Annotated in this window: 32 protein-coding genes, 1 tRNA gene and 3 riboswitches; of the genes, 18 read left to right on the top strand and 15 right to left on the bottom strand. The window is 64.3% G+C overall.

What is annotated here, in order from left to right; all coding sequences use genetic code 11:
- Positions 1-174: 174 nt before the first annotated feature.
- Complete coding sequence (locus MMB74_RS26450; protein WP_277431572.1) at positions 175-963, top strand: DUF6396 domain-containing protein; 789 nt, start codon at positions 175-177, stop codon at positions 961-963.
- Between the two features lie 529 nt (positions 964-1,492).
- Here MMB74_RS26450 and MMB74_RS26445 read toward each other — a convergent pair.
- Positions 1,493-2,146 (bottom strand): hypothetical protein, encoded by a 654-nt coding sequence (locus MMB74_RS26445; RefSeq protein ID WP_277431571.1) that lies wholly within the window; start codon positions 2,144-2,146, stop codon positions 1,493-1,495.
- 7 nt (positions 2,147-2,153) lie between these two features.
- A complete protein-coding gene (locus tag MMB74_RS26440) occupies positions 2,154-2,717 on the bottom strand; it encodes a hypothetical protein (protein WP_277431570.1) in 564 nt (187 codons plus the stop codon).
- Positions 2,718-3,125: 408 nt separating this feature from the next.
- On the opposite strand from MMB74_RS26440, the gene MMB74_RS26435 reads away from it, so the two are divergent.
- A complete protein-coding gene (locus tag MMB74_RS26435; protein WP_277431569.1) occupies positions 3,126-5,480 on the top strand; it encodes a filamentous hemagglutinin N-terminal domain-containing protein in 2,355 nt (784 codons plus the stop codon).
- Between the two features lie 175 nt (positions 5,481-5,655).
- On the opposite strand, the gene MMB74_RS26430 is transcribed toward MMB74_RS26435, so the two are convergent.
- From MMB74_RS26430 to xylF, 8 genes are all read right to left on the bottom strand, one after another.
- Positions 5,656-8,196, bottom strand: coding sequence for a filamentous hemagglutinin N-terminal domain-containing protein (locus MMB74_RS26430; protein ID WP_277431568.1), 2,541 nt, complete (start codon positions 8,194-8,196; stop codon positions 5,656-5,658).
- 222 nt (positions 8,197-8,418) lie between these two features.
- The gene (locus MMB74_RS26425; protein WP_277431567.1) at positions 8,419-9,591 is read right to left on the bottom strand and encodes a fumarylacetoacetate hydrolase family protein; all 1,173 of its coding nucleotides are present in this window, start codon (positions 9,589-9,591) and stop codon (positions 8,419-8,421) included.
- Between the two features lie 22 nt (positions 9,592-9,613).
- Complete coding sequence (locus MMB74_RS26420) at positions 9,614-11,398, bottom strand: IlvD/Edd family dehydratase (protein WP_277431566.1); 1,785 nt, start codon at positions 11,396-11,398, stop codon at positions 9,614-9,616.
- Between the two features lie 53 nt (positions 11,399-11,451).
- Positions 11,452-12,336 carry an SMP-30/gluconolactonase/LRE family protein gene (locus MMB74_RS26415; RefSeq protein WP_277431565.1) on the bottom strand — a complete coding sequence of 295 codons (885 nt, stop codon included), beginning with the start codon at positions 12,334-12,336 and terminating at the stop codon, positions 11,452-11,454.
- Positions 12,333-13,106, bottom strand: a complete 774-nt coding sequence (locus MMB74_RS26410; protein ID WP_277431564.1) for an SDR family oxidoreductase — start codon at positions 13,104-13,106, stop codon at positions 12,333-12,335. Before MMB74_RS26410 ends, MMB74_RS26415 begins: the two co-directional genes overlap by 4 nt.
- Before the next feature lie 84 nt (positions 13,107-13,190).
- Positions 13,191-14,381: a sugar ABC transporter permease gene (locus MMB74_RS26405; RefSeq protein WP_277431563.1), complete on the bottom strand. Its 1,191-nt coding sequence runs from the start codon at positions 14,379-14,381 to the stop codon at positions 13,191-13,193.
- Entirely contained in the window at positions 14,378-15,949 is a 1,572-nt protein-coding gene (gene xylG, locus MMB74_RS26400) for a D-xylose ABC transporter ATP-binding protein (protein WP_277431562.1), read from the bottom strand. The genes MMB74_RS26405 and xylG overlap by 4 nt, the downstream gene beginning before the upstream one ends.
- A gap of 83 nt (positions 15,950-16,032) precedes the next feature.
- Entirely contained in the window at positions 16,033-17,061 is a 1,029-nt protein-coding gene (xylF, locus tag MMB74_RS26395; RefSeq protein ID WP_277431561.1) for a D-xylose ABC transporter substrate-binding protein, read from the bottom strand.
- Between the two features lie 453 nt (positions 17,062-17,514).
- On the opposite strand from xylF, the gene MMB74_RS26390 reads away from it, so the two are divergent.
- Both MMB74_RS26390 and MMB74_RS26385 read left to right on the top strand, forming a co-directional pair.
- Positions 17,515-18,732 carry a DNA-binding transcriptional regulator gene (locus MMB74_RS26390; protein WP_346780723.1) on the top strand — a complete coding sequence of 406 codons (1,218 nt, stop codon included), beginning with the start codon at positions 17,515-17,517 and terminating at the stop codon, positions 18,730-18,732.
- A gap of 82 nt (positions 18,733-18,814) precedes the next feature.
- Positions 18,815-19,870 carry an aldose epimerase family protein gene (locus tag MMB74_RS26385; RefSeq protein ID WP_277431559.1) on the top strand — a complete coding sequence of 352 codons (1,056 nt, stop codon included), beginning with the start codon at positions 18,815-18,817 and terminating at the stop codon, positions 19,868-19,870.
- Between the two features lie 137 nt (positions 19,871-20,007).
- Here MMB74_RS26385 and MMB74_RS26380 read toward each other — a convergent pair whose 3' ends face one another.
- Positions 20,008-20,676 (bottom strand): antibiotic biosynthesis monooxygenase, encoded by a 669-nt coding sequence (locus tag MMB74_RS26380; protein ID WP_277431558.1) that lies wholly within the window; start codon positions 20,674-20,676, stop codon positions 20,008-20,010.
- A 223-nt stretch (positions 20,677-20,899) separates the two neighbouring features.
- Positions 20,900-21,005: riboswitch (glycine riboswitch) on the top strand.
- Positions 21,006-21,025: 20 nt separating this feature from the next.
- A riboswitch (glycine riboswitch) is annotated at positions 21,026-21,189 on the top strand.
- Between the two features lie 101 nt (positions 21,190-21,290).
- On the opposite strand from MMB74_RS26380, the gene gcvT reads away from it, so the two are divergent.
- The 7 genes from gcvT to MMB74_RS26345 all read left to right on the top strand — a co-directional run bounded on the left by gcvT (position 21,291) and on the right by MMB74_RS26345 (position 32,502).
- Positions 21,291-22,409, top strand: a complete 1,119-nt coding sequence (gene gcvT, locus MMB74_RS26375) for a glycine cleavage system aminomethyltransferase GcvT (protein WP_277431557.1) — start codon at positions 21,291-21,293, stop codon at positions 22,407-22,409.
- A 72-nt stretch (positions 22,410-22,481) separates the two neighbouring features.
- Complete coding sequence (gene gcvH, locus MMB74_RS26370; protein WP_277431556.1) at positions 22,482-22,862, top strand: glycine cleavage system protein GcvH; 381 nt, start codon at positions 22,482-22,484, stop codon at positions 22,860-22,862.
- Between the two features lie 77 nt (positions 22,863-22,939).
- A complete protein-coding gene (gcvP, locus tag MMB74_RS26365; protein ID WP_277431555.1) occupies positions 22,940-25,897 on the top strand; it encodes an aminomethyl-transferring glycine dehydrogenase in 2,958 nt (985 codons plus the stop codon).
- Positions 25,898-26,020: 123 nt separating this feature from the next.
- Positions 26,021-27,127, top strand: a complete 1,107-nt coding sequence (locus MMB74_RS26360) for an alginate lyase family protein (RefSeq protein ID WP_277431554.1) — start codon at positions 26,021-26,023, stop codon at positions 27,125-27,127.
- Positions 27,128-27,307: 180 nt separating this feature from the next.
- Positions 27,308-28,696 carry an L-serine ammonia-lyase gene (locus MMB74_RS26355; protein WP_277431553.1) on the top strand — a complete coding sequence of 463 codons (1,389 nt, stop codon included), beginning with the start codon at positions 27,308-27,310 and terminating at the stop codon, positions 28,694-28,696.
- A gap of 192 nt (positions 28,697-28,888) precedes the next feature.
- Positions 28,889-30,595: a thiamine pyrophosphate-binding protein gene (locus MMB74_RS26350; RefSeq protein ID WP_277431552.1), complete on the top strand. Its 1,707-nt coding sequence runs from the start codon at positions 28,889-28,891 to the stop codon at positions 30,593-30,595.
- A gap of 179 nt (positions 30,596-30,774) precedes the next feature.
- Complete coding sequence (locus tag MMB74_RS26345; protein WP_277431551.1) at positions 30,775-32,502, top strand: tetratricopeptide repeat protein; 1,728 nt, start codon at positions 30,775-30,777, stop codon at positions 32,500-32,502.
- 69 nt (positions 32,503-32,571) lie between these two features.
- Here MMB74_RS26345 and MMB74_RS26340 read toward each other — a convergent pair whose 3' ends face one another.
- On the bottom strand, positions 32,572-32,958 hold the full coding sequence (locus MMB74_RS26340; RefSeq protein WP_277431550.1) for a DUF2784 domain-containing protein: 387 nt from the start codon (positions 32,956-32,958) through the stop codon (positions 32,572-32,574).
- 579 nt (positions 32,959-33,537) lie between these two features.
- Here MMB74_RS26340 and MMB74_RS26335 point away from each other — a divergent pair.
- From MMB74_RS26335 to MMB74_RS26325, 3 genes are all read left to right on the top strand, one after another.
- Complete coding sequence (locus MMB74_RS26335) at positions 33,538-34,422, top strand: DMT family transporter (RefSeq protein ID WP_277431549.1); 885 nt, start codon at positions 33,538-33,540, stop codon at positions 34,420-34,422.
- 147 nt (positions 34,423-34,569) lie between these two features.
- Positions 34,570-35,652, top strand: coding sequence for a phytoene/squalene synthase family protein (locus MMB74_RS26330; RefSeq protein WP_277431548.1), 1,083 nt, complete (start codon positions 34,570-34,572; stop codon positions 35,650-35,652).
- 56 nt (positions 35,653-35,708) lie between these two features.
- Positions 35,709-35,793, top strand: a riboswitch (ZMP/ZTP riboswitch).
- Positions 35,794-35,821: 28 nt separating this feature from the next.
- Positions 35,822-36,454 (top strand): LysE family translocator, encoded by a 633-nt coding sequence (locus MMB74_RS26325; RefSeq protein ID WP_277431547.1) that lies wholly within the window; start codon positions 35,822-35,824, stop codon positions 36,452-36,454.
- Between the two features lie 189 nt (positions 36,455-36,643).
- Here the strand turns inward: MMB74_RS26325 and MMB74_RS26320 are convergent, their stop codons facing one another.
- Together MMB74_RS26320 and MMB74_RS26315 are read right to left on the bottom strand one after the other, a co-directional pair.
- Positions 36,644-37,036, bottom strand: coding sequence for a hypothetical protein (locus tag MMB74_RS26320; protein ID WP_277431546.1), 393 nt, complete (start codon positions 37,034-37,036; stop codon positions 36,644-36,646).
- 153 nt (positions 37,037-37,189) lie between these two features.
- Complete coding sequence (locus tag MMB74_RS26315) at positions 37,190-38,269, bottom strand: oxidoreductase (protein ID WP_277431545.1); 1,080 nt, start codon at positions 38,267-38,269, stop codon at positions 37,190-37,192.
- A 268-nt stretch (positions 38,270-38,537) separates the two neighbouring features.
- Here MMB74_RS26315 and MMB74_RS26310 point away from each other — a divergent pair, with 268 nt between their 5' ends.
- Positions 38,538-40,628 (top strand): UvrD-helicase domain-containing protein, encoded by a 2,091-nt coding sequence (locus MMB74_RS26310; protein WP_277431544.1) that lies wholly within the window; start codon positions 38,538-38,540, stop codon positions 40,626-40,628.
- 209 nt (positions 40,629-40,837) lie between these two features.
- On the opposite strand, the gene MMB74_RS26305 is transcribed toward MMB74_RS26310, so the two are convergent.
- Complete coding sequence (locus MMB74_RS26305) at positions 40,838-41,725, bottom strand: c-type cytochrome (RefSeq protein WP_277431543.1); 888 nt, start codon at positions 41,723-41,725, stop codon at positions 40,838-40,840.
- A gap of 372 nt (positions 41,726-42,097) precedes the next feature.
- On the opposite strand from MMB74_RS26305, the gene MMB74_RS26300 reads away from it, so the two are divergent.
- From MMB74_RS26300 to MMB74_RS26290, 3 genes are all read left to right on the top strand, one after another.
- A tRNA-Arg gene (locus MMB74_RS26300) sits at positions 42,098-42,173 on the top strand.
- 1,040 nt (positions 42,174-43,213) lie between these two features.
- Positions 43,214-44,566 carry a DUF3987 domain-containing protein gene (locus tag MMB74_RS26295; RefSeq protein WP_277431542.1) on the top strand — a complete coding sequence of 451 codons (1,353 nt, stop codon included), beginning with the start codon at positions 43,214-43,216 and terminating at the stop codon, positions 44,564-44,566.
- A gap of 238 nt (positions 44,567-44,804) precedes the next feature.
- Positions 44,805-45,002 carry a hypothetical protein gene (locus tag MMB74_RS26290; RefSeq protein WP_277431541.1) on the top strand — a complete coding sequence of 66 codons (198 nt, stop codon included), beginning with the start codon at positions 44,805-44,807 and terminating at the stop codon, positions 45,000-45,002.
- Positions 45,003-45,118: the final 116 nt, after the last annotated feature.

Here is a 45,118-nt window from a genome sequence, read left to right as displayed (position 1 = left end):
CGAATGGATGTGGCAATACAATCACGAGCGCCCTAACATGGGCCTTGGCGGCATGACGCCGAAACAGCGGCTCATGGCCGCGGCATAGTCTCTACTTCTGACTCGCGTTAAAAGCGGGGGGATTACCGCCCCGAAGCCCAGGATTATGTAGCTAGCAAGCTCAATCCGGTTGAGATGGCCCCCGATATTGCTAGAAAAATGTGGCGCTGTGCTGCAGAGCAAGGTGATGGTCGCGCGGCAAATCAGCTTGGGATTGCTCTATCCATTGATGGCAGGTTCGAGGATGCGCTATCGGCATTTCAACTTGGGGTGCAGGCTGGCGAAACGCAATCGGCGTACAGCCTTGAGCAAGCGTTTAAAGGGCCACCGCCGTCCGACAAGATCAACTATCTCGGGCTCGCTAATGATCCCGAGCGATCGAGGCGATATGAATTGATCGGCGAATTTACCGACAGGAATGATGGTCGAAACCCGACGGTTCCCGACATTGAGAAGATCGTTCCGCTTCCGCCCGCACAGCTTCCCGCTTGGGACGGCACGTTCCAATGGGAAAAGGAACAGGCTTCGGCGAAGCCGCCAGAGAAGCCATCGGACGAGCTTGTCGATCGACTTGCGAAGGACAAGCATCTGGATCCAGCGACAGGCTTGCCGCTACCGGGCGCGCTGGAAAAAACGTCCGCGTTGGATCGGCAGCCCTCGGCGGTTACGGCAACGGTCGACCGTCTCCCGCTCGGCGCGGTCGCACTCACCGGCGATAAATGTCCGGAAGACGGTGTCTGGTGCGCGAACTTAGGCGGCCGGCAAGCTACGAATCCTCAGCACCGATTCGCGAAAGGCGAAACGTTACCGCCACTTTCCATTCAAGCGCCGAGACAGATCGCCATTCTTGATCGCTTGATGGGGGCGAGGGAGCGAACGGAAAACGTCATCTGGCAGTTGATGTCGTATGTCGATCAGGGATGACGTGGCAACAATATATCGCAGGCACTGGGCCATGGCGCGCAAAAACGCGGCTGATCACGGCAACGTGCAGTAGCACGTTGCCCGAGAGTTGCGACGCTACCGCTCCGCCGCACGCTGTTCATTTTCTTTTAGAGGATCGATGGTGACCCGTCTACTTCGCACAGTGTATTGCGTTCTGGTTTTGCTGGCTCCCCGGATTTGCTTCGCCATTGGCGACGGGGCGGATGCCATTGGCATCTTGGGCGAACTCGCGAAGCTCGAAGCTGGATGGACGCTATTTGTACTAGTTGTCTTTCTGCTCTTGCGGTTGCTCAAGATGTCGAACGCGAGGCGGCTTCTATATTGCATAGTGCTGTGGGCCGCGCAATTCTGGGTCCCTTACATTGTGAGTTTCGGAATGATGCTTCTGGCTACCTGAGTGCGACGGACGCCGAGGTGATCGAGGTGATAACAAACTCCGTCGATCAGGCGCGTGGCCGGCATGAGTGCCGCATAAGCGGCTCGAGCCACGCGCACCGACAAACGAAGTTTACTTCCGCAACTCCGGCGCATTCGCCAATTCATCCTGCAGCTTCCCGACCGCATCGGCGGTAGCCAACTGCGCAGCCAACCCAAGGTTGTGCTTGAACTGGCTGAATTCCGCATGCCCGTTGCCGGTCACTTTCTTCGTCACGACTTCTTGCCCCGTCGGATCGGTCACCGTGCAAGCCAGCGTCACGGAGAAGTCGGTCGGCGGCCACGTCACGAGGCTGTGGGAAGACGACGTGGTGGTAATCGTCGGCACGATGACGTAGTCGAGGTGGTTCTCACGAACCGTATCGGCAGTCGGGGCGGTCTTCAACTTCTTCACGTTCTTGAACACGTGCCCCAACTCGATGTACAACGGCAACTCCAAGTCGTGATACGGGTGATAGCTGACCTTGTCGCCGCCGCCGCCCGGCGTAATCACCTCGCGTGCCGATTGCTCCGGCGTGATCACGAGTGCGACAGTCTTATCGAGCGGCGCGCTCGAGAGCGTCGGAAGTTTGCTCGTATCGCCGGTGAGCGAAATCTCATGAGCGCAGCCCGACATCAGTGCGACTACGCCGGCCGCGGCCAGTGTGCGAATCAACATCATCGTTTGGTCTTCCTCGGTGGTGGGTGAATCGTCGTTGTAAGTCGAATAGCTAAGCGGCAATCGCAATGACGCTCTATTCGATCGCTTGGCGGAACGCAGGATCCGCGTAGAGTTGCCCAAGCAGCTTTTGCACGGCAGCGGGATATTCCTCGCGCGCTTTAGGGACCGCGATCATCGCGGCGAATGCCGAATCCCACTGCGTTTGCGCCGTCACGACCTTATCGAAACGCGTTTGGCCGCCCCGCACCACGATGAACCGCGCCGTGAGCGTCGCACCGCCCGTGGCGATGCCCACGTCGATATCGTTTTTGATCAACGTAGCCTTGATTTCCACGTCGCTCTGCGGCGAAAGCTTGCCGGCCATCTTCAACTCTTTGGTCATCGCATCGGCCAGATAATCGCCGAACGAATGACCCACGGGCGAGCGCAACACGTTTGCACGCAGCGGCACGGGATAGTAGTTGCCCGGACCCGGCGTCGAATCGAATGCGCCGACGTGCGCTTTCGCATTCGCTACGCTCTTGAGCGTTTCGATGTTGTCGACATCAGGGGAATATTGTGGCGCTACAAGCGCGCAAGCGCCGAGCAGTGCGGCAGGCGCGCCGATGAGCAGCAGGCGGGCAAGGCGAACGGCCATGTCAGGTCCTCGTATGGTTCGGTTTATTTGCGTTCTATTCGATTTTCGCCACCGGCAGCGTCCCGCCTTCTCGGAGCGTCTATCCCCACGGTTTACGGATAGGCAAAGGAAAACTTTAGGCGAACCGACACGCTGGCTTACTTTACGAATTCGTAATTTAAGAGAAAACGTTTGCGCTGCGTCTTGCCACATCTCATTTCGGCCGCTGGGCATCATGGCGCAAAACGACGAATGGTCGTCCGTATTTGCGGGCATATTTCCCTCGAATGCGACCTAATAACGCTTCGTAAATGATCTACGCTAAGGCGCATAAAAATTCGTCGAAAAAACGCGCCGATTCAGTACGTCAGGGCGTTGGGCCCATCCGAGCCCCGTTGAACATCACAACCAGTCGAGTGCGGAGGCTTCATGAAAAGCAGAAGCAATAGGTATCGTTGCGCGGAACCCAAATTAATCTCATCGCTCGTGCGGGGCGCCATCGCTGTGCTGTGGGGTGTCGTCTCGATCGCGCATGCGCAGGTGCTGCCAAGCGGCGGCAGTTTCGTGGCAGGCAGCGGGACGCTCCAACAAAACGGCAGGTCGCTCTCTATCGTGCAAAGCACGCCGCGCGGCATCATAGAATGGAACAGCTTTTCCATCGGCAAGGGCGCCCATGTCACGTTCGACAACGGCAACGGCGCCACGCTCAACCGCGTCACCGGCAGCGACGTCTCGTCGATCCTCGGCACGCTTTCCGCCACGGGCAGCCTGTACCTCATCAATCCGCAAGGCATCGTCATCGGATCGAGCGGTGTCGTCTCGACGGGTGGCCGTTTCGTCGCCTCCACGCTCGATACGGACAACACGTCGTTCATGAACGGCGCGCAATTCGCACTCATTGGCGTATCCGGCGGGAAAGTCGTCAATCTGGGCAAGATCGGTTCAACCCATGGCGACGTCTTCTTGATCGCAGACGCTCAAGTGGAAAACAACGGCACCATTCACGCGCCGAACGGCACGGCTGAACTCGTGGCTGCGGAAGCGGTGCTGCTGCAGGATGCGTCGAGCGGCAAACAGGTGTTCGTCGCACTGGGCGATAAAGGCAGCGTCCTCAATCGCGGCACCATCCGCGCCGCACAAATCAGCTTGCAGGCCGCGGACGGCAATGTCTTTGCATTCTCCGGCAATCACGCCGCCCTGCGCGCGACGGGCACCGCGACGCGCGATGGCCATATCTGGCTCGTTGCCGATACGGGCCATGTGCGACTGGGCGGACGCATCGAGGCCAAGAACGCCAATGGCACAGGTGGCACGGTCGATACGGTGGCCGGCGATCTGACGTTTTGTCGTTGCGGCCCGACCGTATTGGCCGGGGTTTGGAATGTTTCGATGCCGAGCGCGACGATCGGCGTCGGCGCGGCGCAAGCGTTCTCCCGCAGCTTGAGCAAGGGCACGAACGTGAGCGTGCTAGCGACGGGAGCGCAAGGGGCGGCCGGCGATATCGACGTGGCCTCCGCCATCGGCTGGAAGGGCGCGGCGTCGTTCACGCTGACCGCATTGCACAACGTGACCGTCGACAAAGGCGTGACGATCAAGAACAAAGGGGCCGGCAACTTGGCGTTGCGCGCCGATGCCGACGCAATCGACAACGGCGGCAGCATCGTCAACAATGGCACGCTCGATTGGTCCAAGAGCACGGGGCTCGTCACGGCGTATTACGACGAGAAGGGCACCTATACGGCCGGCGCTCAACTGGCCAATGCCGCATGGCGCGCGCCGCAGTACAGTGGCTTGAAGACGCAGCTCTCGGCCTATCAATGGGTCAACTCCATGGACGAGCTGAACAACGTCGGCGGAGCGGGCAATTACGCGCTGGGCAAGGATATCGCGCTGCCCTATTGGGCCCTCGTTCAAATCGGCGGGCCTTTCACCGGCCAGTTCGATGGGATGGGGCACACGATTTCCAATGCGGTCGATATCATCAATGCGCTGTTCACGACCATCGGCCAAGGCGGCGTCGTGCGCAACCTGAACATCACCAATGCGGGCGGGTCGACGCTAGCCAAAGGCGTGCCCGGGGGCCTGCTGGCGGGCGACAACCAAGGCACGATCGCCAACGTCGTCGCATCCGGGTCGATGCAAGGCAATCTCTTCGATTACAGTGCTGGCGGCGCGCCGCCGGTCGGTGGCCTGGTCGGCACGAACGAAGGTTTGATCGTGCGCTCGGGCGCGAACGTGCAGGTGTCGAACGCCGGCTTTGCGGGAGGTCTCGTCGGGCAAAATTCCGGCACCATCTTGCAGTCGTACGCCACGGGTGGCGTGAGCGCGCTCACCAATCCGTACAGCGGCGAGACGAATCGCTTGGTGCAAGCGGGCGGCCTCGTAGGCGCCAACTCGGGCACGATCGCGCAGTCGTATGCGACGGGTGCAGTCTCGGGCACTTCGCTCGAAGGCGGTGGGCTCGTCGCCGAGAACAGCGGCACCATCACGCAATCGTTCGCGAGCGGCAACGTCAGCGGCATCGCCCAAGGTTCAACGGCGCCCACGCTAGCGGGCATCGCGGTGGTGAACACCGGAACGATCGGCTCGGACGTATATTGGAACAAACAGACGAGCGGCCAGGCCGCGGGCGGGCCGGGCGTCGCGGCGGCCAATGGGCTCACGAGCGCGCAGATGATCGATCCCGTCAGTTTCGCCGGCTGGGACTTCGGGCTAGGCGGGGCATGGGCGATGCCGGCGAGCGCAACGAATCCCGTTCTTCAGTGGCAACTGAGCGGCGATTGATTGCCGGCGAACGCAATGTAGAAGCCGCTTGCGCGCAATGCGATGGCGCGGGCGGCTGTCGTCGATAGCGCCTTACGATCATCGAACTGCGTGCTGATCAACCACGTACATGCAGCGCATCGTTCAGCGCTAGGCGGCGCAAAGACACACAGCGCCTCGCCGTCACCTGCGCGGCCTACTGCCCGATCTGCCAGCTCAAGATCGGATGCGTTGCGTTAGGCAACATCGTCCACACGCCGCCTGGCCCGAAGTCGTATCCGGCGAACGACGACGGATCGCTCATTTGTGCTGTCGTCAGACCGTTTGCGGCCGGCAACTGCGTCCCGGAGTAGATGCCAATGCTCGCGCCCGTCGTGTCCTTGTTCCAATAGACGTCGTTGCCGATCGTCCCGGTGTTGTATGTGGCGATGCCGATCGCCGGTAGCGTCGGCGCATCGGGAAGATCGGGCTCTGTGACTTGGCCCGTCGCGAACGATTGCGTGATCGTGCCGCTGTTGTACCGGACGAGGCCCGCGGCGCCGGGCAGGCAGGCCTGTCCGGAGTTCGGTCCGCAGTAGTCGGGGTTGAATGACACGTTGCCGGTCGCGTACGACTGCGTAACCGTGCCCGCGTTCGAGCCGGCCAGGCCGCCGCCGCCGCCCGAGTGCGCCTCCGAATCCACATTGCCGGTCGCGAACGATTGCGCGATGGTGGCCCCAGCGGCGTTATCGCCCACGAGCCCGCCGTTGTTGCCTTCGGAAGAAATACCCGCGCTGCTCGACGAACGCCAGATCGTGCCGCGATTCTTGCCGACGAGCCCACCGACGGTCGAGGCATAGGCGAATCCGGAGAAAACAGAGATACCGCCAGAGGAACGCGCGCCGACGATCGTGCCTTCGTTGATCCCGGCGAGCAGTCCATACGCCGCGTATTCGCCGTAGCCATATCCATTGCCATTACCACTCACGCCCACGTTGCCGACGAGGCCCGTCGGGCCGATGAAGCCGAACAGACCTTGAGTCCGAAGCACCATCCCCTGTTCGCCATGATCGCCGGCCACCGATTGATAAATCGAGAGGTTGTCGATCTGATGCCCGAAGCCGTTGAACAGGCCGGTAAACGGCGTATCGACGTTGCCGATCGGCACGTAATTGCGGTCGCTGGACGCGCTGGCATCGATGTCCTTACCCAGCGCGTAATTACCGGATAAATCATGCGCGACGTTTTGAAGATCGGTGTACGAATTGACGAGCGCGTAGCCCGTGATTTGATCGCGCACCCCGCTCAGCGGTGCGCTCGTCCACGCGGCATTGACCGTTTGCGTGCCGGGCGTGTACGTTCCATTCATGTCGTAGAACGCCGTCACGGTGCCCAAGCTCTTGGACCAGTCGATCGCGCCGAGATTGGTGAGGCTGCCGCCGGTGTCGAGCGCATTGGAATCGGCGCGCAGCGTGAGGTTGCCCGTGCCGCTATTGGCGAGCGTCGCGCCCGCTTCGATCGTCAGAGACCGATAGGCGCTCAGCGTCAGCGAGGCCGCCCCGGACCAATGCAGGCTCGACGCCACGTCGATGTCGCCCGTCGCGCCTTGCTCACCGCTCGTCGCCAAAGCGATCGACGTCCCCGCGTTCAAGCTGCCGCTCAATGCGTTCGCCGCCGTGCTGTCGATGGTGTAGACGGGCGTCGTGATGTTCCACTGCTTCGCCGTGACGAGCGCCGTGCCGCTCACGGCGCTGCCGAGCGAGAGCGTATGCGCGCTCACGTCCACCGTGCCGCCGCTGCCGTTGGCGTTGTGTGCATCGATCGGGCCTTGCAAGCTGACGGCGCCCGTATCGGCGACGAGCCAGACGTGGCCGTCGCGGGTCGCCGTGCCGGTCGCGCGAATCGAGGCATGGTTGCCCGCGAGTGCGAAGACGTTCCCGTCGGCCGCTTGCAAGCTTGCCTGCGCCGCGCGAATGTCGCCCATGTTGACGACGGAGCCGCCACTGCCGGTTTGCACGAGGACGGGCTGGCTGCTCGATGCATCGGCCAGTAGCACGCTCGCACCGGCCGCCATTGCCGCTACGCCATTGGGCGCGCTGATCGAGCCGGCGTTGGCGACCGACGAGCGCGCGATCAGAAAGACGTCGCCCCCGGTCGAGCCGATCGCGCCCATGTTCACTACCGACGCGGTCGAGCTGCCCGTGAACGTGGGCGCGTTGCCTTTCATGAAGGCGCAATCGCAGGTGTCCAGCGTCGAGGCGACGAAGCTGCCGCCAGTCGTCACGGCGCCTCCGGGACCGACGACGACCCCTTGCGGATTGATTAGGTAGACGCTGCCGGTGGCGGAGAGCGCGCCCAGAATGACGGACGGATCGGCTCCCGTGACTCGATTGAGCGTCGCACCGTTGCCGTTATGAAAAGACAAGGTATTGCCGCGTCCAATCGAGAAACGCGTCCAGTCGATCACGCCGCGCGAGGTGGTTTGGTCGATCGTCATCGCCGGGCCGCTCGTGTCGATCGAACCCGAGCCGGCCACGAACGAGCCATTCGTGGGTAGCGCGCCAGCGCTCGCCACGACCGGCGGCAAGCCGGACATCACCGCTGCGATGGCGGGCGCGAGGGATGCAAGGATGCGGCGCGGCTTGAATCGCTTCGCGCGATGACCGCTCGATTCGGGTGAGTGATGTCTCGCGGCCGCCGAAGTGCGATGCAATGTGCCGATGCCCATAGCCGTCCCCACTATCTGGTTGAGTGCCATTCACTCGATGAAACGCCGTTGCTTGGCCAAGCCGTTTCACGATAGTGCGTGGGCAGCAACGCCCTTGCGGCAGATGTAGAAGAAATGCGCCAATCGTTCGTGATTTTCGGTCGGCTTGGGATGGGCGAAGTGGCGAGCGGGAACTCGACCGCGACGGGTCATGTGAGCCATGCTCATGCGAAGCCCGCGGCAGGAACATTGCCGCGGGCTTGGGTGCGGGGACTACATCGCGATGCCGCGCTTCAACAAGTTCCGATACAACGCGCGCACGCCGAACCGCCACGGCGCGATCTCGGTCGAGAGCCGCACGGTATTCACGAGCGCGCCTAGCGCGGGCGTCGCAATCGTCACCACATCGCCCAGGTGATGCGTGAAGCCGCCGCCTTGGGCGTCGCGGTCTTTGATCGGCGAGAACATCGTGCCGAGAAACAGCATGAAGCCGTCCGGGTACTGATGGTGCGCGCCGCAGGTTTGCGCCACGAGATCGAGCGGGTCGCGGCTGATCTCGCGCATATGGCTCACGCCTTCGAGCACGAAGCCGTCCTCACCGGCGATCCGCAGCGACACGCTCGCGGCGCGCACGGCATCGAGCGTGAAGTCGCCATCGAACAGCCGCACGAAGGGACCGATGGCGCAGGAGCCGTTGTTGTCCTTCGCTTTGCCGAGCAGCAGCGCCGAACGTCCTTCGATGTCGCGCAAGTTGACATCGTTGCCGAGCGTCGCGCCGATCGCCTGTCCCGCCGAGTTGACGGCCAACACGATCTCGGGCTCCGGGTTGTTCCAGGCCGAACTCGGATACAGGCCGACGTCGGCGCCGAAGCCGACCGCCGACATCGGTTGCGACTTGGTGAACACTTCCGCGTCTTCGCCGATGCCCACTTCCATGTATTGCGACCACGCCCCGCGGCGTTTGAGCTCGTCCTTCAAGCGCAGCGCGGCCATCGAACCCGGCTTGATCTGCGCGAGGTCGCTTCCGATGAGCTCGTGTAGCGAAGCACGAATTTCGGCTGCGCGCGCCGGGTCGCCCCCCGCTTGCTCTTCGATCACGCGTTCGAGCAAGCTGACGGCGAAGGTGACGCCGCAGGCCTTGATCGCCTGCACGTCGCAAGGCGCCAGCAAGCGCGGCGACGCGCCCGGTTCGCCCGTGGCGCTCGCATCGAGCAGCGCCTGCACGGGGCCGAGGGATTCGCCCTGTGCACCGCGCGCAAACGCGGCGACATCGTCGCGATCGAACAGATCGCTCGTCGTGGGGGCGCTGGCCGTGATGTCGAACGCCTCGCCGCCGCGAACGACGATGACGGACGGTCCGTCGATGGGCTCGCCTCGCCAGACGCGGCCGACGAGGACAGCGCGATCGAGGTCCGAGGGGAGACAAGAAGCGGGGGCGATATGCATAAGGATGAGTTGCGTTGAGGTCTCAATGAGAATGGCGCGGATCGCCGCGGGTCTCGATCACTTTGAGGTAGAGCGTGGCGGGCTCGAGGCACCCGCCGGTCGATAGTTGCCCCACGAACTGCCGGTAGATTTCCTGCCAAGGCGTTTGCGATTCCGGCACGCTCGGCGGCGCTTCCGCTCGGCGCTGCGCGAGCTGCGCTTCATCCACGAGCAACTCGACGCGCCGGGCATTCAGATCGACGCGGACGCGATCGCCCGTGCGCATCAACGAGAGCCCGCCGCCCGCGGCCGATTCGGGCGACATGTTCAAGATCGAGGGGCTGGCCGACGTTCCGCTTTGCCGGCCGTCGCCCATGCACGGCAACGACGTCACGCCGCGTTTCACGAGTTCGGCCGGCGGGGCCATATTGACGACTTCGGCGCTGCCCGGATAGCCGAGCGTGCCGCAGCCGCGCATGACGAGGATGCAGCGCTCGTCGATCTCGAGAGACGGATCGTCGATGCGAGCCCGATAGTCTTCGGGGCCATCGAACACGACGGCGCGCGCCTCGAATGCATTCTCGTCGCCCGCCTCGCTCAGGTAGGTCTGACGAAACGCTTCGCCGACGACCGACATCTTGATGATCGCGCTGTCGAAGAAGTTGCCGGAGAGCACGATGAAGCCCGCGCCGTGCTTCAAAGGTTCGGAGAACGAACGAATCACGTCCCCGTCCGCATCGGGCGCTGCCTGCGCGATATCGCCGATGGTGCGGCCCGATACGGTCAGGCAGCCGTCATGCAGCAAGCCGGCTTGCGCGAGCTGGCGCAGCACGGCCGGCACGCCGCCCGCGCGATGGAAGCTTTCGCCCAAGTACTCGCCCGCGGGCATGCAGTTGGCGAGCAGAGGCACGTCCGCACCGAGACGCTGCCAATCGTCGAGCGTGAGTTCGACGCCCATGTGGCGTGCGATCGCGATCAAATGCGGCGGGCAGTTCGTCGATGCGCCGAGCGCCGAGGCGACGACGATCGCGTTTTCGAATGCTTCACGCGTGAGAATGTGCGAGGGCCGGATGTCCTCGCGTACGAGCTCGACGATACGCTTGCCGGTCGTGTAGGCCATTTGCCCGCGCTCTCTATAGGCCGCCGGAATCGACGCACAGCTTGGCAAGGACATGCCGAGCGCTTCGGCCAAGCTGTTCATCGATAGGGCGGTCCCCATCGTGTTGCAGTGGCCGATGGACGGCGAGGCCGCGGCCGTGAGCCGCATGAAGCCTTCGTAGTCGATGTCGCCCGCGGCCAGCAAGTTGCGCGCATGCCAAATGACGGTGCCCGAACCGACGCGCTGGCCCTCGAACCAGCCGTCGAGCATGGGGCCGCCCGACAGCACGATGGCCGGCATATCGACCGTCGCCGCCGCCATCAAGCCCGCGGGCGTGGTCTTGTCGCAACCGGTCGTCAAGACGACGCCATCGAGCGGATACCCGTGCAGGATTTCGACGAGCCCGAGATAGGCGAGATTGCGATCGAGCGCCGCGGTGGGGCGGCGGCTTTGCTCGGCCAGCGGGTGAACCGGAAACTCCATCGGAATGCCGCCCGCATCGCGAATGCCCGCTTTCGTGCGCGCGGCCAGTTCGATGTGATGCCGGTTGCAGGGCGCGAGATCGCTGCCCGTTTGCGCGATGCCGATGATCGGCCGGCCCGATTGCAATTCTTCGCGCGTTAGGCCGTAGTTCATGAAGCGCTCGACATAGAGCGCGGTCATGTCGGCATGCGTCGGGTCGTCGAACCAGTTCTGACTGCGCAGCCGGCGAGTGGGCGTCGATGACATAAGTGTTGAGTTCTCCTAATTCCCAATGAATGCGGGGCGAGGCTCGCGGCCGCTTACGACGCGCGCACGAGCCCCCGCATGAGGACGTTTTGCGGCAAGCCCGGCACCGGGGAGCGAAACGCGAACAAGCCGCCCGCGAGCGTTTCGCGTTCGCGCTTGGCTGCGCTCAGCCCCTTGAGGGCCGTCGTCACATAGGCGGTGCGCAGATCGTCGCCGCCGAATACGAGCTTGGTGATGTTGGAACACGGAAAGGCGACGGTGTCGATCTGCTTGCCGTCGTTCGAATAACGTTCGATGCACCCGCCGCCGAACAGCGAGACCCATAGACAGCCCTCGGCGTCCACGGCCATCCCGTCGGGGTGCGCCGTGCCTTGCACATGGATGAACGCGCGCTTATTGGAGAGCGTGCCGGCCTCGTCCAGATCGAACGCGTAGATGGTCCGTCCGAGCGTGTCCGTGTGATAGAGCGTGCGTCGATCGGGGCTCGTCGCGGGCCCGTTGGTAATCACATAGCCATCGTCGCAGCGCTCGATTGCACCCGTGTCGCCCACACGGTACAGCGCACCCGTGGGCGCATCTTCCTCGTCGTCCATCGAACCGAACCACAAGTAGCCTTGCGGGTCGACGAAGCCGTCGTTCAAGCGATTCATGGCGACGTCGCGCTCGACGTCCTTGAGCTTGTCGAAGGCGCCCGTGCGCGGATCGAATCGATACAGTCCTTTGCGTAGGCCGCAGACGAAGTCACCGTCCGCGCTCGGCACGACGAAGCAGGCCTCGCTCGGGGCGGGCCAGGTCATCGTCTCGCGCGTCTCCGCGCAATAGCGGTGAACGTGCTTGCGCTTGATGTCGACGAAATACACGGCTTTGTCGCGGCTACTCCATATAGGCCCCTCGCCGAGCTCGGCGCCTAGCGGCCAAATACATTCCGGTGAAATCATGAAGATGCTCCATACCACCCCGCATCGACGAAGTAGTCGCGTCCCGAGCAGCGCGAGCCGTCCTCGGATGCGAGAAACAAGGCCATTCTTGCGACATGCTCGGGCTCGACCCGCTCGGGTAGGCATTGGTCGGCGACGAGCTTCGCCTCGCTTTCGGGCGATTGCCACAGCTTCATCTGTCTCGGCGTGCGGACGGCCCCCGGGATGATGGCGTTGACGCGGATGCCGAACGCGCCCAGTTCTCGGGCGAGTGCACGGGTGAGCCCTTCGATGCCGGCCTTGGCCGTCATATAGATCGAAAGGCTCGGCAGCGCAAGGTGCCACGAGATCGAGCCGAGATTGAGAATCACTCCCTTACCCGCAGTCTTCATGCCGGAAGCGGCATGTTGGGCGCAAAAAAATTGGTGCCGAAGATTGACGGCAATGCGCTCGTCCCAATAGGCGGGCGTAATCTCGCCGAACGGGTGGCGATCGTCGCTCGCCGCGTTGTTCACTAGGACGTCGATCGCGCCCGCTTCGGCGGTGATGGCGGCAAATACGCGCTCGATCGCTTCGGTGTCGCGCAAGTCGCAGCGGTGGAACGTGGGCGGGTAGGCGCAATCCCCTAGGCTTTGCACGAGCGCTTCGGAATCGCTCTCGGCAATGTCGAGAAAAAATACACGCGCCCCTTGGCGGGCGAACGCTTCGACGATCGCCGCGCCGATGCCGCTGCCGCCTCCCGTGACGACGACGTTTTGCTCGGCCAAGCTCGGATAAATGGCGTACGACATGCGAAATTCCATGGTTGAAGAAAATGCCGCGCGTTGCGCGGCTACGTTGCAGCGCAACACGCGTTGCACAAGCTCGGGCTTTTTCTACCGCCGGTTGGTGCGCGAAACGACGTCGATCCACACCGCGAGGACAAGGATCGCGCCTTTCGCGATCATTTGCCAGTACGCGTCGACGTCGAGCATCGACATGCCGTTGTCCAGACTGGCCATGACGAGCGCCCCGATCAGTGCGCCGTAGACCGTGCCCGAGCCGCCGCGCATCGACGTGCCGCCGATGAAGCAGGCCGCGATGGCGTCCAGTTCGCCCATCGTGCCCGCCGAAGGCGAGCCCGCGGCGAGCCGGGCGGTATTGACGATGCCTGCGAACGCGCACATCAGCCCCATCAGCGCGAAGATGGCGAGCTTGACGCGGTTCGTATCGACCCCTGAAAGCCGCGTGGCTTCGAGATTGGAGCCGACCGAGTAGATTCGGCGCCCGAACACGGTTTGCGTGGCGACCCAGGTGAACACGCCGAGCAGTACCAACACGAGCAACACCGGCACCGGAATGCCGCCGTAGCCGTCGAGCGTCGCGACGAACGCGAAGATGATGGCGCCTGCGCCTACGATCTTCACGGCGTCTTGCCACAGCGGCGGGACGGGCAAGTCGTAGCGGCGCCGATTGCCGCGCTGGCGCGCCGTCACGAACGCGAGCACGCCGAAGAGCAGCGCGGCGAGCGCATCGCCCGCGAGGCGCGGCAGATAGCCTTGGCCGAGAAACACGAAGCGATCGGAGACGGGCGCGATCGTCGCGCCGCCCGTGATGCCGAGCAGCACGCCGCGATAGGCGAGCATGCCGCCGAGCCCGACGATGAACGAGGGGATGCGCCGGTAGGTCGAGAGCCACCCGTTGAACATCCCGGCCAGCACGCCGAGCGCCAGTACGGCGGGGATCGTCGCTTCGATCGGCCAGCGGCGATTGGCGTCGAGGATCGCGGCGATGCCGCCGAGCAAGCCGAGCAAGGAGCCGACCGACAGATCGATTTCGCCCGCGATGATGACGAACACCATGCCGCACGCGAGCGTGCCGCTGATCGCCATTTGCCGCAGCAAATTCGACAGGTTGCGCGGGGTGGCGAACGCGCCGTGCGTGAGCACGGTGAAGAACAGCCAAATGAGCGCGACGGCCAGCAACAGCGCGAGAATCTTGTAGCGCGCGAACCATTGGCGCACGCGGTCCGCGCCGCCTTGGGCGGCATCGCCGCGCAGGCGAGCGGAGGAAAGGTCGGGTGTCATACGGGAGCCGTTTCGTTGGGGGGCAAGGCCGCGGCCCGGTGTGCCGGTTCGATGGCGGCCGTGAGAATGGCCTCTTGCGTGAGGCCGTCGTTCAGGAAATCGCCGCGCAGCTCGCCTTCGCCCATGACGAGCACGCGATCGGCGAGACCGAGCACTTCGGGCAATTCGGAGGACACGACGACGATCGCCATGCCTTGCTTGGCGAGCGCGAAAATCAGTTTGTAAATTTCATACTTCGCGCCGACGTCGACGCCGCGCGTCGGTTCGTCGAGGATCAGCACTTTCGGTTCGGTCAGCAGCACGCGCGTGAGCACGGCCTTTTGCTGATTGCCGCCCGACAGATTGGCGATCGGCAAGAACGGATGCGCGGCGCGCACCGACAGTTGCCTCATCGACTTGTGGATTGTGTCGAGCTCGGCGGCCGCGTCGATCGAGCCCCGCTTGACGAAGCGCTGCAGCACCGAGAGCGTGATGTTGTGGCCGACGCCCAGGTCCGGCACGATGCCATGCGCCTTGCGGTCTTCCGGCGCCATGCCGATACCGGCCCGAATCGCATCGCCCGGTGCGCGCACGGCGATCGTCTTGCCCTCGACGCGCACCGTGGCGCGGCTCGTGCCGGGATACGCGCCGAAGATCGCCTGCATGAGCTCGGTGCGGCCCGAGCCGACGAGCCCCGCCACGCCGAGGATCTCGCCGCGCCGTACGCTGAAGGAGACGTCGTCCACGCGTTTGCGGCGCGGGTTGGTCACGTCGAAGCAGGTCACGTTGCGCGCTTCGAGCACGACCTCGCCGATCTCGTGCGCCTCGCGCGGAAATAGGTTCGTGATCTCGCGCCCCACCATCAAAGCGACGATGCGCGGGGCCGGCATGGCGGCGAGCGGAGATGTTTCCACATGCCGCCCGTCGCGGATCACCGTGACCGTGTCGCAGACGGCTTCGACTTCGTCGAGCTTGTGCGAGATGTAGATGCAAGCGACGCCGCGGCGCTTCAAGTCGCGCACGATGTCGAGCAAGATGCGCGTTTCGGCCGCCGTCAACGACGAGGACGGTTCGTCGAGGATCAACAAACGCGCGTTCTTGTTGAGCGCCTTCGCGATTTCGATCAGTTGCTGATGCCCGCCGCCGAAGTTCATCACCGGCTGCGCCACATTGATGCCCTCGATGCCGAGGCCTCGCAGCAGCTCGTCGGCGCGCCGGTGCATCGCCGCATAGTTCATGCGGCCGCCGGGCAGTGTGATCTCGTTGCCGAGAAAAATATTCTCGGCCACCGAGAGCTCCGGCACGAGCATGAGTTCCTGATGAATGATGACGATGCCCGCGCGCTCGGTGTCGCGCACACTCGCCGCTTTCAACGGCGCGCCGTCCCAGACGATCTCGCCGTCCCAGGTCCCGTGCGGATACACGCCCGAGACGATTTTCATGAGGGTGGATTTGCCTGCGCCGTTTTCGCCGCATAGGCCGACGCACTCGCCGGGCGACACCGACAGGTGAATTCCGTCGAGGGCCTTCACGCCCCCGAATGTCTTGACGATGCCATTGAGCGATAGCAACGGTTGTGCTTGCGCCATGCGTCTCGTTCCTTGATTCGACTGAACAGGCGCCGATGCCGCGCGGCCTGCATTGCAAGCAGGCCGCGCGATCGCATCGGGCGTTATTGGCTCGAGAGCTGCGCTTGCGTATAGAAGCCGTCTTTGACGACCACATCGACGTTCTTCTTGGTCAGCACCGTCGGCTGCAGCAGGATGGTGTCGACCTTCTTCTTGCCGTTGTCGTACTGGGCGTTGAACTGCGGCTTCACGCCTTTCGCGAGATCGACCGACAGTTGGGCCGCTTTGGTGGCGATGAGCTTGATCGGCTTGTAGACCGTCATCGTTTGCGTCCCGGCGATCACGCGCTTGACGGCGGCAAGATCGGCATCCTGGCCCGAGATGGGCACTTTGCCCGCAAGCTTTTGCGCGGCCAACGCCTGAATCGCGCCGCCGGCCGTGCCGTCGTTGGACGCGACGATCGCATCGATCTTGTTGCTGTTGGCCGTGAGCGCATCCTCGACGATGCGCAGCGCCGTGGCCGCGCTCCATTCGGGCACCCACTGCTCGCCGACCACCTTGATGTCGCCGCGATCGATCGCGGGCTTGAGCACCTTCAACTGGCCTTCGCGCAGCATCTTGGCGTTGTTGTCGGTCGGCGCGCCGCCGAGCAGGAAGTAGTTGCCTTTGGGCTTGGCATCGTAGACGCCCTTGGCTTGCAGTTCGCCCACCTTTTCGTTGTCGAACGAGATGTAGGCGTCGACGTCGGCGTCCAGAATCAGGCGGTCGTACGACACGACCTTGATGCCGGCCTTCTTGGCCTCGGCGACGACATTGCCGAGCGTCTTCGAGTTGAACGGCACGATGACGATCACGTCGACGCCGCGCGAAATCAGGTTCTCGATCTGCGAGATTTGCCGCTCTTCGCTCGCGTCGGCCGATTGCACCGATACGGTCGCGCCGAGCTTTTTCGCCGCGGCGACGAAGTAATCACGGTCGCGCGACCAGCGTTCGACGCGCAGATCGTCGATGCAAAAACCGATGACGGGATGCTCCTTGCTCGCGTGCGCGAGCGGTGCGGCTAGCGTGAGGCTCGCGAGGACCGCGCCTGCGACGAGCGAACCTAAGATGGACCGACGCTTTGCGAATGCCATGTCTCCACTCCATTTTTGTATATTGGGCGTCGCCTGCTTTGCCGATTCGGTAGCCGTGCGCGGCGACTCGCGCGATCGCGGGCCGATGCCCGCGGTGGCCGGCCGGCGCGCCATTCTTCGAGCGGCGGCCGGTTATCGGAGTGCGGCCATGGTGCCAGCGGGGCCGCGCCACCCACAATTGCGAAATTGCGCAGCGGCGCTAACGTTTCTTGCCGGTGCGCGAGCCGTTTCCCGCAGGCGCGGCATTCCCGCCTAGAATCGCGGGTAGCGCTCCATCGGTGCCATGACGAGCACGGGCCGAGCACGGACGGCCAAGGCGGCCGGGGCGCCCGGGGCGCCCGGGGCTGGCGGCGCGGCAACTCGCGGCGCCATCGACGCGGGAGCGAAAACGACAGGAGACGACCTCATGCGCGAGCACGAACGCGCTGCAGCATGGATAGCCGGGCACGAGCGATGACAAAGGCGGCCATGCAGCAGAAGGCGCATCGTATTGCGCTGCTGTTCAATGCGAACAAAGTCTACGACCGCGAGATCATCGCGGGCGTCGGTCAATATCTGCTTTCCACGCGCGTGGGTTGGAACCTCTTTCTCGAAGAAGACTTCCGTTGCCGCCTCGCCGGCATCGAGCGTTTCGACGGCGACGGCATCATCGCGGACTTCGACGACCCCGCCGTCTGCGATGCGCTTGCGCGCTGCCCGCTGCCCGTCGTGGCCGTCGGTTCGTCGTTCGAGGATCCTTCGCACTACCCGTCCGGCGTGCCTTATATCGCGACCGATAATCTGAAGCTCGTATCGCTCGCCTACACGCATTTGATCGAGGCGGGACTCAGGCATTTCGCGCTCTACAGCCTGCCGCCCGCGAACGAGCACCGCTGGGCCCACCAGCGCGAGTTGGCGTTTGCGCGACTGCGCGAGGCCGACGGGCGCACGCGCGAACAGATCGATGCCGAGATCTATCGCGGGCTATCGACGAGCGCCCCCACTTGGAACCAAGCGATCGAGCAATTGACCCAGTGGCTCGACGCGCTGCCCAAGCCCGTGGGCGTGATCGCCGTGACCGACGCGCGAGCGCGGCATCTGTTGCAAGCGTGCTTGATCGCGGGTATTCCCGTGCCCGAGGATGTGGCCATCATCGGCATCGACAACGATCCGCTCACGCGCACGCTCACGCGCATCCCGTTGTCTTCTGTCATCCAAGGCACCGAGGAAATGGGCCGCACCGCCGCGCACTTGCTGCACCAGATGTTGCACGGCGCGCGCTTCCCGGGCCGTACGATCCTCGTGCCGCCGGTCGGCATCAACGTGCTCGATTCGACGAAGCATCAGCCGCTTGCGAGCCCTTATGTCGCGCGGGCGCGCCATTTCATTCGGCAGTACGCATGCCAAGGCATCCGCACCGAGCAGGTGGCCGACTACGTGGGCGTGTCGCGCTCCTCGCTCGAAGAGCATTTCCGGCGCGAGTTGCAATGCACCGTCCACCAGGAAATACTGCGGCAAAAGCTCGATGCGGCCAAGGCGCTGCTCGTCAAGCGCGATGTGTCGAGCATCGATGTCGCCGTGCGCTGCGGCTTCAAATCGGTGCAGTATCTGCACGCGGTGTTTCGCCGGGAGCTCGGCTGCACGCCGCGCGAATACCAACTGCGCGCGACGAGTGCGCAAGAGACAGCCTGAGCGGGCCTGCGAGGGGTCGTTTTCCATCCTTTTCACCCTTGTTCACCCTTTTCCACCCGACATTCAAACCGTACATGTCCCTATGATGAGCACTGCCAAGTTGTCGCACGAATCGTGGGGCGTTCTGCCCGACGGCCAAACCGTCGATCTTTTCACGCTGCGCAACGCGCATGGCATGCGCGTATCCATCAGCGAACTGGGCGGCGCGATCGTCTCCTGGCATGCTCCAGACCGCGCGGGCCGGCTCGGCGACATCATGCTCGGGCACGACACGCCCGCCGATTACTGGGCCGCGACCTCGTACATGGGCGCGCTGGTCGGGCGCTGGGCCAATCGCATCGCCCGCGCGCGCTTCACGCTCGACGGCATCGAGCACAACGTCGATCGCAACGAGGGCGAGAACTCGCTGCACGGCGGCGCCACGGGCTTTCATCGCGCGCTGTGGCAGGCGCGCGAAGACGATGGCGCGCTCGTGCTGACGCTCGATTCGGAAGAGGGCGACGCCGGGTTTCCCGGAAACGTGCGCGTGCAAGTGCGCTACACGCTCGACGATGACGGCGAATTGACGATCGACTATCGCGCGACGACCGATGCCCCCACGCCGCTGAACCTGACCAGCCACGGTTACTTCAATCTGGCCGCGCAGCCGGGCGCCGATATCAAGGGCCACGTGCTGTCGATCGATGCCGACGCGTTTTTCGAAGTGGATGCGGGCTTGATTCCCGTGAGGCAGACGGCCGTCGCCGGCAAGGCCTTCGACTTTCGCGAGGCGGCGCCGATCGGCGCGCGGCTCGAATGGCCGCATGAACAACTGTCGCTCGCGCGCGGTTTCGATCACTGCTATGTATTGCGCGAGTCGCAGCCGGCGCTGCGCGAGGTCGCGCGGCTCTACGAACCGGCGAGCGGGCGCGTGATGACGGTATCGACCGATCAGCGCGGCTTGCAGTTCTACTCCGGCAACTATTTGGAAGGCGTGCGCGGACGCAATGGAATGACGTATGGCGCGCACGCGGGGCTTTGCCTCGAAGCGGGCGGCTTTCCCAATCAGATCAACATGGCGGATCGTGAAGACGTGATCTCCCGCCCGGACAAGCCGTACCGGCAGATCACGAAGTATCGCGTCGGCGTGCTCGTATAGCGGAGCACCGGGTGGGATAAATGCAGGCGGGTTGCGCCCCGCCCGTCGCATGGCGCGCCCGGCGCCGACCGTTATCCAGGCGCTATGTCGGCGTCATATGATTGTCATGGGATTGTTGCGACGTTGTCATCGCGGCGCTATGACACACGCATGTATCGACACACCTCGTGTTCCGCGCGAATGCCCGGATGTTCGCGCGTGGCTTGCCAAAGGGGCGACTTTCCGATGCTGCCGTGTTGCGCATAGTGGCCGCGCGCCAATGCGATGCGGTGCGCCTCGGCGCTGGTCCAGCGAGCGAAGTTGAGCACGGTGGCTTCATCGGTGGTGGCAAAGAAGTTCGCCGAAATCAAACCGTCGGGCGGCTCGGCGTCGCCATTGAGCGCAAGCAGGACGCGGTCGATCCAGCTCGTTTGGATCACGGGGTTGGGTTTTTCGAGCGGCTGGCGCACGAGCACCAAACACTCGCCCGGCCCGCTGCGCCCCGACGTCCAGGCGCCCGCGGGCGTGGCCACGTCGACCCAGGCCGGCGTGGCTTCGCCGCGCAGCGGCTCGATTGCATGGGCGATGGCGTCGACGATGGTGCGCTCGGCCGCGTCGAAGCGGTTCACGCGCCATGCAGCGACGAACAGCAGGGCATTGGCATCGACGTCGCGGAAAACATCGGCGAGGGTGCCCGTCGGCACGGCGCGCGAACGTACGATAAGCGGCTCCATCGCGCGCTCGAGCGCTTCGCTGGAGGCGAACTGCACCCGGCCCGCGGCCAACAGGCGAATGTCGGGGTCAGTGCAGCAGAAACGGTTCGACATGGAGTTCCTCCTCTCTATTGCTGCCGGCGCGATTGACCGCGTCACGCTTCGTTAGACGAGCGCAGGCGCGCCGCTATTCCCGTCGAGCTCAACTATGGACGCGTGCGGCGCGCACGGCGTTCATCGCGCATAAGAGTAAGTTAGCGCTTCTTGACCGAAGCTGCAGGATCGCCGCTTCGCAAGCGCGGTCATTTGACAACACCCTTACGCTCGCGTAAATTTCGCGCACGCGTCGGGAGAGCGTGTTCGCGGCAGGGTTTTCACCTGCCGGGGCGCCGCCGAAGGGGCACACCCGCAAACTCTCAGGCAAAAGGACCGACCGCGTCGAAGGGCTCGCGCATCGCGCGGCTTTTCGCACTCTGGAGAGAGGCGGTAGCCCGCGCCTGCGCGGCGGCAAGATTCGAAGGCCGCCCCCGCGAGCAAGCCGCCCACCGAAGGGGCGCGCGCAACGCTGAAAAAACAAATATTTTTCGGCGGCGCAATCTCTCAGGTATCGAGGACAGAGGGGTCATGCACCGTATAGGTCGCGTAATACAGCTTTCGAGCTGCGCGCGCAAATCGGCCGGCATGGCCCTTTTTTGTTTTCGCCTATACCTTTGCGCGCCGAGGCCCCGATGACCGAACTCAAACATACTCCGCTCAACGCCGTTCACCGTGCCCTCAATGCGCGCATGGTCGATTTCGGCGGCTGGGACATGCCTGTCAATTACGGCTCGCAGATCGACGAACACCATGCCGTGCGCGGCGACGCGGGCATGTTCGACGTGTCGCACATGTGCGTCGTCGATTTCACGGGGGCGCGCGCCCGCGCGTTCTTCGAATATGCGCTCGCCAACAACGTCGGCAAGCTGCAGACGCCGGGCCGCGCACTGTATTCGTGCATGCTCAACGAGCGCGGCGGCGTGATCGACGATCTCATCGTTTACTTTTTCTCCGATGAATGCTTCCGCGTCGTGGTCAACGCCGGCACCGCGGAAAAAGATATCGCGTGGTTCAACCGCTTGAATGCCGAGCGCGGCTTTGGCGTGACGATCACGCCGCGCCGCGATTTCGCGATCGTCGCCGTGCAGGGTCCGAACGCGCGCGCCAAGGTGTGGCAGGTGCTGCCGTCGGCGCGCGGCGCGACCGAGCCGCTCAAGCCGTTCAACGCGGCGCGCGTGAGCGACGCCGCTTTCGGCGATCTGACGATCGCCCGCACGGGCTACACGGGCGAAGATGGATTCGAAATCATCGTGCCGGCGCAGAAGGTCGCCGCACTTTGGCAGGCACTGCAAGCGGCGGGCGTGCGCCCGTGCGGGCTCGGTGCGCGCGACACGCTGCGGCTCGAAGCCGGCATGAATCTGTACGGCCAAGACATGGATGAAGAGGTTTCCCCGCTCGATGCCGGCCTTGCTTGGACCGTCGACCTGACCGCACCGCGGGAGTTCGTGGGCCGGGCGGCGCTCGAGCAACACGGTGCGCGCAGCGATTTCGTCGGACTGATCTTGCAGAAGGAAGACGGCAAGGCCGGCGGCGTGCTGCGTGCGCACCAGACCGTGGTGACGCCGCACGGCGAAGGCGAAATCACGAGCGGCACGTTCTCGCCGTCGATGCAGGAATCGATCGCCTTTGCTCGCGTGCCCAAAGGCGTGAAGCCGGGCGATCTCGTGCAGGTTCAGATTCGGGGCAAAGCGCTGCCCGCAAGCGTGGTAAAACTGCCGTTCGTGCGCAACGGCAAGGTGCTCGCCGCCTAACGGGCCCTGCGCGCGTTTTTCGGTCCTTACGCTTTCAATTCAACGCAAGTCCTATTTCACCAGGAGCAACACATGAGCAACGTCCCGGCCGATCTGAAATACACCGAAGAACACGAGTGGGTCAGAACCGAAGCCGACGGCACGGTGACGGTGGGTATCACCGATCACGCGCAAGAGACGCTCGGCGATATCGTCTTCCTCGAACTGCCGGCAGTCGGCAAGAGCTTCACGGCCGGTGACGCCGTGGGCGTCGTCGAATCGGTCAAGGCGGCTTCCGACATTTATGCGCCGGTTTCGGGCGAGGTCGTGGCCGTCAACGAAGCGCTCGTCGACGCGCCCGATGCAGTCAACCAAGACGCTTATGCGAGCTGGCTGTTCAAGGTCAAGCTCGGCGCCGGCGCCGCGCTCGACAAATTGCTCGACGCAGACGGCTATCAGAAGCTCGTAGGCTAACCCTTTCTCCCGTTTTTGCCGCGCGGCGCATCCGGCATGCTCGACGCCGAACCGCCGCGCCCCAGCCCCGCCCTATCATGAAGCTCGAACACCCGGATCGTCTGATGAACCGCACCCCTTTCTCGCTCGCCGCGCTCGAAGTGCATGACGCCTTCGCCGAGCGGCACATCGGCCCGGACAGCGCGGACCAGCGCACGATGCTCCAAGCGCTCGGTTTCGAATCGCGCGTCGCGCTGATCGATGCCGTGATCCCGAGCGCGATCCGCCGCACCGATGCGTTGCCGCTCGGGCCGTTCGCCGAGCCGCGCAGCGAGGCCGAGGCGCTGGCCGAGCTGCTGCAGCTCGCGGACAAAAACGAGGTGTTCCGCTCCTTCATCGGGCAGGGCTACTACAACACGCACACGCCGGCCGTCATTCTGCGCAATGTGCTGGAAAACCCGGCGTGGTACACGGCCTACACGCCGTATCAACCCGAAATCTCGCAAGGCCGGCTCGAGGCGTTACTGAATTTTCAGCAGATGATCGGCGACTTGACGGGGCTCGAGATCGCGAATGCGTCGCTGCTGGACGAGGCGACGGCCGCGGCCGAAGCGATGACGCTCCTGCAACGCGTCGGCAAAGCCAAATCGAACCTGTTTTACGTGGCCGACGACGTGCTGCCGCAAACGATCGAAGTGGTGCGCACGCGCGCGGAGCCGATCGGCATCGAAGTGCACGTGGGACCGGCGCACGAGGCGGCCGCCGCGAACGCGTTCGGCGTCTTGCTGCAATACCCGGGCGCGGGCGGCGACGTGCGCGACTATCGCGCATTGACCGAGGCCGTGCATGCGGCGGGCGGCCATGTCGTGGTGGCGGCCGATCTGCTCGCGCTGACCCTTTTGACGCCGCCGGGCGAATGGGGCGCGGACGTTGCCGTCGGCACCTCGCAGCGCTTCGGCGTGCCCGTGGGGTTCGGCGGCCCGCACGCCGCCTACATGGCGGTGCGCGACACGTTCAAGCGTCAAATGCCGGGCCGGCTCGTCGGCGTGACGGTCGACGCCCAGGGCAAGAGCGCGCTGCGACTTGCGCTGCAGACGCGCGAGCAACACATTCGCCGCGAAAAGGCCACCTCGAACGTGTGCACGGCGCAAGCGCTGCTCGCGATCATGGCGAGCATGTATGCCGTCTATCACGGGCCGCAAGGGCTCAAGACGATCGCTCAGCGCGTGCATCGCATTGCGAGCCTGCTCGCCGCGGGCGTCAAGCAGCTCGGCTATGCGCTCGTGAACGACACCTTCTTCGACACGCTGACGATCGAAACCGGCGCGCGCACGGCCGCCGTCCATGACGCGGCCAAGCGCCTGCGCATCAATCTGCGCCGCGTGAGCGACACGCGCGTGGGCGTATCGATCGACGAAACCACCAAGCGCGCCGATTTGACCGATCTCTTGAGCGTGTTCGCGACCGCGGCGGGCGCGATCGACGTGCCGCACGTCGACGTGCTCGACACGGCGCTCACGCGCGCGCAAGAGGAAGGCCGCGCGAGCGAGGCGGCCGCCCTTCCGGCAACGCTCGTGCGCACGAGCGCCTATCTGACGCACCACGTTTTCAACCGTCACCATTCGGAGACGGAGATGCTGCGCTATCTGCGCAGCCTCGCCGATAAGGATCTCGCGCTCGATCGTTCGATGATCCCGCTCGGCTCTTGCACGATGAAGCTGAACGCGACGTCGGAGATGCTGCCCGTCACGTGGCCCGAGTTTTCGCAGATCCATCCGTTCGCGCCGGCCGAGCAGACGGTCGGCTACCGCGAGATGATCGACGAGCTCGAGCAAATGCTGGTCGCCGCGACGGGCTATGCGGCCGTATCGCTGCAGCCCAACGCCGGCTCGCAAGGCGAGTACGCCGGCTTGCTCATCATCCACGCTTATCACGCTTCGCGCGGCGAAGGCCATCGCGATGTTTGCCTGATTCCGGCGTCGGCCCACGGGACGAACCCGGCGTCGGCGCACATGGCGGGCATGAAAGTGGTCGTGGTGGGCTGCGACGAGCAGGGCAACGTCGATATTGCAGACCTCAAGGCGAAGGCGGCCGAACATGCGGCCAACCTGGCGGCGATCATGATCACGTACCCCTCGACGCACGGCGTATTCGAGCAGAACGTGCGCGAAATTTGCGAGATCGTGCATGCGCACGGCGGCCAAGTGTATGTCGATGGCGCCAATATGAACGCGATGGTCGGACTCACGGCGCCGGGGCAATTCGGCGGCGACGTCTCGCACTTGAACCTGCACAAGACGTTCTGCATTCCGCATGGCGGCGGCGGCCCCGGCGTCGGCCCCGTGGCGGTCGGCGCGCACTTGGCGCAATTCCTGCCCAATCAGATCTCGTCGGGCTACCGCCGCGCCGAGAGCGGCATTGGCGCCGTGTCGGCTGCGCCCTATGGTTCGGCTTCGATTTTGCCGATCTCGTGGATGTACATCGCGATGATGGGCGCGAAGAATCTGACGGCCGCGACCGAAGTCGCGATCTTGAATGCGAACTATGTCGCCAAGCGCCTCGCGCCGCACTATCCGGTGCTTTACGCAGGCCCGGGCGGGCTGGTCGCGCACGAGTGCATTCTCGATCTGCGCCCGATCAAGGAGACGAGCGGGATCACGGTCGACGACGTGGCCAAGCGGCTGGCCGATTACGGCTTCCATGCGCCGACGATGAGCTTCCCGGTGCCGGGCACGCTGATGGTCGAGCCGACCGAGTCGGAATCGAAGGAAGAACTCGATCGCTTCATCGAGGCGATGATCGCGATTCGCGAGGAGATCCGGGCCGTGGAGGAAGGGCGGGTCGACCGCGAGGACAATCCGCTCAAGCATGCGCCTCATACGGCGGCCGTCGTGACGGCCGATGAATGGCCGCACGCCTATTCGCGTGAGGCGGCGGCCTATCCGCTGCCGTCGTTGGTGGCGCGCAAGTATTGGCCGCCGGTGGGCCGCGCGGACAACGCTTATGGGGACCGCAATTTGTTCTGTTCCTGCGTGCCGGTGGCCGATTACGCATGACGGCGCGAGCCGGAGCGTAACGGCGCGAGCCGACGACATGCCCGCTTCGCGCGGGCATGCGTCGTTCGTCGTCAATACGGGCTACCATCTGACTCCGAAATCAAGCCAATGAAGGAGCGACGGATGGGGCAAGCGGCCGACACCAAATTGACAGCGCGGGCATCGCTTGCGGCGTGCCTGTTCGCCTGCGCGGGCGTGTTCGTCCCCGTCGACTCGGCCTGGGCGGCGATGAACCTTTGCGCGGCGCCTGCCATGCAAACGAGCGAGCGCACGAGCGCCGCGCCCATTGCGCAAGGGCTCGTCAAACGCGTGGCGGCGCGATTGAACGATCAGCCCAAGCCGCTCGCGCGGCTGCACACCGAAGGGACCTTGCCGCACGAAGGCATCTACGACGAGAGCCTCGCAGCGGAGCAGGACCTGGCGCTCATGCGCGATGCGGCGCTCGTTTGGCGGGCGACGGGCGACGAGCGGTATCTGCGCCTCGTCGATCGTTTCCTGTTCGCTTGGGCGAGCACCTATCAACCGAGCTTCAATCCGATCGACGAGACGCATTTCGACGCGATGATCCTCGCCTACGACATGACGGCGAGCGCGTTGCCGGTGAAGACGCGCAACGCGGCGTCCGCGTTCATCGCCAAGCTCGCGAAAGGCTACGTCGAGCGCGTCGATGCGCAGCCGCGCCCGCTCACGGGCACGTACCGCAACAACTGGGAGAGCCACCGCGTGAAGCTCGTCGCGATGGCGGCCTTTACGCTCGACGACCGCAAGCTCATCAATGCGGCGCAGCGGTTGTTCGTCGAGCAGATCGGCGCGAACGTCGCACCCGACGGCGCCACGGTCGATTTCGCCGAGCGCGATGCGCTGCATTACGTGACGCACGACTTGGAACCGCTCGTGATGGCGGCGCTGGCCGCGCGGCGTCACAACCGCAATTGGCTCGTGCTGCGCGCGCAGAACGGCGCGACGCTCCAATTGGCGCTCGATTGGCTGATGCCGTATGCGCTCGGAGAGAAGACGCACGAAGAGTTCGTGCATTCGAGCGTGGCGTTCGACGCGAAGCGCCGCGAGGCCGGGTTGCCGGGCTACGCGGGGCAATGGGACCCGAAAGACGGGGCCGAGCTGTTCCATCTTGCCGCGCGGCTCTCGGGCCGCTATACGGGCCTCGCGCTGCGGCTCGCGCCCACGCCTCCGGCTTGGCTTGCCGTGTGCCTGCCGCTGCCGGCGAGATAACGCGCTGGGCGTGCCCGGCGAGGGGCAGGCTAGCGCATTGCTTGCTGGAAGGGCGGCGACAACCGTAACCGTAACCGTAACCGTAACGGCGGCAGTGGGCTTCGGGCGGAGCCTTCATCACCCGAAACGGCGCGCGTTAGCTGCGTGCGCCCCTTCGAACAATTACCCTGTGGAGCAGCAATGGCAGTCAGCGTCTTCGATTTATTCAAGATCGGCATCGGTCCCTCGAGCTCGCATACGGTCGGGCCCATGCGCGCGGCCCTGCTGTTCGTCCAAGGGCTCGAACGCGACGCCTTGCTCGAGCGCACCGCCGCGGTCAAGGTCGACCTCTACGGGTCGCTCGGCGCAACGGGCAAAGGGCACGGCACCGATCGCGGCCTCATGCTCGGGTTAATGGGGGAGGCGCCTGATACCGTCGATGCGTCGACGATCGCGGCTCGGCTGGACGCTGTGCAGAAGGCGCGACGGCTTAACTTGCTCGGCAAGCACGAAATCGCCTTCACGCCCAAGGACCAGATCGCCTTCTACCGGCAAGCGCTGCCCGAGCATCCGAACGGCCTGAAGCTGCGGGCGAGCGACGCGGCGGGCGAGGTGCTGCGCGAGGCGACCTATCTGTCGGTGGGCGGCGGCTTCGTCGTGACCGCCGGCGCACCCAACACGAAAGTGCTGCAGGCGGCGGACCAGCGGGCGCACCCGTTCAGCACCGGTAACGAACTGCTGGCGCTGTGCGCATCGACCGGTAAATCGATCGCCCAGCTCATGTGGGACAACGAACGCGTCTGGCATACCGAGGAAGAAACGCGCGCCGGTTTGCTGAAGATTTGGGATGTGATGCAGTCGTGCGTTGCGCGTGGCTGCGGGATCGGCAATCCCGACGCCGACGGCACGCTTCCGGGGCCGTTTCAAGTCAAGCGCCGCGCGCCACAACTCTATCGCACGCTATCGAGCAACCCGGAGCAGGGGCTGCGCGACCCGCTTTCAATGGTCGACTGGATCAACTTGTACGCCATTGCCGTGAACGAAGAGAACGCGGTGGGCGGACGCGTCGTCACCGCGCCCACCAACGGCGCCGCCGGCATCATCCCGGCCGTGCTGCACTACTACACGCGTTTCGTGCCCGGTGCGAACGAGCAGGGTGTGATCGATTTTCTGATGACGGCCGCCGCGATCGGCATTCTCTACAAGCTGAACGCATCGATCTCGGGCGCGGAAGTGGGTTGCCAAGGCGAAGTGGGCGTGGCCTGCTCGATGGCGGCCGGCGCGCTGGCCGCCGTCATGGGCGGCACGCCGCGGCAAGTCGAGAATGCGGCCGAGATCGGCATGGAGCACAACCTCGGCCTGACCTGCGATCCGGTGGGTGGCATGGTGCAGATTCCCTGCATCGAGCGCAACGCCATGGCCGCGGTCAAAGCCGTCAATGCGGCGCGCATGGCGTTGCGCGGCGATGGCAGCCACTACGTGTCGCTCGATTCGGTGATCAAGACCATGCGCGAGACGGGGGCCGACATGAAGACCAAATACAAGGAAACGTCGCGCGGCGGGCTGGCCGTGAATATCGTCGAGTGCTGACAGCCCATGCGCCGGCTGAATGCGCATGGGCGTGGCGCGACATCGGGCCGCAGCGCCGCGGCTTTGCGCATTTTTCGGCAGTGACAGTGCGGCCGACCCAGGCGTAAGCTGTCGGCGCCGTCTCGCAACGCGCTTTGCCCCGTTGCCACTTCCTTCGAACAACATCGCCAGATAAGCAGGAGGTTGCCGCACATGTCGAATGCCGCCGATACCACCAACGTGACCGGAGCGCGATTGCTCGTCGACGCGCTCATCACGCATGGAGTCGACCGTGTTTTCAGCGTCCCCGGCGAGAGCTTTCTCGCTGTGCTCGACGCGCTCCACGATGAAACGGAACGCATTCGCACGTTTGTCTGCCGCCACGAGGCCGGGGCCGCGAACATGGCCGAGGCGACCGGCAAGCTCACGGGACGGCCCGGCGTCGCGCTCGTCACGCGCGGGCCGGGCGCGACGCATGCCTCGATCGGTGTGCATACCGCCTTTCAGGATTCGACGCCGATGATCTTGCTGATCGGCCAGTGCGCGCGCGAGCATTTGGACCGGGAGGCGTTTCAAGAGATCGACTATCGGCGCATGTTCGGGCAGATGGCGAAATGGGTCGCGCAAATGGACGACGCGCGGCGCATCCCCGAATATCTGAGCCATGCGTTCCATACGGCTTGCGCGGGGCGGCCGGGGCCGGTCGTGCTCGCGCTGCCCGAGGATATGCTGTCCGATCCTTGCCCGCGCATGCCGGCCGCGCCGCCGTTCAAGCGCATCGCCGCCTCGCCTTCGCATGGGCAAATCGAAACGCTGCGCGCATTGCTCGAAGGCGCGCAGCGGCCGATGGTCATTGCGGGCGGCAGCGGCTGGAATGCGCAGGCATGCGCCGATCTGCGGCGCTTCGTCGAAACCTGGCAACTGCCGATCGGCTGTGCGTTCCGCTATCAAGACACGATCGACAACGATCATCCGAACTACGCCGGCGACGTCGGCCTGGGCATCAATCCCGCGCTGGCACAACGCATTCGCGATGCGGACTTGCTGCTCGTCATCGGTCCCCGTTTGGGCGAGGCGACGACAGGCGGGTACACGCTGCTCGGCATTCCGAAGACGAAGCAAACGCTCGTGCACGTTCATCAAGGCGCGGAAGAACTCGGGCGCGTGTACGCGGCCGATCTGCCGATCGTCTCGGGCATGCCCGAGATCGCAGCCGAGCTCGCGGTGCTCGAGCCGAGCGGCGCGCTGGCGTGGGCGGGCGCGCCGCAGCAGGCCCACGCGGCCTACCTTGAGTGGCGCGCGCCGCGGCCGATGCTCGGCGACGTGCAACTGGGCGAGATCATGGCGCAACTGCGCGCACGGCTGCCGGACGACGCCATCGTCACGAACGGCGCCGGCAATTACGCCATCTGGCTCCATCGGCATTTCGCCTATCGGCAATGGCGCACGCAGGTTGCGCCGACGAGCGGGTCGATGGGCTACGGGGTGCCCGCGGCGATTGCGGCGAAGGCGCTCCATCCCGACCGTACCGTGGTGGCGCTTGCCGGCGACGGTTGCTTCATGATGGCTTCGCAGGAGCTCGCCACCGCGATGCAGTATGGCCTGAACGTGATTTTCATCGTCGTCAACAATGCCCATTACGGCACGATCCGGATGCATCAGGAGCGGCATTATCCGGGACGCACGCATGGGACCGGGCTCACCAATCCCGACTTCGCCGCGTTCGCGCGCTCGTTCGGCGCGCACGGCGAGACCGTCGAATGCACGGCCGATTTCCTGCCCGCGTTCGAACGCTGCGCGGCGAGCGGCTTGCCCGCGCTCATCGAGATTCGCGTGCCTCAGGAAGTGAGCACGCCCACGGCGACGCTCGGCGATATTCGCGAGCAAGGCCGGCGGGCGCGCACGGGCGCTGCGCGATAGCCGCCGCCGTTCGCGTTTGCATGCTGCCTGCTGCGTGAGCGGGCCGATGCGCCTATGCTGGCGGTAAGCGGCGCATTCGCGCCGCGTGCGACCGCCCGCGGGCGTGCGCTGGCCAACTTACAGCCGCGCCAGGACCGTCCCTCATATGTCTGACGGCCACCTGGCACAAGAAGGCGAGTATGACGAATCGGCGCGCGCATCGATGGCTGGCCAGCCTAGCGATGGCGCAGGCGGCGTGGAGCGCGGCGGCTGCGGACACGGCCTCGCCGCCGCCCGTTTGCGTGCCCGCGCTGTCGGCCAACGACGTCGAGCACGGGTTTCATTTCGAGCGCGGTTGCGATATTCCACCGAGGCGGCTGGCGCGCTTTGCGCTCGACGCCGAGCGCGCCGCGCGCCGTGTCCGCCTATCGGGCCGTGAGCGGGTCGCTTTCGCCAAAGGCGCCGATCTGATGTTCGCCGCCGCGCCTCGAGCGTTCGAGCGCGTCGCGCCGCTTGTCCTGACGCTCGCCGCCCAAGGCGCGGGCAGGCCCGGCTTCGATTTCGTCGCATACGCGCGCAATTGGGTTGCCCGCTATGGCCTGCTGCTGCGGCAGATGCGCGTGTTATGGACCGACGATCCGCTCGAGCCGCAAGCGCAAGCCGCGGTCGCTGCGCTCGACCTCGATACCGCTGCCACGCTGCTGTCGGCGGAACTCATCGAGCTGGGCGCGCCCGTCGAGTTGACCGCCACGCGCAGTTTCGAAGCGGGCCTCGTCGAATGGCTGCGGTTCTCTCCGAAGCGATCCCTTACGTTCATGCGTTTTGCGCACGCCATGCGGCCGGGCGATGCCGATATTGCCGAACTCTATGGCGATCTGCTCGAAGAGATGAAATTGCCCGAGCAAGCGCAGCCCGTGGTGGAGGCGCTCGCCTTGCGCTATCGGGCGCTGGCGCAGGACAAGCCCGACCGATGGCGGCCCCGTTATGCGCGCGAACTGACTCGGCTGGGCCGTCTGTACGTGGAGTTGGCGCTGCCGCAGGACGCCGAGATGGCCTATTTGCGCGCACTGGCCGTGACGTGGGGCTTGGCGCGCGAGCGGCCGGAGCGGTATGGGCCCGATGTCGCTGCCTTGCTGGAGGCGCTCGGCGCGCTTTATCGCGACGCCGACCGGCCCGGCGACGCCATCGACATTTACCGCGAGGCGCTCAAGCTCGAGCGAGCGCTCGTGCAATACGACGCGGCGGCCTATAGCGCCGGTTTGGCGACGACGCTCAACGACCTCGGCGTCTTATACGCGACGATGCACCGTGCCGACGATGCGCAGCACGCTTACGCCGAGGCGCTCGGCTTGCAACGCGCGCTCGTGCGCGAGAACGCGCTCGCTCACCGCGCCGCGCTTGCGCGCACGCTGAACAACCTGGGAAATCTCTACAGCGATGGCGGGCGGCTCGACGAGGCCGAGCAAGCTTATGGCGAAGCGCTCTCGATTCGTCGCGAGCTGGCGCGCGAGAGCCCGTCACAGGACGGGCCGGACATGGCGCGCACGCTCACGAACATCGGCGTGCTCTACCGCAAGCAAGGCCGGGCGCTGCAAGCCGAGCATGCTTACCGCGAAGCGCTGCGCACGCTGCAACCGCTCGAGCGCGCCGCGCCCGGGACGTTCAGCGCAGACCAGGCGCGCGTGCTGAACAATCTCGGGGTGCTGCTTAGCAAGTCGCACCGCCCTTCGGAAGCCGAAGGCGCCTATCGTAGGGCAGCGGCCCTGTATGCCCGCCTGGCCAAGAAGCAACCGGCCGCCTATCGCTCCGACTATGCGCGCGTGTTGGGAAACTTGGCGAAGCTTTACGCGGCGATGGGCAGAAAGCGCGAGGCGCAAACCGCGCAGGAAGCGGCGAGCCAATTGCGCAGCGCCGAGCATGCGCCGTAGCGGCGTCCGGTAGAAAGCGAACTGAAGCGATGCGCCGCGGCGCCTCATGCGTGCATCGCAAGCGCACCCTCATCGCCGAGAGGACCGTGGCGCGCGTGGCGGCACGAAACGCCACGTGAGCAGCACGGCGAGGGCGAACGACACATAGACGAGCGTAAAGACCCACGTCGGCAGCGAATAGTAGAGCAGTCGTCCGAGCCAATACTCGATGCATCCTTCGTTGCCGGCGGCGCCGGTGCGCAGCCGCGCTTCGAGCACGGTCAGCGGGCAGGGCACGTCGAGTGCGGCGAGTAGCGCTACCACGCCGATGGCGGCCAGATGCACCGAGCGGAAGCGCCGGTCTCTCACCCATTCCCAATGCCACGCGGCGCCGAGCCAAGTCGCGGCGAACCCGCCGACGATGAAGAGCACGAAGAGCGCGTGCAAGACGAGCACGGCATCGGCCAAGACGGTCATGGGCACATGCATTGGGATGGACGGCATTGGCGGAAGATGGCCAGTATGGCACCGAGCGATGCCTACGAGCACCAACAAATCCATACGCGGAAGGCGAGATCGCGCCCGCGTTGCGTCCGTTGCTCAATCGTTCGATCGCGAGTACGCTATCGAACGGTCGGTTCTTCCCGCTTCGGCGATGCCGTCGCCGCAGCCATTCGGATCAATTCGGATGGGTTCCGAGTGTATTCGGCTCGATCCGATCGACCGCCAAACCTTCATCCATTCGACATCGATGACGAACGTCAAGCGCACACGCAGCCTACTGAACCGTACGTCCGACGCACACGTCGGTGTTCGGTGCGCGTCGCGTTCGACCGTCGCAGTCCTCGCCGTCCCCGTGCAAGCCGGCTCGCCTCCCCCTGCGAGGCAAGCCGTAGCCGGTATCGCCGCGCCTCCGCCGGCGCGCGTCTAAACCCCGGCTTTTCCGTATCCCGCCAACGCCGCTGCGTCTCGCTTCGCACTCGACCGCGAGCGCGAGCCGAATGCGCATGACACGCGTTCGCGGGGTTCACGCAACCTTGCACAGGTGGTCTTCAAATGAACTCGATTCGAGCCGCACTGACGGCTTACGGTACGACTTCGCTGTTTATTTTGCTTTGGAGTAGCGGTGCTATTTTTGCCGAGATCGGCATCGAGCACGCCAGCGCCTTCGCTTTTCTGTTGATGCGCTTTGCGCTCGCCTGCGCGGTTCTGGCCGCGTTCGGCGCACGCCGCGGGCGATGGCTGCCCGCGCCCGGCACGCGCTGGCGCGTGGCGCTCACGGGGGCGCTGATCACCGGCGGGTATTCGATCTGTTACCTGCTCGCGCTCTCGCACGGGCTCACGCCCGGATTGCTCGCAACGATCCTCGGCGCGCAGCCGATTCTGACCTTGCTCGCGACGCAGCGGCGCTACGGCGCGCGACGAATCGCCGGGCTCGGCATGTCGCTGCTGGGTCTCGCGCTGGTGGTCCATCCGGCGGCGGCCGCGGCGAGCGCATCCTTGGGCGGCGCTGCGTTCGGGCTGGCGGCGCTGCTTTGCATGACCTGCGGCGCGCTGTTGCAAAAACAGATCAAGCAAGCTCCGATCGATGTGCTGCCGCTGCAGAACGCCGTCAGCCTCGCACTATGCGCGGCGATCGCGCCGTCCATGCCGCTCGCCGCCCGCTTCGACGCGCCGCTCTTCGTTGCGTTGGTTTGGCTCGGGCTCGTGATTTCGGTCTTCGCGCAGTTGCTGTTCTACCGATTGGTGCAGCGCGGAGACCTGGTCAACGTGACGAGCTTGTTCTACCTCGTGCCGATCGTGACTGCGTTGATGGACTATGCGTTCCTCGGCAATCGGCTGCATGCCCCGGAGCTCGCCGGGATGGCCGCGATCTTGATCGGACTCGCGCTCGTGCTCGGAGCCGAGCGCGCGCCGAGTGTCGCGCGGCGCGCTCGATAGGCGGGGGCTGCGCTCGTCCCCCAGCCTAACCTGCCTCGCCGTCCGCCCCGTCCGCCATTCTCCCGGTTCCGGCGCGAAGCGGGCGGGCGAGCCGGGCGGCTACAATGGCGCACGCAAGCCGTGCGCCTCTTTTTTCTCATCCGATTCATGTCCAACGTTGCCCGGGCCGATCTCCTTGGCCCCCTGCTCAAGAGTGTTTCGCGCTCGTTCTTTTTGACCTTGCGTATTCTGCCGGGGCCGATGCGCGAGCCGGTCGGGCTCGCCTATTTGCTCGCCCGGGCAGCCGACACGATCGCCGATACCTCGCTCGTCGATCCCACGCGCCGCTTGCGCTTGCTGCTGGCGCTGCGCGCGGCGGTCGGCGGCGACAAGAGCGCATCCACGCTCGCCGCGATCGGTGAAGTCGCCGATGAAGTGGCGGGCCAGCAAGCGCTTGCCGACGAAAAACGCTTGCTCGAATCGCTTACCGCGGCCCTGACGCTGCTCGAGCAACTCGCGCCGGCCGATCGCGCCGCGGTGCGCGAGATCGTCACCACCCTGACAACCGGTATGGAATTCGACCTGCGCACCTTCCCTGCCGAAGATTCGGGGCGGATCGAAGCGCTGCGCGAGCCGGCCGAACTCGATCGTTACACGTATCTCGTCGCGGGCTGCGTCGGCGAGTTTTGGACGAAGATGACCTGCGCGCATGTGCCCGGCACGTTCGCCGAGCCGCACGATGCGGCCGTCGCGCGCGGCATCCGCTTCGGCAAAGCGCTGCAGTTGACGAACATCCTACGAGACTGCCCAAAGGATCTGCGCATCGGCCGTTGTTATCTGCCGTCATCCCTGCTCGAGCGTCACGGGCTCACGCCGGCTGCGCTGCTCGCGCCCGAGGCATCGTCGCGGGCCAAGCCGGTGCTGGCCGAACTGATGGCGACCGCGCTCGCGCATTACCGCGATGCGCTCGACTATGCGCTCGCGATTCCGCGTTCGTCGGTTCGTCTGCGGTTGGCTTGCCTATGGCCGATCCTGATCGGCTTGGAGACGTTGAAACTGCTGGCGGAGAACGAAGCCTGGCTCGATCCCGGGCGGATCTCGAAGGTACGTCGCAACGACGTCTACCGCCTCATCGCAGGCTCGACGGCCGCCGTTTGCTTCGACGGCCTGCTGCGCCGCTGGATCGAGGGTTTGATGCGCGAAGTCCAAGCGCGGCTCGGATCCGAGGCGGGCGCCGCCGCCGTTGCCTAATGACCGCGCGGCCGTGCGCGACTCGCGACGCATTCGCGCGAAGCATGGAATAATCGGTCGGACCGCGCGACTGGCGCCGCGAGATGGAGTTCACCATCGGGGAGCGTGGGACCGAATGAGCCGCGCGCCTGGGCATGAATGGCCATCTTTCACCTATCGAGGAGATGCAATGCCTACGTCCAGTTCCCTGCTTGCTTTCGGTCTAGTCGCGCTCGGCATCGCGCTGACGCCCGGCCCGAACATGATCTATCTCGTTTCGCGCTCGCTTTGCCAAGGCCGAGCCGCGGGCATGATTTCGCTTGGCGGCGTCGCGCTCGGCTTCGTGTTCTACATGGTCAGCACGGCATGCGGCATCACCGCGTTGCTGCTGGCCGTTCCATTGGCTTACGACGCGCTGCGGCTCGGCGGTGCGCTCTACTTGGCTTATCTCGCTTGGCAAGCGTTGAAGCCGGGCGGCCGCTCGCCGTTCGAAGTGCGCAATTTGCCCGCGGACAGCCCGCGCAAACTGTTCGTGATGGGCCTCGTGACGAATCTGCTCAATCCGAAGATCGCCGTGCTCTACCTCTCGCTGCTGCCGCAATTCATCGATCCGCACCGCGGCAGCGTACTTGCTCAGTCGCTTACGCTCGGCAGCCTGCAAATCGCGGCGAGCCTGGCCGTGAATACGGTTGTGGCGATGATGGCCGGTTCGATCGCGGCGTTTCTGGCGACGCGGCCCAGCTGGGTAACGGTTCAGCGCTGGCTGATGGGCACCGTGCTCGCCGGGCTGGCTGTTCGGATGGCGACCCAGGCGCGGCGCTGAGGCGTCGCACGAACGCGCTCAGGGTGCGGATGTCGCCCGCATAGGGATGCGGAGCGCGGTTCGGGCCATAGGTCGGTCGGCTGCGCTCATCATGAGGACGATGAACGGGCCCAGGACAATCGACAAAAAACGCGGCGGGCCTGGGGGCGCCACCGCGTTTTTTTCAAAGCGGCCATGCCGCGTTCGGCGTCAATTGCCAATCACTCTCGCTGCGCTGTCGAGTTCCTGATTGAGCATGCGCTGCTCGTCAGCCGATATGCCGTTGTCGTGCTGTCCCGCCATGTCGTGCATCTCTTGACGGATCACATCGAGCCGATGATGCAGCGAACTGCCCGTCGGCGCCGGGTAGTAACCTTGGGCGACGCGTTCGTCGATGCGGCGGTTCAGGCTGTCGATGCGCTCGTCGACCTGCGCAAATCGTGCGAGGTCGGCCTCGTGCGGATTCGGGGCTGGTGGGCGCACGACCACGGGCGGCGGGGGCGGAGGCGGCGGCGCGCGCCTATGCGGGGGCCGCGGCGCCACGCAAGCCGCCAGCGCGGAAATCAGCGCGCAGCCAACGAGTACGCGAATCGAGCGTTGCATCCCATCTCTCCTTCTGATTGTGCATGGGGTCTGTGGGGGATCGATTGTACGAACCATCTCACGTCAAACGTCTCGTGCCCTGTATCCGATGACAAGCGGCGCATGAGCCGGGGCGCACGTACGCGGCGGACTTGCCGCAGCCCGCTTGCCGCCTCAAGGGACGAGGCGCACGAACGGCAGCCGCTTGCCTTCGCGCGCGCTTTCGTTCGCCAGCTCGATGATCGTCATGACATCGACTGCGTCTTGCGGCGTGACGGGAAACGGTGCGCGACCGGCGATCGCTCCAGCTAGCGCACGGTAAAAGTCGACATACGCACCGTCGCGCGTGGGCACCACTCGCTCGACTTCTCGCTCGCCCTCCATAGCACGCAGCGTGCCTGCTGCGTTGCCCGCGGCGAAGCCCGCTTGGCCGGGGCGCAGTCCGGCTTTGAGTTGGTCTTCCTGCGTATCGAGTCCAAATTTGACGTAGCTGCCGCGCGTGCCGTGAAGGGTGAAGCGCGGCGGCTCGATCGCTGCAAGCGCGCTTGCATGGAGAACGACTTCCTTGTCGGGATAGCCGAGCAGGAGGTGCACGTAGTCCGGCGCGCTGGCGTGGTCGCGATGCAATTTGACGCTTGCGTAGACCGATTCGGGCGCGCCGAACAGGGCGAGCGCTTGATCGATGAGATGGGGGCCGAGATCGAACAGCAGGCCGCCACCGCGCGATGCCTCCTCGCGCCAACGCTGGCGCACTTGCGGTCGAAAGCGATCGAAATGCGACTCGAAATGAACGATGCGCCCGAGCGTGCCGCTTTCGACGAGTTCGCGCAGCGTCAAGAAATCGCCATCCCAGCGGCGATTGTGAAACGGCGCGAAGACGAGCCCCTTCTCGCGCGCGAGCCGAGCCAGCGCACACGCTTGCTGCGCCGTGAGCGTGACGGGTTTGTCGACGACGACATGTTTGCCTGCCTCGAGCACTTTGGCCGCGAGCGGATAGTGGGTGTCGTTCGGCGTGGCGATGACGATGCATTGCACCTCGTTCGAGGCGATCAGCGCATCGATGTCGGCGACGATCGCTGCTTGCGGGTAGTCGGCGCGGGCGTGCTCGCCTTGACTCGTGGCGATCGCCGCGACGCGCGCATAGGGCAACCCGGGAGCGTCGAGCGGCGCACCGCAGTGTTCGATGACGGGCGCGTGGAACGTCGCGCCCGCGAATCCGTAGCCCATCAAACCAATTTTCAACGTCGAAGCCATGCGTGCTTCCCTCCGCCTGAGGACAGGTGAATGAGGCTCGCGCGGCGATTCGCCGGAAAAGGGCCGGACCGCCCGCGCGGCAAGAGAGTCGAACATTGTGGCACGCATCGCTCGCCGGGAGGAACCGATCCCACCGCGAGCGCCGGTTCGGGCGTGCATCCGTGTTAACATCGCGCACTTGCCCTCACGGCTTCGCGCGCCGCATCGGCTGTATGCATCGATGCGCTCCGGCGCGGGCCGCCAACCTCGTTACACCATCCACACGAAGATGTCCGCAGGATTGAACCCCGCGCAGAGCGAAGCGGTGCGCTACCTCGACGGCCCGTGCCTAGTTCTGGCCGGCGCAGGCAGCGGCAAGACGCGCGTCATCACGCAGAAGATTGCACACCTGATCGAGAACAAGGGCTTCGAGCCCCGCCATATCGCAGCCGTTACCTTCACGAACAAGGCGGCGGCGGAAATGCGCGAGCGCGTCGGCAAATTGCTCGAAGGCAAAACGCTGACGACGCCGGGCAAAGAGGGCCGGAAGGTGCCCGTCAACCAACTGACCGTTTGCACATTCCATTCGCTGGGCGTGCAGATCTTGCGTCAGGAAGCCGAGCATCTGGGGCTCAAGCCGCAATTCTCGATCATGGATGCCGACGACTGCTTCGGCATGATCCAAGAGCAGGTTGGCTCGACGGACAAAGGCTTCATCCGCAAGATTCAATCGATCATTTCCCTGTGGAAGAACGGGCTGATCGATCCGCAGACGGCGCAAGCGAACGCGGCGAACGAAGACGAGCACCAGGCGGCGATCGTCTACCGCAATTACGTGGCGACGCTGCATGCTTATCAGGCGGTCGATTTCGACGATTTGATCCGTTTGCCCGCCGAGCTGTTCGCGCAGAACGAGGCCGTGCGCGACCGCTGGCAAAACAAGCTGCGCTACTTGCTGATCGACGAGTATCAGGACACGAACGCGTGCCAGTACACCTTACTGAAGTTGCTCGCGGGGCCGCGCGCCGCGTTCACGGCGGTGGGCGACGACGACCAGGCGATCTACGGCTGGCGTGGCGCCACGCTGGAAAATCTGGCGCAGCTCGGTCGCGATTTCCCGAAGCTGCACGTGATCAAGCTCGAGCAAAACTATCGCTCGACGGTGCGGATTCTGACTGCGGCCAACAACGTCATTGCGAACAATCCGAAGCTGTTCGAGAAGAAGTTGTGGTCCGAGCACGGCATGGGAGATTCGATTACGGTGACGGGGTGCAACGACGAAGAGCACGAAGCCGAATCGGTCGTGTTTCGGCTATCCGCGCACAAGTTCGAGCGGCGCGCGCAGTTTCGCGATTACGCGATCCTTTATCGCGGCAATTTTCAGGCGCGCATCTTCGAACAGGTGCTGCGCCGCGAGCGGATTCCGTACGTGCTGTCGGGCGGGCAATCGTTTTTCGATAAAGCGGAAATCAAGGACATCTGCGCGTATCTGCGCTTGATCGCGAACCCCGACGACGATCCCGCGTTCATCCGCGCGATCACCACGCCGCGCCGCGGCATCGGCAATACGACACTCGAGGCGCTGGGCTCGTTTGCGGGGCAGGCGAAGGTGTCGTTGTTCGAAGCCGTGTACATGGGCGGGATCGAAGCGCGGCTTTCCGCGCGGCAGGTCGAGCCGCTGAGGGTGTTCTGCGATTTCATGCAGCGCATTGCCGATCGGGCGACCAAGGACCCGGCCACGACGCTGATCGACGACCTCATGGAAGCGATCCATTACGAGGCCTACCTGTACGACACGTTCGACGAGCGGCAGGCGCAATCGCGCTGGCAGAACGTGCTCGAGTTTCTCGAATGGCTAAAGCGCAAAGGGACCAAGCCCGAGCCGGAACAAGCCGAGGATGGCGAGGCGAGCGGCTATGACAACGCGGACGGACTGGGCGATACGGGCAAGAACCTGCTTGGCCTGATTCAGACTGTGGCGTTGATGTCGATGCTCGAGGGCAAGGAGGAGGATCCCGATGCGGTGCGGCTTTCGACGGTGCATGCGTCGAAGGGGCTCGAATACCCGCACGTGTTCCTGGTGGGGGTGGAAGAAGGGATCATGCCTCACCGCGGCGGCGCCGAGGACGAGCCCATCGACGATGCACGCATCGAGGAAGAGCGGCGCTTGATGTACGTGGCGATCACGCGCGCGCAACGCAGCTTGCACTTGAACTGGTGCAAGAAGCGCAAGCGGGCGCGAGAGACGGTGGTGTGCGAGCCGTCTCGGTTCATCCCCGAGATGGGGCTTGACGAAGCGCCGCCGCCCACTGCCGAAGAGGCGCCGATGACGCCGAAGGATCGGCTAGCCAGCCTGAAGGCGCTGTTGCAGAAGCCTTGAGAGGGAGGGGCGGGGCTTGCGGGGCCGACTAGCCGAACGGCACGGGCATGTCTCGGTGGCGGCTGCGCGGTCGTGGCGGTGGTCGCGGTGTTAGCTGCTTCGCGAACCGCCAGCGGCGCTTGGCGCGGCGGTCCACCTTCGGCGCTTGGCGCATGCGTTTAGGCCCCAAGCTGACGCTCGGGGCCTAAACCACTGGTGGACTCTCGGACTTACTTCGCGGCGTTGACCATGTAGTCGACGGCGGCTTTGACGTCGTCGTCGGATGCGCTGGACCCGCCTTTGGGCGGCATCTGTCCTTTTCCGTGCAGGGCGTAGTTATAGATCACGTCCATCGGGTCTTTCAGGCGCGGGGCCCATGCGGCCTTGTCGCCGAACTTCGGCGCGCCCAGCACACCTGCGGCGTGGCACGCCTGACAGACTTGCGTATAGAGCGCTTTACCGGCTTGTTCCTTATCCGCGCTCGACGATGCGGGACTCGGTGCGCTGGGCAATGCGGCGATGGCGGCTGCGGCTTGGTCGTTGACGGCGCCCGTGCTGGCGCTTGCGCTTTGCGGGGCCGATGCGGCTGCGCCTTGGGTGGCGGCGGCGCCCGACGCGGGGGCGGCCGGTTCGGGGAAATTCGCGCCGGCGTGATCGGCCATGTAGACGACGGCGCGGGCGATCTCGTAATCGCTGTAGTCGTCGGGGCTCGTGCCGCCGCGGGGCGGCATGGCGTTCTTGCCGGTCAACGCGTTGTGCAGCAGGGTATCGTAGCCTTGGGCGATGCGCGGCGCCCAGTCGGCGTTGTTGCCGAACTTGGGTGCGCCGGCTGCGCCGGGCGTGTGGCAGGTTGTGCAAACGGCCTTGAATACTTCTTCGCCGGTCTTGAACACGTGCGGTGCGTTGGCATCGCGGACGGTGACTTGGGCGATCGGCGCGATGCGGCTGGCGACGGTGGTGTCGGCTAGACCGTTGGTGCCGGCGCCTGTGCGCACGGATTGGTTGACGTAATACGCCAGCAGGATGATGACGACGATCGGAACGGCGAACGCCGCAATGACCGCGGCGATCAACTGGCCGGGCGTTTTGATCGGGGCTCCGTGTGGTGCTTCGCTCATGCTTGTCTCGTCTCCCGGGGAATTTTGTTGGTGAGCGGTACAGCGCGACGGCAACAGCTAAAAAACCTGAAACGGCTAAGTCGGCAACGACTTAATTAATTCGGTCAAAACACGGACGATTATAGACGCAACGTTTTGGCCTCGGCGAGCGCCGCGCGCGGGGCGAGGGCGGCGTTTACCCGGGCTTGCTTTAATGGGGCGGCAACGGTGGGGCTTGGTGGTAGCGGTCGTGGTGGGGCTGCGGGCGTTCGCGCGTGCCGAGGCTGGCCCCGCCGGGCGGGGCCCGGTGGACGCGTTTGGCGAAAACAGGTATGCTCTCGGTCTTGCTTGGCGCTGCGATTCCTCGTTTTACACTCGCGCCAACATGTCTTAGCGCCCGTAGCTCAATGGATAGAGTACTGCCCTCCGAAGGCAGGGGTTGCTGGTTCGATCCCAGCCGGGCGCGCCAAAAAAGATAGACAAAACAGTGGCCTACGCGCGTTGCCTCTCGCAGTCTAAATTTCGTACGGAAATGGTACGGAAATCCTCCTAGCGCTGCATATGCCTCGCGCAACCTCTCATGACGATACTTGCGGTCCGCTAACGTTTTGACCGGCGGAGAGTATGGTGGACTGTGCGGCCGGCGATCGACCTGCATCTATTCTGTCAGGAGTCGCGATATCCGCGTTGCCAACATATGTAGCGTCTCAGTACGTGCATTGAGGCGAGATGGTGACGGCGGGACTACCCGGACGGTGTATGGATCGTGCCGGGTTGCTTTTCTGCGGCAGCCATGATCCAATTGAGTCCGCCGTGCGCGTGGTACTGTCCACCGTCGGTTGCTTTGCTCGGTGCCGCAACGGCAAATCCCGAGACACCACTACATACAAGACGCAGCCTACCTGTGTCGTGAGTATCCCCGTGAAGGATGCTCCACCCATAAGCCCGCAACGGGCAATCGACAAGACACTTCAGACTTAAGCGCAACCTGCTCCGATCAACGCGTCGGGGGTTTTGCTTTTCCAAATCGCGCTGCATTTCGCCAGCGCAAATCCATCTACTGCTAACGATTGTTCCGCAAGAGCGGAAGGGAGAAGGCGTGGCTTGCCCATCTTCATGGTTATCTGCTGACCGACAGCAGAACGCTCAGTGTGGCGTTGCTTCAATAAGCACTGCTACAAACATAAGCTCTGACCGTCTTATCGACATCAAGGAACTGATCAACCTCACCGGTGACAGCCGATCGGGCGCGTATGCGAAGATGCAGCCGGCATCAAACGCCTACGACCCAGATCATCCCGTCGGCGTGAGGCTGGGTCGAAAATCTGTACGCTACCGGCTTAGTGAGGTTCTCGCCTATATCGCGTCTCGTCCGCGTGTACGGGACATCGATGATTTGGAGGGCAAATAATGGTTATCCGGCCATCCCCGCCCCCTGTGTTGCAGAAAAGAGACCTTCCACCGCTCTTTCAAGAGGTGGCGGACGAACTCTCGCCTGGCGGCCACGCTTTGCCGATCGTCCTGTCGGCCATGCTCGCGGCGGTATCCTTTGCCACCGCCGGCATCCGGCGGGCTCGGACGCCCGGCGGCCTGATCTATGACCATTCCATTTTCGGTCTGGTCATTTCGCCATCTGCAACGGGTAAAACGTTTTTCCTCGACACGTTGCTTCGCGATCCGGCTAAGGCGGCGGTCGCGCAGTACCAGCGCGAGGCGAAGTCAGAAATCGCTAGATTGAAAGCCGCGCACGTTTCTTGGTCGCTGCGCGTAAAGGGTAAGGAGAGCGCTCTCAAAAAGTCATCCACTGAGACCGAAGTTGCCCATCTCGAGAAAGAACTCGCGGACCTCATGATGAATGAGCCGCCTCGGATTCGTCGGCTCGACTACATGCTTCCTGGTGATGCGAGCTGCAAGGCCGTCACGACCGAGATCCTGTTCGAGTATCCGTATGCTGGATGGGTTGCCCCAGAAGCCATGCAGATTCTCGGAGAAATGCGATCTGGGGACGAAAATCGGCTGGCTGAAATCTGGGACTGCAAGCAATTGACGTGGGCCCGGACGGGCCGAGAGGTCAGGCAGATTGACCCGCATCTGACCTTGCTCTGGATGGTGCAAAACGATCGCTGGCAAGCCTATCAGGCCAGCCCTCGTAGCAGGCGCTGGCGTGGCAGTGGTGCTGCCGCGCGGATGTTGCCCTCGCTCATGCGCGACGATTCGATCGCGGACTGCGGCGAGATTGGCCCTGCAACGCGGCTGTTCCGCGACCTCGTCCAATCCAGGCTGTTGCAAAACATTGCCAATAGCCGGAATGGATGGAGCGAATTGCCGATCTCCGATTTTTCGCAGGATGCAGCCGCCTGCCTCCTTGCGATCAAGTCACGTTACGAGTCGATGAAACGGGACGCGCGCCATGAGCCATACAAGGACTTCGTGGGACGGATGCTCGATCATCTCTGCCGTGTAGCATCGGTGCTTGCCGCGACCGATGCGGATGCTTGGGAAATCAGGCTAGAGCATGTGGAGTATGCCGAGGCCATCGTCGATTACCACTTCGACGTATTCCGCCACCTCCATCCGCCGGCCGATGAGCGGTCTTGCGAACAGGTCGATGCCGAGACGCTTTATTACTGGCTCCGGGCGAACCACAAGCTGCCCGACAGACGAAAACGACATGTTGAACTGGAATTGGGCATGACCAACGGGCGCATGCACCGCGCCGTTAGCGAATTGTTTCGGCTTGATCTCGTGCAGTTCAACGATGCCGGAGAGGTGGGGCTGGTCCTGAGGCGCGATGCCAGATGGGCACCGCACTGCCTTGGCCCCGGCGGGGTGCATCCGCCACGTTTGTTGAGCGCCTTTTAAGAGCTATCTCTGCGGAGTGGAAACGATGGCGACCGGCTGGAGCTGCCGTTTCGCCTCCGTTGTCTACTGCTGAATCATTGATTAGTCGTTCGGATTGGATTCTGGTTTTTAATGAGATAGATAATAGATAGGATAGATAATAGATAGGTATAAAAAATAAATGTCAGATATTCAATAACCAACCCATAGCAAACAACATTGGCTTTCCATAGCAAGCGAGCAGGATAGTAAACGCGTCATGGATACGAATACGCTAGATGAAGAATGCCTCGACTTGGATGAATCTCTATTCGAGTTGAAGGGTGAAGATGTCGATGACCGCATTGAAACGGCTCATCGATTCGTTGACGAAGCCAATACGGTTTCATCTGAAGGAGGAAAGTCGCTTGTTGTCGGGAGAAGCCTGAGGCTGCTGGCTTCATTAACAGGCTGTTGAAGTATCCCCCTCGCAGCGCGACGGTAGCTTTCTCAAGAGCTGCTGCGCCGACTTGGGGGTGTCGATTTGATGCTGAATTTCCTTAATTCGGGCCGATTCGATGTCGTTTCCTCGCC

It is taken from the genome of Trinickia sp. Y13 (genome assembly GCF_029522115.1).
Lineage (GTDB): Bacteria > Pseudomonadota > Gammaproteobacteria > Burkholderiales > Burkholderiaceae > Trinickia.
This window is presented reverse-complemented; position numbering and strand designations above follow the sequence as displayed.

Bases quoted from the DNA above. Each gene is read 5' to 3' on its own strand.
- MMB74_RS26450 (WP_277431572.1), top strand. From the start codon at position 175: ATGGCCCCCGATATTGCTAGAAAAATGTGGCGCTGTGCTGCAGAGCAA.
- MMB74_RS26440 (WP_277431570.1), bottom strand. From the start codon at position 2,717: ATGGCCGTTCGCCTTGCCCGCCTGCTGCTCATCGGCGCGCCTGCCGCA.
- MMB74_RS26435 (WP_277431569.1), top strand. From the start codon at position 3,126: ATGAAAAGCAGAAGCAATAGGTATCGTTGCGCGGAACCCAAATTAATC.
- MMB74_RS26430 (WP_277431568.1), bottom strand. From the start codon at position 8,196: ATGGCACTCAACCAGATAGTGGGGACGGCTATGGGCATCGGCACATTG.
- MMB74_RS26425 (WP_277431567.1), bottom strand. From the start codon at position 9,591: ATGCATATCGCCCCCGCTTCTTGTCTCCCCTCGGACCTCGATCGCGCT.
- MMB74_RS26420 (WP_277431566.1), bottom strand. From the start codon at position 11,398: ATGTCATCGACGCCCACTCGCCGGCTGCGCAGTCAGAACTGGTTCGAC.
- MMB74_RS26415 (WP_277431565.1), bottom strand. From the start codon at position 12,336: ATGATTTCACCGGAATGTATTTGGCCGCTAGGCGCCGAGCTCGGCGAG.
- MMB74_RS26410 (WP_277431564.1), bottom strand. From the start codon at position 13,106: ATGTCGTACGCCATTTATCCGAGCTTGGCCGAGCAAAACGTCGTCGTC.
- MMB74_RS26405 (WP_277431563.1), bottom strand. From the start codon at position 14,381: ATGACACCCGACCTTTCCTCCGCTCGCCTGCGCGGCGATGCCGCCCAA.
- xylG (WP_277431562.1), bottom strand. From the start codon at position 15,949: ATGGCGCAAGCACAACCGTTGCTATCGCTCAATGGCATCGTCAAGACA.
- xylF (WP_277431561.1), bottom strand. From the start codon at position 17,061: ATGGCATTCGCAAAGCGTCGGTCCATCTTAGGTTCGCTCGTCGCAGGC.
- MMB74_RS26390 (WP_346780723.1), top strand. From the start codon at position 17,515: ATGACAAAGGCGGCCATGCAGCAGAAGGCGCATCGTATTGCGCTGCTG.
- MMB74_RS26385 (WP_277431559.1), top strand. From the start codon at position 18,815: ATGATGAGCACTGCCAAGTTGTCGCACGAATCGTGGGGCGTTCTGCCC.
- MMB74_RS26380 (WP_277431558.1), bottom strand. From the start codon at position 20,676: ATGTCGAACCGTTTCTGCTGCACTGACCCCGACATTCGCCTGTTGGCC.
- gcvT (WP_277431557.1), top strand. From the start codon at position 21,291: ATGACCGAACTCAAACATACTCCGCTCAACGCCGTTCACCGTGCCCTC.
- gcvH (WP_277431556.1), top strand. From the start codon at position 22,482: ATGAGCAACGTCCCGGCCGATCTGAAATACACCGAAGAACACGAGTGG.
- gcvP (WP_277431555.1), top strand. From the start codon at position 22,940: ATGAAGCTCGAACACCCGGATCGTCTGATGAACCGCACCCCTTTCTCG.
- MMB74_RS26360 (WP_277431554.1), top strand. From the start codon at position 26,021: ATGGGGCAAGCGGCCGACACCAAATTGACAGCGCGGGCATCGCTTGCG.
- MMB74_RS26355 (WP_277431553.1), top strand. From the start codon at position 27,308: ATGGCAGTCAGCGTCTTCGATTTATTCAAGATCGGCATCGGTCCCTCG.
- MMB74_RS26350 (WP_277431552.1), top strand. From the start codon at position 28,889: ATGTCGAATGCCGCCGATACCACCAACGTGACCGGAGCGCGATTGCTC.
- MMB74_RS26345 (WP_277431551.1), top strand. From the start codon at position 30,775: ATGACGAATCGGCGCGCGCATCGATGGCTGGCCAGCCTAGCGATGGCG.
- MMB74_RS26340 (WP_277431550.1), bottom strand. From the start codon at position 32,958: ATGACCGTCTTGGCCGATGCCGTGCTCGTCTTGCACGCGCTCTTCGTG.
- MMB74_RS26335 (WP_277431549.1), top strand. From the start codon at position 33,538: ATGAACTCGATTCGAGCCGCACTGACGGCTTACGGTACGACTTCGCTG.
- MMB74_RS26330 (WP_277431548.1), top strand. From the start codon at position 34,570: ATGTCCAACGTTGCCCGGGCCGATCTCCTTGGCCCCCTGCTCAAGAGT.
- MMB74_RS26325 (WP_277431547.1), top strand. From the start codon at position 35,822: ATGCCTACGTCCAGTTCCCTGCTTGCTTTCGGTCTAGTCGCGCTCGGC.
- MMB74_RS26320 (WP_277431546.1), bottom strand. From the start codon at position 37,036: ATGCAACGCTCGATTCGCGTACTCGTTGGCTGCGCGCTGATTTCCGCG.
- MMB74_RS26315 (WP_277431545.1), bottom strand. From the start codon at position 38,269: ATGGCTTCGACGTTGAAAATTGGTTTGATGGGCTACGGATTCGCGGGC.
- MMB74_RS26310 (WP_277431544.1), top strand. From the start codon at position 38,538: ATGTCCGCAGGATTGAACCCCGCGCAGAGCGAAGCGGTGCGCTACCTC.
- MMB74_RS26305 (WP_277431543.1), bottom strand. From the start codon at position 41,725: ATGAGCGAAGCACCACACGGAGCCCCGATCAAAACGCCCGGCCAGTTG.
- MMB74_RS26290 (WP_277431541.1), top strand. From the start codon at position 44,805: ATGGATACGAATACGCTAGATGAAGAATGCCTCGACTTGGATGAATCT.